The organism is Bradyrhizobium sp. CAR08 (assembly GCF_052871955.1).
The window spans coordinates 389,511-444,722 of sequence record NZ_JBIXJX010000004.1 but is presented as its reverse complement, the minus strand read 5'-3'; the positions used below and the strand labels follow the sequence as shown (position 1 = coordinate 444,722).

Here is a 55,212-nt window from a genome sequence, read left to right as displayed (position 1 = left end):
TGGGGAAGAACGTCCAGGTGCAGCCCACGATCTATGGCGGACGCTATGTCGCCGAGCGCCAGCCCACGGACGTCGGCCACTACTACCCGACGCTGGGCCTGCGGCCCGGCTATGGCCGGCTCGAGGTCGAACCGCCCGCGAACCGCAAATTGCCCAAGCCGCCCGATAGCTATCACCAGAGCTGGGGCGCCCAATCGGCGCCGCTGCCGCCGCAGATGGACGTGCCCGTCAATCCGCCGCCGGTGATCCTCGCGCCTGAGATCAACGACTATCCGCGGCGTCCTCGGCCGCGGCCGCGTGCAGAGATGCCCGGCAAGCCGCCGGGTTAAGAAACGACAAATCCAAAAAACGGAAATCAACAGGAGAGAGTAATGCGTCAGACGATTTCGGGACTGGTCGCGGCGGCTGCCGTGATGTTCATCGGGGCCGCGCCCGCTGCGGCCTGCGGCTTCGATCCGTGCCAGCCGGTCGCGCCGGTCTATTCCGGCTGTAACACCGGCTGCGGCGGTTATGGGGCCGGCTACGGCTACGGCGCCTATGAGCGTCTCGCCGAGCCCACCACGCAATATTATCACGTCAACCAGGGCCCGACCTACACCGGCCCGGGCGCTTTCGCGCCGTATCCGACCTACCGTGAGGACGCGGTGGTTGCGCCCGCCAATTACGGCTACGGCCGTGGCTATGGCTATGGGCACGGCTATGGCTATCGTGCCGCCGCGGTCGAAGCGCCGGCCGCCTATCCCTACCGCCGCCCGTATTACCGTCCGTATCGCTACGGCTACGGCCCGCGTGCCGGCTATCTGCCGCGCACGCATTACGGCTACGGTCCGCGCTACGGCTACGCCCCGCGCCATGCGCCGTATTATGGCGGCCACCGCGTGCTGCGCCGCTATTACTGATCGCTTGATCGGTTGAGCCAACGAGACGCCCGTCCGCGATGCGGACGGGCGCTTTGTTTTGTTACCGCTTCATCAGCCCGAGCCGGCTCGCGCCGACATAGAGCGAGAGCACGGCGGCATTCGAGACGTTGAGGCTCTTGATCTCTCCGGGCATGTCGAGCCGCGCCACGACGCTGCAGGTCTCGCGTGTCAACTGCCGCAGGCCCTTGCCTTCCGCGCCCAGCACCAGCGCGAGCGGCTCGCGCAGGGTGACCTCAGAGAGATCCGCACTGCCTTCACTGTCCAGCCCGACGGTCTGGAAGCCGAGCTCGTTCAGCGTGGTCAGTGCGCGGGCGAGGTTTTGCACCGTCACCATCGGGACCAGCTCCAGCGCGCCGGAGGCGGCCTTGGCCAGCACGCCGGTCGCTTCCGGACTGTGGCGCGCGGTGGTGACGATCGCCTTCACCGCAAACGCCGCCGCCGAGCGCAGGATGGCGCCGACATTGTGCGGGTCGGTGATCTGGTCGAGCACCAGCACGATGCCGTCCTGCTCCAGATCCTCGATGTCGGGCGAGGGCAGGGGATCGGCCTCGGCCAGCAGGCCCTGGTGCACGGCGTCGGGCGACAGCAGCCGGTCGATCTCCTGGGGCCGGACGATCTCGGGCGTGACCGGGATCGCGATGTTCTCGTCCGCCAGACGCCTTGCGGCGTTCTCGGTCAGCGTCAGCTTACGGATCTGCCGCTGGGGGTTGGCGAGCGCCATGGAGACGGTGTGCCAGCCATAGAGGATGACAGGCCCGTCGGCGTCCGAATCGCGATCGCGGCGGGCCGGGCGACCGGCCGATTTTCCGGGCCTGTTGAAGGGCTTAGACCCGCCGCGGGGGCCCCTCGGGTTGAATTTTCGATCCTTCATGGGCTCGCTTGTGTCACGGGTCCCGGAATATGGCAATTTGGGTGGTGTCGGGGGCGATTTTAGCTGTTCGCCTCGGTTGACTTTACCCCATCGCTTCGCCGATAACCGCGCCCGGTCGCGCCCCCATCCGGGCTGTCGCGGCCTTCACGTTCCATGGCCGTCTTCGGTCGCCGGCAAGGTCCGGCCCGATTGTGCTGCCGTCGAGCGGGGGAGTGTCCCGAGTGGCAAAGGGAGCTGACTGTAAATCAGCCGCCTTATGGCTTCGCAGGTTCGAGTCCTGCCTCCCCCACCAGCCTTCGCTCGCTTCGCGAGCTACGGCTCGGCAAGCCGGCACCGATGGTCATGGCGCGAAGTGAGCGAAGGCTGTCGCGCCGCAGCCCGGAGGGCGCAGGCGGACTGGGTAAGCGCGCAAGTCACCCCATCATCTCCCGCACCATCGGCACCACCTTCCGCCCGTAGAGCTCGATGCTCTTCATCAGCTTCCCATGCGGCAGCGGGCCCGCCGAATACTTCAGCTGAAACCGCGAAATGCCGAGCGCCTTTGCCGTCTTGGCGATCTTGCGCGCGACCGTCTCGGGCGAGCCGACATAGAGCGAGCCGTGCTCGGCCTCGTTCACGAACTCGTCGCGGCCCATCGGTGGCCAGCCGCGTTCCCTGCCGATGCGGTCGCGCATCGCCTTGTAGTCGGGCCACAGCTCCTCGCGCGCCTGTTCGTCGGTCTCGGCGACATAGCCTGGCGAGTGCACGCCGATCGGCTGTGCCGGGCGGCCGAACTCCCTGAACGCGCGGTGATAGAGCTCGACGAAGGGCGCGAAGCGCGCGGGATCGCCGCCGATGATCGCGAGCATCAAGGGCAAGTCGTAATGCGCCGCGCGCACCACCGATTGCGGACTGCCGCCGACGCCGATCCAGGTCTTGAGCGTGCCGTTCTCGACCGGGGGATAGACCAGCTGCCCGTTCAGCGGCGGACGCAGCTTGCCTTCCCAGGTCACCGGCTTCTGCGACAGCAGTGCCGCGAACAGATCGAGCTTCTCCTCGAACAGCGCCTCGTAAGCCCGCAGGTCGAAACCGAACAGTGGAAAGGACTCGGTGAACGAGCCGCGGCCGAGGATCACCTTCGCACGTCCGTTCGAGAGCGCGTCCAGCGTGGCAAAGCGCTGGAAGACGCGGATTGGATCGTCCGAGCTCAGCACCGTCACGGCCGAGCCGAGATGGATGCGCCTGGTTCGCGACGCGATGGCGGCCAGCACGGTCTCAGGGGAGGAGATCGCGAAGTCGGCGCGGTGATGCTCGCCGAGGCCGATGAAGTCGAGGCCGAGCTCGTCGGCGAGCACCGCCTCGTCGACGACGTTGCGGATCACCTGTGCGTGCGGAAGCATCGCGCCGGAGGCGTCCCTGGTGACGTCGCCAAAGGTGTCCAGTCCGAATTCGAGCGTTGCGGTCATTGATGAGGTCTCTGCGGGCGCGGCTTTCGCGCCTGTCACTGGGGAGGGGATTGCTTTGGTTGGAGCTAAGCAGCAGGGACTGGCGCGCAATGCTGCTTCGAGAAACCCATTGTTTCCCTTTTTCATGGTGTCGGGGGGCCCGCCGCCCGCGGCTTCAGTCGGACCTGGCGAACATCTCGACCAGGGTGTCGCGCAGCCAGCGCTGCGCCGGTACGGTGTCGTTGCGCTGGTGCCAGAACAGGCTGACGATGCGCGGCGGCGCCTTGAGCGGAAGCGGCATGGCGTGCAGGAACGGCGCGTGCCGGGATTGCGAGCGCAAATCGCTCGGCAGCACGGCGATCAGGTCGGACTGGCGCACGATTTCGTAGGCGGCGCTATAGTGATTGACGGTCGCGACCACGTTGCGCGACAGCCCGCGCGAGGCGAGGAAGAGGTCGTAGGACGGCAAGGTCTTGCCGGCGAGGCTCACATCGACATGCCCCGCGTTGAGGAAGCTGCGCGTGCTCAGCCGCTTCATCGCCGCGAGCGGATGGCTGCGCCGCATGAAGCAGGCGTAGTCGACGGTCCACAGCGAGCGCGAGCGGATGGCGGCCGGCTGCTGCGCCTCGTTGACATAGACGCTGAGGACGCAATCAACGCGATTGTCCTCGAGCTGGTCGGCGATCTCCAAAATGGTGTTGGGAACGGTGTGGATTCGCGCCTTGGGCGCGACCTTGCCGAAATGGTTCAGCAGGTTTGGCATCACCAGCGAGGCGACGTAATCCGACATCGACAGGCTGAACTCGGTCTGAGCACGGTGCGGATCGAACACCTGCTCGTCGAGCGCGCCGCGGACGGTTTCGAGCGCTTCGCCGATCGGCTCCCACAGCACCACGGCGAGCTGGGTCGGACGGATGCCGGTGCCGGACCTGACGAACAGGGGATCGCCGAGCGCGTCCCGCCAGGCGTGCGAGCGCATTGCTGACCGCCGGCTGCGTCATCAGAAGCGCGTTGGCGGCGCGCGTGACGCTGCCCTCGGTCATCAGGGCCTCGAACACTTTCAGCAGGTTGAGGTCGAGCGAGCGAAACGACAGAACATTCACCCAATGATGTACTAGATCATGATTATAAATTATGACGATAATATCTCCTTGTCTATGGTTCGCCCGGGAATGAGCGGAGTGCCGGGCCGCCAGACAGAGGGGGACTTTCATGTCGATGATCTCGGCGCGGATCGAGCGCCTTCCATTCGCACGCTTCCACGGGCATCTGCTGCTGATGGGCGGGCTCGGCTACATGTTCGACGCGATGGACGCAGCCGTGCTGGCGTTCATCCTGCCGGTGCTGCGCACGACCTGGAATCTGTCGAGCGTCCAGATCGGCGTGCTCGGCAGCAGCACCTATATCGGCTTCCTGTTCGGCGCGCTGCTGGCGGGCACGCTGGGTGACCTGATCGGCCGTCGCGCGGTGATGATGTCGGCGCTGGCACTCTATTGCGTCGCATCCATCGTCAGCGCTGCGGTGAACGACTGGTCGTCCTTCTTCGCCGCGCGCGTCGTCGCGGGCATGGGCACCGGCGCGGAGAGCGCGATCATTGCGCCCTATCTGGCGGAATTCGTCGCACGGCGTTACCGCGGCAGCTTTACCGGCGCGCTGGCCGGATTCTTCTCCTTCGGTTTCGTCGCGGCGGCCTTGCTCGGCTATTTCATCGTGCCCGCCTCTGAGAACGGCTGGCGCATCGTACTGGTGATCACCGCGGTGCCGGTCGTCATGCTGCTGTGGTGGCGCAGGGCGCTGCCGGAATCGCCGCGCTGGCTGGAAAGCCGGGGCCGGGAGAAGGAAGCCGCAGCCGTGCTGGACAGGATCGAGGCCGGATTTGCGAGCCAAGGCCATGTCCTGCCGCAACCGGTCGTCGAAATCACGGCGCCTGCCGTGACTGGTGGTACGCTGCTTGCCAATTTCGCCGCGCTCCTCGCCGGCCGCCAGGCGCGCATCACCATTATGACCTGGATCATGTGGCTTACGATCACGTTCAGCTACTATTCCTTCTTCGTCTGGATCCCCGGCCTTCTGGTCCAGAACGGCATGAGCATCACCAAGAGCTTCGCCTATTCGATCGCGATCTATTGCGCGCAAATTCCCGGCTATTTCAGCGCTGCGTACTTCAACGAGCGCATCGGCCGGCAGGCGACGATTGCCTCCTACATGGTGCTCGGCGGCGCCAGCGCGCTTGGACTTGCATTCGCGCAGAGCGATCAGCACATCATGGTCGCCGGAATCTTGCTGTCCTTCTTCATGAACGGCACCTATGCGGGGGTCTATGCCTATACCGCCGAGGTATTTCCGACGGCCGTCAGAACCACCGGCGCCGGGCTCGCCTCCGCGATCGGCCGCATCGGTGCGATCGTCTCGCCGATCCTGGTCGGCTATCTCTATCCCAATTTCGGCTTCGCCGGCGTGTTCGGCCTCACCACGAGCGTGCTGCTGTTAGGCGCGCTCACCGTGGTGCTGATGGGCGTGCCGACACGCGGCCGTTCGCTGGAAGAGATCGCGGCAGGCGAAGTCGCATGAGGGAGACGAAACACCGATCCGATCCGCTGCTCTGCGCGGTGGCGGCCGCGCAGGGCAGGGCGGATCAGCCGGATGCCCTGTACTCGGCGCTGGACGGCGCCCTGAAGTCGGCGATCGGGCACAAGCTGTTCACGATCCTGACCTATGACGACGACACGAGGGAAGCCGCGCGGGTGTATTCCAATCTGCCCGGACCTTACCCCGCGGGCGGCCGCAAACGCCTGGCGCCGGGGCCGTGGACCGAGGCCGTGCTCGACCGCGGCGAGGCCTATATCGGCCGCACCCGGGACGATCTGCGCGAGGTGTTCTCCGATCACGAGCTGATCGCTTCGCTCGGCTGCGAAAGCGTGCTCAACATGCCCGTGCGCTGGCGCGGGCGCACACTCGGCTCGCTCAATCTGCTCCATGAGGCAGGCTGGTACGGCAAGGACGATGTCGCTGCGTGTCTCCCATTCGCCCAGTTCGCCTTGCCCGCGCTGCTCATCCAGTCCTGATAAGACAGGAAGTCGTCATGTCCCGTGTGCTCTTCAAGAACGCCGCTCTGCTCGATCCGCTTCAGCCGGACCTCCTGGAGGGACATCACGTGCTGGTCGAGGACGGTCTGATCAAGGAGGTCTCCGATCGGCCGCTCCAAGTGGAAACCGACCGCACCGTCGATCTGAAGGGCAAGACGCTGATGCCCGGCCTGATCGACCTGCATGTGCATGCGATCGCCGTCGAGCTCAATCTGGCGCAGCAGGTGCACATGCCGAACGTGCTGGTGACGCTGCGCTCAACGCTGCTGCTGCGCGGCATGCTGCGGCGGGGCTTCACCACCGTGCGCGACGCCGGCGGCGCCGGCCATGCGCTGAAGCAGGCGATCGAGACCGGTCTCACCGACGGTCCGCGGCTGTTCGTCTCGGGACGTGCGCTCAGCCAGACCGGCGGCCACGGCGACATGCGGGCCCGCTCGGATTATCTTGCCAGCGACGCACCGTGCCCCTGCTGCGTGCGTGTCGGCGCGCTGGCGCGCGTTGCCGATGGTGTCGACGGCGTGCGCAGGGCGGCGCGCGAGGAACTGCAGATGGGCGCCGACCAGATCAAGATCATGGCCTCCGGCGGCGTTGCTTCACCGACCGATCCGGTCGGCGCCTTCGGCTACTCCGAGGACGAGATCCGCGCCATCGTCGAAGAGGCGCGCGGGCGTCAGACCTATGTGCTCGCCCACGCTTACACCGCTGCCGCGATCGAACGGGCGGTGCGCTGCGGGGTGCGCACCATCGAGCACGGCAATTTGGTCGATGCTCCGACCGCGCAGCTGATGGCCGAGAAGGGCGCCTATGTGGTGCCGACGCTCGTCACCTACGAGGCGCTGGCTAACGAGGGTGCCCAATATGGCCTGCCGCCCGAAAGCGTTGCCAAGATCGCCGATGTCCGCGACGCGGGCCTGCGTTCGCTCACGATCTACCGCGACGCCGGCGTGAAGATGGGGTTCGGCAGCGACCTGCTCGGACCGTCGCAGCGTCTGCAGAGCGACGAGTTCCGCATCCGTGCCGAGATTCTCGGTCCCCGCGCCGTCATCGCCAGCGCGACATTGGTCGGCGCCGAGGTGCTCGGCATGGCCGGCAAGCTCGGCCGCATCATGCCCGAAGCCATTGCGGACCTGCTCGTGGTCGATGGCAATCCGCTGCGCGACGTGGCCTGCCTACTCGGCCAGGGCGAGCACATCCCGATGGTGATGAAGGCAGGCAAGGTCCAGTTCGACCGGCTGGGGGCGCGCAACTAATCCTATTTCGAGATGCGCACGACCATCTTGCCAAGCGCCCCGCGCGTCTGCATCGTCCTGAACGCTTCCCGGAAATCATTCAGCGCGAAGATGCGACCGACCACAGGCTTCAGCTGGCAGTCGACCAACCAGGCCGTCAGCTCCGACATCAGGCGCTTCTGCACCTCGGGCTCGCGGATTGGAAGCTGCGCGAGGTCGACGCCGAGCAGGGCGCCGCCCTTCAGCAGTGGCAGGTTGAATGGCAATGCAGGGATCGCGCCGGCGGCAAAACCGACCACGAGATGACGGCCGCGCCAGGCGATGGAGCGAAAGGCCTGTACTGAGACTTCGCCGCCGACAGGGTCGAAGATCACGTCTGCGCCGCGTCCTGAGGTCAATTCCTTCAGCGTGTCGCGCCAGTTGGTCTGCGTGTAGTCCACCACGGCGTCGGCGCCGTGCTGTCGCGCGAACGCGCGCTTGTCTGGTGTCGATGCCGCTGCGATCACACGGGCGCCGAGCAGCCTGCCAATCTGGACGGCCGCGATTCCCGTGCCGCCCGCTGCGCCCAGCACCAGAAGCTGTTCGCCTGCGCCGAGCGACGCGCGCGCACTCAGCGCATAGAGGGCGGTCAGGTAATTGGCACGAAACGAAGCGGCGACCTCCGCCGCGACGCTGTCCGGCAGGGGATAGAGCGCTTCGGGGGTGACGACGATCTCTTCGGCAAGCGCGCCCGAGCGCGTCATCCCCATTACGCGCATCCCGGGTTGATAGCCGCCCGGTGCGCCGGGGGCTTCGTCCACGATGCCTGCGAATTCGGTTCCGGGAATGAAGGGCAGGGGATCCTTGGTCTGATAGCGCCCCTCCATCTTCAAACCGTCCACAAATCCGATTCCTGCAGCCTCTACCCGGACACGCAGCTGTCCGGGTCCGATGTGTGGAGACGGAACGTCCTTCAGGGCGATTTGATCGATCGGCGCGTATTGCTCGACGACGACGGCTTTCATGTCGGACCTCTGTTGTCCAGTTATGCTGACAGGTCTCGACACCAGCCTCTTGTGTCTTACCGCCACATTCCGCGCATCCGCGCCCCGATGTCGACCTTCGGCCCCTGCGCCGCCGTGCGGGCCGCGCTTGCCCCAGCCTTCGGCCAAGCGGTGCGCTCGAACAGATAGACCAGCGGCTCCGGGATGAAGCGGGTGCGCGAGGCGTAGACGTGGCGGTCGCCCTTGGCTTGCTGGCCGTGGGTGAAGAAGCGCTGCGGCACCACGAGGTGCAGGTCGTCTTTGGCGCGCGTCATCGCGACATAGAGCAGGCGGCGTTCCTCCTCAAGCTCGGCGCTGGTGCCGGCGCCGAGATCCGACGGCATGCAGCCGTCGACGACGTTGAGCACGAACACCGATTTCCACTCCTGGCCCTTGGCGGAGTGGATGGTGGAGAGGATCAGATAGTCCTCGTCGCGCAAGGGCGGCCCGGATTTGTCGCTGGTCGCATCCGGCGGATCGAGCGTGAGCTCGGTCAGGAATTTCTCGCGCGAGGCATAGCCGCTCGAGATCTGCTCGAGCTGCATCAGATCGGCGCGGCGGGTCTCGGAATCCTCGTGGAGGCGATCGAGATGCGGTTCGTACCAGAGCCGCACGCGTTCGAGATCGGCCGGCCATTCCGAATAGCGCAAATTTTCGATGGTGCGGACGAAGCCGGTCCAGTCCGCGCCGGTGCGGGGCGGCACCGGGAGCTGGCCGAGCGCGGCGAGCGGATCGGAGCTTTCCGCCATCTGATCGAGCACACGCTGCGCGGTCGCAGGTCCGATGCCCGGCAAGAGATGCAGGATGCGAAATCCCGCGACGCGGTCGCGCGGATTTTCGGTGAAGCGCAGCAGCGCGAGCACGTCCTTGACATGCGCGGCATCGAGAAATTTCAGCCCGCCGAACTTGACGAACGGGATGTTGCGGCGGGTCAGCTCGATCTCCAGCGGGCCCGAATGCGAGGAGGTCCGGAACAGCACTGCCTGGTGCTTCAGGAGCGCGCCTTGCTCGCGGTTGGCCAGGACTTCCTCGACGATGTAACGGGCCTGGTCGGTCTCATCGTGCACGGTGACGAGCTGCGGCTTTTGCGCGGAGCTGCGGTCGGTCCAGAGGTTTTTTGTGAAGCGCTCGCGCGCCAGGCCGATGACGCCGTTCGCCGCCGCCAGCACGGGTTGCGTCGAGCGGTAATTGCGGTCGAGTGTGATCATCTCGGCGCGGGGCGAGAAGCTCTGCGGAAAATCCAGAATGTTGCGGACCGTGGCGGCGCGGAACGAATAGATCGACTGCGCGTCGTCACCGACGACGGTGAGGCCGCGTCCGTCCGGCTTCAGCGCCAGCAGGACCGAGGATTGCAGGCGGTTGGTGTCCTGATATTCGTCGACCAAGACGTGATCGAAGCGGCCGCCGATTTCTTCCGCGATCAGCGCATCGCTCATCATCTGCGACCAGTAGAGCAGCAGGTCGTCGTAATCCAGCACGTGCTGGGCCTGCTTGGCCTCGACATAGGCCGCGAACAGGCCCTTCAGCTCGTCCGCCCAGCCTGCGCACCAGGGATAGTGCGCCCCCAACACCTTCTCGATCTCCATCTCGGCATTGACGCAGCGCGAGTAGATCGACAGGCAGGTGCCTTTGGCGGGAAAGCGGCACTCCGTCTTCGACAATCCGCGCTCGTGCCGGACCAGATTCATCAGGTCGGCGGAATCCTCGCGGTCGTGGATGGTGAAGGCAGGATCGACGCCGATCCGCTCGGCATATTCGCGCAGCAACCGTGCGCCGATGCCGTGGAACGTGCCGGCCCAGGTGAGCGCGTCGCGCATGATCGCGGCATTGTTCTCGCCGAGCACTTTTCGGGCGATGCGCTCGACCCGGCCGGCCATCTCGGCCGCGGCGCGGCGCGAGAACGTCATCAAGAGGATACGGCGCGGATCGCTGCCCGCGACGATCAAATGCGCGACGCGGTGGGCCAGCGTGTTGGTCTTGCCGGAGCCCGCACCGGCGATGACGAGCAGGGGCGCGCCCACGGTCGCACCATCGGCCACGCCATGCTCCACGGCGCGGCGTTGCTCCGCATTGAGCGTGTCCAGATATGTCGCCACGAATCGCCCCGGTGAAACAGCCAGAGTCGGCGATCCCGCTGCGAATCGCAATGCGTCTGGACGGGACCGATGTTAAGACCTAGGGACAAGACGGCCCAAGGTTCCATTCCGAAAAGCGCCACCCGGCATGACCGAGCTCAAATCCGACCAGTTCGAGATGCGACGGCTGGAATCGCTCAGCAACACCATCTTTGGGGTCGCCATGACGCTGCTCGCCTACGATCTGCCTAGGGCCGCGGTCTTCACCAGCGCGCCGGACTGGAACGATCTCGCCCGGGTCTATTCCGGCAAGCTCGCGGGTCTTGCGCTCAGCTTCATCATCGCCGGCGTGTTCTGGATCAGCCATCACCGGCGGCTGGCGCGCCAGCCCGTCGGCAGCCGCGGCGCGGTGATCCTCAATTTGTTCTTCCTGCTGTCGATCGTGCTGCTGCCGGTGACCAACGGCCTCTACACCAACTACGCCACGAGCAGTGCGGTCGCCGTGCTCTACGGCCTGCACCTGACTGCAATCGCCGGCCTCAATGCCTGGCTGTGGTGGAGGATCTTGGGCGGCTGGCGCCAGGAGATCATGGCCTCGTTGTTTCCGCTGCTGGTGTTCATCCCGGGCACGGTCGTTGCGGCGTTCGCGCCGCAAGTCGCGCCGTTCGTGTGGTTCATCGCCTTCGGCGGGCTGCTGATCCAGCGCTTCTATGTCGGGCCCACCGGGACGGACAATTAGGCCTGCCGTTCATTCGCCGGAGGGCGTCGCGCCGAACCCGTCGGCCGGCACGTAAAGCTTGACCGGGCGGATTTCGTAGACCGCTGAGGGATTGACCTGGCGCAGCGTTCGCGCCGCCGCGATCGCCTCCTCTTCCGTGTCGTACTCGACGAGGTGGAAGCCCAGAAGCTGCTCCTTGGTCTCGGCAAATGGGCCGTCCAGCACGACCCCCGCGCCGGGGCCGCGCAAGGTGCGGGCCTTTCGGGTCTCATCCAGGCGGGCGGCCGGGCCAAAATGCCCGCTTGCCCGGAGGGGAGCCTGAACCTCGATGACCTTTGCCACGACCGCGGCGTCCTTCTCGGGCGTCCAGGACAAGATCTCGTCTTCCACGTGATAGGCCAGGATGGCGTAAAGCATCGTCACCTCGTTGATTTTCGCTGCGCGCGTCCAAAGGACGTATCACCACCGTCGCAGCCGACAATGGGGCTGCGGAAAATATTGCGTCGCGGGGTGCGGCGACGAAACCTTCCCGAAACCCGATTGCGGCCGAAAGGTGTGAACGCCGCGCGAAATCGGCGCGACTGATTGCCACCAAGAGCACTTCGGAGGCGGTCATGTCGACCATCAAGATCATCTGCGACGCGCGTCGGACGGGAAAGTCGGAGCTTGCGGATCTGCACGACCAGAGCGGCCACCATCGCTATTACGGCAGCTCGGCCGAGAGCGGCGGCGAGCGCATCGTTGAAAGCCGGCGCGGCAAGCGCCCGCGCGCAATAAACGTTTGCGGCTTCTAGGCCCAATGCTTGCGAAACAGCCTGCGACCATGAACGTCGTGCAGATATCGATCGCCGCGATGCCGTTCCTGCTCTCGCTCGCGAGCAGGTCCGGCAAGGCGATGGCGCCAAGCCTGCTGGCGGGCATCTTCACCGTGCTTCTCGGCAGCGAGCCGCCGTGGGCGGCCATGGCCTGGTGCGTCGGGCTGTTGATCGCGGCGGTTGCGGTGCGGGAGCGGACTCGCACGACCTAACCGCGTGTCACATCCCGCTCAGCACCTGCTTGATCAGGGTTTCCCGCAACCGGGCGATTTCGCCGCTCGCCTCCATCTGCTCGATCATCCTTCCGACCTTCGGCACGAGATCGCGATGCCGTTCATGCAGATGGTGGTAGATGCTGATGCGCTCGAGGGGTGGTGAGAGCGGGTGGATCCTGGCCTGGAGATTGAGTTTCCTCACCGCAGCCAACCCGCTGAAGAGGTCGGTGACCATCACGTCGATGCGGTCGGCGTCGAGCATCTTGACCATGTTGTCGAGGCTTGTCGTCGCCGTGACCCGGGTCATGCCGCGCGTACCGGCTTCCGACGAGCCGACGCCGCGTACGATGCCGATGCTGTAGTCCCTAATTGAATTCCAGCCGGCGACGTCGAACTGCAGTTTCGTGGTGAAGACAGTAGGCTCGATGTAATTGATCGCAGGTGTCACCTGGATCAGCGTCGGATAGTCGCGAGAGAGCGTTCCAATCCGCTGGACCTCGCCGTCGACCTCGCCGGTGCTCGACAGCGCGAGCGCGCGCTTGCCGGGCACATCCTCGAATTCGAGCTTGATGTTCAGCCGGGCATAGACCGCGCGGAGCATCTCGCCGCCGACATATTGATCGGGGATATCGGCGATGCGCGCCAGCCTGATGACCTCTTGCGCCTGCGACGGGCCTGCCGCGAGCAGCAACAGGCAGACCACGACTATCCGCCTCATGACGCATCTCCCTGGCCATGCCTCTTGGGCGTGCCCTGCTACCATCGGATTCCGGTGCCGCGATCTACCGGAGATGGCGGCTGCGCCGGTCCGCAACGTTGAGAGCGCGTTCCCGCTGTATGGCGGCTCCGGACTTTCACCGATGTCATTCTAGCACGCGAGGTGGTAGTTTGCCTGGGAATCCTGCTGCTGGGCGCAAGATATGACCCCGTCGAGCTCAAGCCGCCCAAGGGCCAACAGGATCATCGGCCGACAAGATCGCCACGTGTATCGCGTGCTGAGGCAGCGCCTCAACCGTTCACCTGCTCGCGGCTGCGATCGGTAAGCTGAGCAGGTGCCGCCATTTTCGAGGACATGGTGCATGGGCGACGCAGGTGACGATGATATCAAGCGTGGCCGTGCCATTGCGCCGGCGGCTGCGAAGCAGGATTTGACCGGCATCGGCGCCCCGCTCGCGCCTCCGATGTTCGCGGCGCTCCTGTCGCGGATCTTCAACTGGTTGCGCAGCGGCGTCGGGCCTCGGCTGCTTGCCGCCGTGCTGCTGTTCTCATCGGTCGTGACGCTGACCCTGACCGCGCTCCAGCTCTATCTGGATTACAATCGTGAGGTCGGACTGATTGAGACGCGGCTCGACGAGATCGGCCGCAGCACTACGGGCAGCCTCGGAGAGAGCCTGTGGAATCTCGACCAGAACCAGCTCAAGCTCCAGCTCGATGGCATTCTGCGGCTGCCTGACATCCGTGCGGCGGAAGTCCGCGAGATCGCCGATCGGCCAAATCCGATCCGTGTCGAAGTCGGCGAGCGAAACACCCGTTCGATCATGACCCGGGAATTTCCGCTGACCACCGTGTTGCAGGGGACCTCGCGCGCCATCGGCACGCTCCGGGTCGAGGCGACGCTGACCGACGTCTATCAGCAATTGCTGAACAGGGCCCTGGTCATTCTGGCAAGCCAGGCGGCAAAGACGTTCCTCGTCTCGTTGTTCATCATCTACATGTTTCATCTGCTGGTGACCCGGCATCTCGTCGCCATCGCTGAATACGTCGGCAAGTACAGCCTCGGACGGCCGCCGCCGCCGCTGCGCCTGGAGCGCCGGTCGCCTGACGATGCCGACGAGCTGGACAAGGTCGTCGTTGCTTTCAACGCCATGTGCGCCAACCTCGAACATGCCTATGGCGAGCTGCGCGAGGCCAATGGGAATCTCGAGCGTGACCTGAAGATCCGGCAGCGCGCCGAGGAGAACGCCCGCGCGAGCGAGCAGCGCTTCCGTGACTATGCCGAGACCGCATCCGACTGGTTCTGGGAGACCGGTCCGGATCACGTGTTCACCTATATTTCAGATCGGGCCGGTGCTTTCGGCATGGACCCCAAGGCGCTGATCGGCAGGCGCCGTTCAGACGCCGCCTTCGACCACGATGCCGAGCCGCAGAAATGGCGCAGTCACTGGGCCACGCTGGATCGCCACGAGCCGTTCCGGAAGTTCGAGTATCGCGGCCGCGATGCGGCTGGCCGCGCGCACCATTTCAGCGTTAACGGCCAGCCGGTGTTCAGCGCCGACGGACGCTTCATGGGGTATCGTGGTTCGGCTACTGATGTGACCGAGCAGCACGAGACGGAGGAGCGGCTTCGCCAGTCGCAGAAGATGGATGCGATCGGTCAGCTCACCGGTGGCGTCGCGCATGACTTCAACAATGTGCTCACTGTCATCACCGGCACCATCGAGATCATCCGGGAGGGACTGGCGGACAAGCCCGACCTCGCCGCGATCGCCCAGCTCATCGACGATGCGGCGGCGCGAGGCGCGGAGATCACCTCGCAGCTCTTGACCTTTGCGCGTCGCCACCCGCTGGAACCGCGCGAGATCGACGTCAACGGCCTCGTGCTCGAGACGGCGAAGCTGTTGAAGCCGATCCTGGGCGGAAACGTCGAAATCGTGACCCGCCTCGCGGACGACGCCTGGCCGGCGATGGCCGATCCGTCGCAGCTGTCGTCGGCGATCATCAATCTCGCCGTCAATGCGCGCGATGCGATGCCTGGCGGCGGCACGCTGACGCTCGAGACCGCAAACCGCGAATTCGATGGCGCGGATGGTGCCGGTGACGGCGACGCCACGCGCGGCGCCTTCATCATGGTCGCGGTGGCGGACACCGGCCATGGCATCCCCGCCGACATCCGCGACCGCGTGTTCGAGCCGTTCTTTACCACCAAAGGGGTCGGTCGCGGCACCGGGCTCGGCCTCAGCATGGTCTACGGCTTCGCCAAGCAGAGCGGCGGCAGCGTTGCGATCGAGAGTGAGGAAGGCCGCGGCACCGTGATTCGGCTGCTTCTGCCGCGATCTGCGGGCGGAGCGCAGGCGAGGGCCGGGTCGCTGCAGGCGCCCGCGGCGGCACGCGGGCACGAGACGATTCTCGTCGTCGAGGACGATCCGCTGGTGCAGGGCTATGTCATCGCCCAGCTCGGCAGCCTCGGCTATCGCACCCTCGCAGCCGGCGACGGCGCAACCGCGCTTGCGCTGGTTCAGCAGGGCGCCCAATTCGATCTGCTGTTCACCGACATCATCATGCCCGGCGGCATGAACGGGCAGGAACTGGCCGAGGCCGTGCGCCGCCTCCGCCCGGGGATGAGGGTGCTCTATACGTCCGGCTATACCGACAACGCCCTCGACCACGATGGTCATCTCGGTCCCGGCGTTGCGTTGCTGAGGAAGCCGTACCGGAAGGCGGACCTGTCATCGAGGATCCGCGAGGTGCTCGCCGGCGAGCCGCTCGCCTGAGCAGCCGGCGCGCGATGCCAACGAAAAAGGCGCGGCGGGGGAAGGCCCCCGTCGCGCCCGATTTCTTGCTCGCTGGTCCAGGGCTGAGAGCGCCCCGATGCCAAGCCTCTATTCAAGGCTTAGCGGGCGATCCCAGCGAGGTGACAGCGCTTGGTAAAAGACACTGGATCACCTCCTTTCGTTGGTTGCGGAAGATTTCAATATAGGCGGCAATTCCGCCATTGTTAAGGGGAGGCGGGTCCGGAGGACCCAGCGGCTGTTCGCAAGGCCGGGAAGGCGCTGGAAGCCCCATCTGGGCAGTTGATCTTGGGCAGTTGAGACCGCCGCCCGGCCGTGTTAGGGAGCCCCTGTCGCGGGTGTAGCTCAATGGTAGAGCAGCAGCCTTCCAAGCTGAATACGAGGGTTCGATTCCCTTCACCCGCTCCAATTATTTCAATAACTTAGCGCGTTAAGGCCTTTCCGTTCTGACAAGCCGCGCATTCTCATTCTGACAAACGTTCACTTTCCTTTCGCTTGTTTTGCACGGCGCTTGATGGGTTTCATTGCGCATCTTGCTTTGCCTGATCGTCGTCGTGCAGATAGTGCGCCATAGCTGCCGTCGACGACCACTGACCCTTCTTCATTAGCTGCGTTTCCGTTAGCCCGGATGTGCTTTGCTTCGGTCGTGCCGCGGTGGCGGCCGAAAGAGGTAAAAGTTAGCTCGGGCCGTAAACCTGCAGCCAAGATAATCCTCTTCGTGATGCGTTGGACTTGAGTCAGCGTCTCGCCCTTGCCAAACTAGGGTAGACTGCTCCCATCACGTCGCAACATCAGACCTCCTGTCGGACGCAGCTCCTTGATCGCGTCGAGCTCTGCCATTAGCAGCGGGTAAAGTGCCTTCCCCTTGGCGTTGAATAGGGGGTCCCCAGATCCAGTGCTGGTCTTGTAGTTGATGACGTAGACGTGGCTCGGGGGGCGGTAGTGATCAGCCGTGGAACGAATGAAAATGTGGGCCTCGCGTTGAAGCAACTCCCAGCCGATCAGTGCACTGGTGGCAAGCGACGGATAACCCATTTCGATCGCTTTCGTCCGGAAAGCTGCAAGCTCCGCAAAGGTCGCGTGCGACGTTTCGCGCGAACTGGACTGCAGGCCCATCTTTTCGAAGGGATTCCGAGGCGGGAGCAAGCCCGGATGTGCTCGGGAAATGGCGTTCCATGCGCTACGTGCGGTCTTCATCGCGTGATTGACCGTCGTACGGCGTTCGACCTTTTCGCCTTTCACTTCTTTGAAGAGCAGTCTTTCGAAGAGCTGATCGACGAAAGCGGTGTCAATACTTGCGACCCGGCGCGTCCCCAGTCGTCGGCCATCTTGCAAGATGTACTCACCGATTATTTTGATGCCAGTCTCATGAACCCGGCACTGACCGGGGCTCAAAGGCTGAAGTCGCTTAGCTGTCTTCTGGGGACCACGTTTGACGGTAGAGATGAACATCCAATCTACCGTGCCGATGACCACGCCAATGCCAATCGGATTTTGCGTCCTCGCCGCCCATGCGCCAGCTATCTGAAGCTCGACCTGAACAGCACATCCTGCAAGAACTCATCCTGCAGGATGCGGTGTACATACTGCCAGCAAGAGATGTTAGCGGCAGACGTAGCTGCCGTTAACCAGAACGCGGACACAGGCGGTGCCCACCGCAGCCGCACCAACTGCCGCGCCGCCTACGACCGCACGCCTGGTGGTGCGCCGTGCAACGCCGGCCACTGACACGGGTGTCAAGGGGCGTCCGACCCGTGCTTCTGCCCGGCCTAGCGAGAGCGACAGGCCTTCGTCGGCCGACCAGTCGATTGAGCCGGACACTCCGAGGGCGATCACGGCACCTGCGAGTGATAATTTTGTGAGCATGCCACGCTTCATGATGGTCTCCGTCCTGTGAGGGTGAATTTGGATCGCTCCATGGTTTGCTGCTCGGACCATTGATCAAGGTCAAGGAATCGCAAGAAAACGGTGCAGCTGGTAAGCGCGGGCGACACGCGAAGACGCTTCCAGCAGAATGGGGGCGGGAGCGAGCTTCTCCGACTCTTTACTTCTGCACGCAGAGCGGTCTCAGCGTCTCGTCGCTGCTGCGCGCTTTCGCGTATTCCATCAATGCCATCCGGGCTACCTCGCAACGCTCTGCGCTTGAAAACTCTTGTGTCGATATGACGGCGCCATTCGCGACGCCAAGCCAGCTGATGACGACCAGAACATAGGTCATGGTATCCTCCCCCTAGGCGTCGATCTCCTGAGCGCAGATTGGCGCGAGAGGCGGCGGCTCAATGAGCGCCGCCCATCGCGCCATCATCAAGCTCTATTGGCACACATACATGATGCCATCACCGCCCTTCACCAACGAGCCTGGGACGCATCCGGTGCAATTGCGCGCCGCATAGTCGGCCAGCCGCTATAGCCGTAACTCCACGATCCGCCGAAGTAATAGGCTCGCACCGCGTACCAGGGCAAACCGTCATTCGTGTGGTAGTGACCGCGATAATAAGGAGTGACGTACAATCGGGCGGCCGCTTGGGCGTTGTCGAGTCGCAGCGAGATCCCGCCTCGGTCGGTCAAGCCAATGAACAGCGTCGTGCCGCATACGAGCGCGGCGACGGCAACGGCAATCTTCCTTGCGCTTATCGACTTCATGGACGTTCTCAAAAAATGAACTTCAACGCCACAACAGGGCGGCGATTTGCGTTAGATCAAGGGAATCAAACAAATCGAATCTGCTTCTCCTTCGAATTCGCCGGGTCGGTTCGGATCAAATAATGCGAATCTGGAGGATAGCGCTCCAGCTCGACAAGTGCGGCCCGCCATCGGAAAGCTCGCTGTCACGGTGGCAGCGCCGGCTCTCTCTGCACTGGAGCCAAGTATGCAATTGTGCGAGTGCTTTTCGCCAGAATGCTTCAGGCAGTCGGGGACGAGCTCGGAGACGGCATCGCGGTTCGGGATCTGCTCTTCATCATCTCTGCCGATCGGTTCGTAGGATCCTGTTGCGCAGCGACCAATTTGCTGAACGCAAAGAAGAATCTGGCGACGATACCCTCGTCCGATCCGCGCTCATCACGAAGCGCCTCTGCCGCCATAAGCGACCAGCTTCTTGCCTCAGCCATCCAGACGGTGCGGTTTGCCGCATCCTCCCTTGCGAGCTGCCGACAAAGTGCTGCGCGCGAACTCAGCTCGAATTGACTCATCATCGTCCCTCCCTGCCAGAAGCTCGATGTACGCGGTGAGAACTCTGCGTTGCGTGCCACATCTCTGCAATTGACCTTCCGGTCATTGTACCAAGGGGCATGTCACAGCCACTGACCAAGCCGCGCGATACTACGCGAGGCGGTGTTGCGAAAATTCAGTTTGTTGATCTGGCTCAAGCGACGCCGCATTCGAACGCGGTGAACATTAGCCTGCTGCAGCGTGCGTGCGCTTACCAGTGAAGCGCCACCGATGCATCAGCAAGTGCTTCACCAGGGGCGCGCCGCGGCGGAAGCAACGGCGGCTCGATTTAGGCAGCCATGCCCATGCAGGTCGCATTTCTTCGCCAATCCTGCCGCCGTGGCCCGTTGCTTGCCAGACGAAGGTCTGCGGCGGCAATGGCGCCGACAATGCCCATCTCGCGATATCTGGTCTGTGTCGGCGGTGCGTTGCTCGCGATGCTCTTCGTTGTGGACGCCCTGGTGCCGGATCGGCCTGCCATCCACGGTGGAGCTGCGCGCTCCGCGACCATCCGCATCCATTCCGATTGGAAATTGCCCGAGCGGGTCGTTCTCGACACTAGCCTGCCGACGATTGTCGCAACCGACATCGCCAAGGTCGAGCCTGGTGCCCTGCCGGGCGCCGACTTCTCACAGAGGCGCGCTCGCGAGGCCTTTGCTCAGCTAGGAGCAGCCGATGCCGAACGACCGCCGGCGCGTCCGTCGACAAAGGCTGATGTGAAGCCGCAGCGTCAAAACAAAATTGCGAGGAGGCACATCGAAAGAAATATCCGGCTCGTCGCGCGGCCGCCGCAGTACGGCTGGTTTGGCAACCAGATTTGGTGAGCGTCTCCGATCGTCGCATCTTCGGAGGGGGCGCCCGCCATCGACGCTATCAACGAGTGCACGTCGAGGCATGGCCCAATCAAACGTGCTTCAAGATCGGGAGTAACTGTCATGAGTGAAACGTTAAGGTCTGACGGAATCGATCGTCGCGGGGCTTTTTCATTGCTCGGATGGGCCGCTGTATTCGGATTGGCGGCATCCGGCACGGTGCTGTTAGGAACAGAATTGTCGGCGCAGACGATCGGCATGGAGCGACGCCAGGAGAGGCGGGGAGCCCGCCACGAACGGCGTCAGGAACGGCGCACGGGCCGGACTGAACGCCGCCAGGAAAGGCGTACAGGGCGCACGGAGCGCCGTGAAGAGCGGCGCAACTAGGACGCCGACATGATCTCACCGATTATCGTTGGCCGGCAGATGTCTGCTTGATCGCGATCCGGAAGCTGGCGGATGCCGCAGACCTGGTACGTCACATTCGAGGTGCACAAGCGTGGGACCTTGCCGAAGCGGCGAAGTCCACGGGAGACACGCACATTCGAGAGCGAAGCCGAGGCGCGGGCTTTCGCGCGAGAGAAGTTCAATGAGGGATTGATCGTGTTTGCAGGCACGCTCAATCCCTTTTTGCCGCGACGGCTGATTCCCTCGAGCGACATTCCGTCCTGGATAGAGCAAGACCGAAGCGACGAGGTTGCCGGCCACGATGCCAAGCGCGATCCGGAGAAATAGGCAGCATGTCTTGGTGCTCATGCCGATGTCGAGTTCGAAATGTCTTGAGTGTTGCCATTATGGCACGTGGAGTTTGTGCCCTCGCCCGTAGAGTTTCAGCTGGAAGTTGGGGGATGATTGCAGTGCAACAAGCCGCCGTTCGAACAATTAAAAGCGGCCGGCAAGGAGAGAGCATGATGAAAAGACTTCTACTAGCAACCGTTGCTCTGGTGGCGCTGTGCACGGCGGGTACCGCCATGGCTGCCGATATGGCCGTAAAGGCGCCGCCACCGGCACCGATCATTCCGATCTACAATTGGACGGGGTTCTACATCGGCGGCAATGGTGGCTGGGCACAGAACCACAACTGCGTCGATTTCCTTGACGCGGCTGGCGTCGCCTTCGCTTCCGGCTGCCGCGACCGATCGGGTGGCGTTATCGGTGGGCAGCTCGGTTATCGCTGGCAAGCCAGCCAATGGGTGTTTGGTCTGGAAGCTCAGGGCGACTGGGCGGATCTGAGCAATCAGCGCGTCAGCCTGCTCGATCCGACGCTCTCTACGCGTACCAAGACGAGTGCCATCGGCCTCTTCACCGGCCAGATCGGCTACGCCTGGAACGCGTCATTATTCTACGTGAAGGGCGGCGCTGCGGTGACCGACAATCGCCTGAGCGTGCTTGATACGCCTTCCGGAGTCGAGCTCGCGGCGCAAAGCGCAACCCGCTGGGGCGGTGTCATCGGTGTCGGATTCGAGTATGGCTTCACCCCGAACTGGTCGGTGGGTCTCGAATACGACCATCTGTTCATGGGGCATCGGAATAATTCGTTCACGGTCGCCGATCCGCGCCTTGCCGCTTTTGTAAATGACCGGATCACCCAGGACGTGGATATGCTCACCGTGCGCTTCAACTACCGCTTCGGAGGGGCCAACCCGGTCGTCGCGAGGTACTGAACTCTCCCGGTTTGATGTCTTCAGGGGGCCGGCAGTCATGCCGGCCCTCATTTTTGCGGTCTCATCGTGCAAGCCAGTCAGCGTCTGCCGGCGCGATCGACCGGACCGCCGCGGTTGGTCGGAGTGCCGGACCGCACTGCTTCTCGTGCGGCAGCGCGCGCGACGGGATGCACTCCCAGGACGACGCCCGGTCTTGCGACGCAATGCGCGGGCTAGTCCACATATTGGCAGTATACGGCCGCGTTGGCGCTCTCAGGGCCCGCGAAGACGAGCCCGGGCACCAAGAGCGCGTTCTCAGGAAAAATCCGAGGCAGATCTACCAGCCGGAATAGTAGCTCCGCCGCGCATAGTAGCCGCCATAGCTACCGTAGGCGTCGTAGGCACTGGGCGGACAATATTCATAGCCGTATCCTCCGCCGTAAGAGGAGTATCCCCCGCCGTAGGATGGATATGCACCATAGTAGCCGGAACTTGCGATCGCGCCGCCGACCACAGCGCCCGCGACCACTGCACCGGAGCCCCAGCCGCGGTAGCCTCTATATCCGTAACCTCTGTAGCCATATCCGACGCCCCGATATCCCAAACCGCGATAGCCCAATCCCGCTCCGCGGTAGCCTCCGCCCCATCCGCCGCGATAACCCCAGCCTCCGTAGCGCACCTTCACCAGGTCACTATCGAGCGTGGCTCTCATGGGGCCGACATTGGTCGGCAAGGGCGCTGCTTCGCTTCCGGCTACAGAAATCATGGTGGTCGCGACAGTAAGAATTGCTGCAAATGCTCCTTTGATGAACCTCATCATATCCTCCACTGGTTTAAATCTCGACTGACCGGCGAGAGAAGAATTCCGTCACGCCGGCGGCACGACCGTGCACATGAAATGTTTGCGGTCGTTACCGGCTTGGCCTTGATTTGAATCAACGAGCGAGCTTGGAGGCCGTGAGCGGCTCCGGCCGGTCGCGGGTCCGCTTGCCCGAGGCGCGGCACCAGATGGATCGTCCTTAGGTCGCAGAGCGCGGCGGGCTTGAAGAACCTGCGAATATCGCGAACATTAATCGCAACGGCTTGATCTGCATCGTCGACAATACCAAAGCGGAGAGACCTGATGATCACAGTTCCGGAACTGGTGTCGCAAGCTCTGGGCGCGTTTCTGACGATGGAAACCAAGGACCGGTTCGGTGCCTCCCATGCCGGTCTGACCGAACTGCTTCCGTTCGCGGCCAAGCTCACCATGGAGTGCATCGGCAACAGCGATGCTCTCTATCACAACATCGAGCATACGTTGCTCGTGACCCTTGCCGGGCACGATATCCTGACGGGGCGCGCGCTGCTCCGGCCCACCACGGCAAACGACTATGCGAATTTCATTCTGGCGTGCCTTGCCCACGACATAGGATACGTCCGCGGCGTCGTTCAGGGCGATGAGGACAATCTGTTCATTGCGGACGTGACCGGCAAAACGGTTCGTCTGCCGCGAGGATCGTCTGATGCAGCTCTCGCGCCATACCATGTCGATCGCTCGAAGCTGTTCGTGCTGGAACGGCTGGATTCCGTCGAGCAGGTGGATGCTGACCGGGTCTCTCGGGCGATCGAATACACCCGGTTTCCTTACACGATGTCTTCGAATGACAGCCTCATTGAAGAGGAGGGATTGCTGTTACGGGCCGCCGATCTCATCGGTCAGCTCGGCGATCCCAACTATCTGAAGAAGTCCAACGCGCTGTTCTACGAATTCGAGGAGATCGGTCTCAACAAGACCTTGGGCTACGCGACACCGGCGGATATCGTTTACAAATATCCACAATTCTATTGGAGTAACGTAGCTCCCCAGATCCAGCCGGCGATACGTTATCTCAACGTGACGTCCCGAGGCCGGCAATGGATCGCGAGTCTCTACGGCAACGTATTTCGGGCCGAGCGCGAGCTGACTCTGTCCGGACCACAGCCCTAGACCGGACCGCAGCCCTAGAAGAGGCTCGACGCTTGATCTGGATCAAGCGTGCGGCGTGAGAGCAGGGGCTAGTTCGCCTCAGCATGCGCGGCATGACTGAAGGCGCGTCCGTGAAAACACTCCGTCAGATATTCCCCGGAGACGAGATCATCCAGCTTCTGATCCGGCTCGGATTGCTGGGGCTGCTGCTCGTCTGGGCGCTCCTCCTGGTCCGTCCATTCATCCCCATATTGGCCTGGAGTGTCGTGCTTGCTGCTGCGCTGAACCCGGTGTTTCGGCGCCTCAGCGACATTCTCGGTGGGCGGCCGAAGCTTGCGGCGACGATCCTCACGCTCGTCAACCTGGCTGTGGTGATCGGACCGGCGACCTGGCTGGGCATGGGCGCGGTCGACGGGATCACGGATCTCGCCGCCCAGGTGACGGCTGGTGAATTGCATGTGCCTTCGCCCCCGCAGTCGCTCAAGGAGTGGCCACTCATCGGGCCTCAGCTCTTCGATCTCTGGGATCAGGCGACGACCAACCTCCGGTCGCTCTTGCGCGCGGTCGTGCCCTATTTGAAGCCATTCGCGACCACCTTGCTTGGGTTTGCCGGCAATGCCGGTGTGGGAACGGTCAAGTTTCTGCTGTCGGTGGCGGTGGCCGGCGTGCTGTTTCCGTATGGACCTCAACTCGTGGCCGCAGGGCGCAGCTTTCTGTCGCGCATCGTGCCGGACCAAAGCGAGCATTTTCTGGACTTGGCGGGAGCCACGATCCGTGCGGTGGCTCAAGGCGTGATCGGCGTTGCTATCATCCAGGCCTTGTTGGCGGGAATAGGTTTCAAGCTCGCCGGCATCGCCAGCGCAGGCCTTCTTGCCTTTGTGGTGCTGTTGCTGTCGATCGTGCAGATCGGCGGGACCATCGTCATCCTGCCGGTCATCATCTGGATCTGGACCGACAAGGAATTTCCGATCGCGCTCCTGCTGACGGTGTTTCTCGTGATCGTGTCGGTGCTCGACAATATCCTGAAACCGCTCGTCATGGGGCGCGGCCTGACCACGCCGGCGCTGGTCATCCTGATCGGAGTGATCGGCGGAACTCTCTTCCATGGAATTATCGGCCTCTTCATCGGACCGATCATTCTGTCTGTCGTCTGGGAATTGACAGTCGCCTGGATCCGCGCTGAACGGGCTGCGCCCGCACAGCTGGCAATCGAGCGTTGACCTCCATGAGCTCGATGGAAGCTCTCGGCTGAAGATACGACGACGGTCGGAGATGGTGGTGGAAATGCCTGGCTCGCCCGCTGACGTTGCTCTGACCGCCGGAGTCGATGCCGGGCGTCGGCATGCTGCAACATTTGCGGTGTGAGTGCCATGGACACCATTCTTGTCATCAATGCCGGCTCCTCTGATCTCCGATTCCAGATCTACTCTGTCGAAGGAGACGGCAGGCTACGGCAACGGCTCAAGGGGCAAATGGAGGGCATCGGGCGCTGTCCGCGCCTGCGGGCGAGCAAGGCTGGCGGTGGTCCGCTCGCCAATCGCGCTTACCTAGTCGAAGCAGTGCCGGATGTTGCGGCTGCGATGGACATCACCAGCACCTGGTTGCGGGACGAGCTTCATATAAATCCGATTGCAGTCGGGCACCGCGTCATTCACGGTTGTACAGAGCATGACCGGCCGGTCCTCATCGATCACGAAGTCCTGGCGTGCCTGGAGCGGTTGACCGCGTTGGCGCCGTTTGACCTCCCGCACAATCTGGCGCCAATCCGTTCGATCCTGGCAAATTTCCTGGCGCTCCCGCAGGTCGCCTGCTTCGACACCGCATTTCACCGAACGCGTGCCGCGGTCGCCGACGGTTGTGCCATTCCCCGTCAGCTCTATGCCGAGGGCGTACGACGCTACGGCTCTCATGGTCTCACTTACGAATATATTGCGAAGGCCTTGCCCAGGATTGCGCCGGAAATCGCGATGAGACGGGTGATAGTCGCGCATCTCGGGAGCGAGGCATCGATGTGCGCTCTCAGCGGTGGACTGAGCGTAGAGAGCACAATGGCCTTCACCGCGCTCGACGGATTGCCGATGGGAGTGCGAGCGGGGCAAATCGATCCGAAAGTCGCTGTCCGCGGTGATATGCGTCAGCTCGAAGCAAGCAAGGACGCGAGCGCGAAGTTCGCCATCGATCATTTCGTTTATCGAATCGGTCTCAACGCGGGCATGCTCGCAGCTGCGTTGCAGGGCCTTGACGCGTTCGTCTTCACGGCAGAGGTCGGCGACAACTCCGCATTGCTCCGTTCGCGCGTGGCGGAGCAGCTCGCATGGCTCGGTGTCAAGCTCGATGCAAAAGAGAACGCACTGCAATCGCGGCTGATATCGTCTCCAGCGAGCCGCATCCCGGTCTACGTCGTGCCCTCCGACGAGGATATCATGATCGCCAGGCACACGCTGGCACTGCTGATGAACCGTAGCCCGGGAGCGCCAAGCTGAGCGTCATGATCGGGCTCCCTGGTGGCCGGGGTGTGCGCAATGCGCGTGCACGCCCGCGGCACGTTGATCTGCATCAAACGCCCGCATCGTACCGCGGGCCGGATGGCAGTGCTGACCAATCAAACCGCACCAGCCCGGGAGCTCGCGATGGCCGTCCAATTTCTGCTCGGCACTTTCATCAGCGTGATCAACATCATGATTCATGCGCTGGTGACCGTCGCAGCGATCGACATCGCCCGCAGAGCGGGATTGAAGCATACAATGCGGCCCCGATCTCACCTGATGGCGGTAATGGTCGCGATAGCTGTCATTTTGATGGTTGCACACACGGTCGAGGTTCTTGTCTGGGCGCTGGCTTACGCTCTGGTTGGTGCGGCGCCCGAGGGGAGCGAGTTGCTGTATTTCACCTTCGTAAACTACACCACGCTGGGCTACGGCGATGTCACGCCAGTGCAGGGTTGGCGGCTGACGGGGCCAATGACTGCCATGAACGGCATTCTGATGTTCGGCTGGTCGACTGCGGTCCTGTTCGAGGTGTTGCGCAAGACCCTTGAACATCTCGCGGCAATCGCGGCGCCCGGCTTCAATTCTGGAGATCATCAAGAGCTGCGAGCTGATGCCGGTCCAGGAGCATGATCTGCCGCTGGGTATTGCCGATGAAGCCGAGGATGCCGAGGTCGTGAAGGCGGGACAGGGCGCGGGATACGGTCTCCAGGGTCAATCCGAGGTAGTCCGCGATGTCGCGCCGCGACATTGGCAGGGCTATGATTCCTGCGGCGGTTAGTCGCGTATCCATCTCGAGCAGGAAGGCCGCCACCCGCTCCAGTGAAGTCTTGCGGCCGAGCAGCAGCATGTGGTCTTCCGCATGCTGAAGGTTGTTGGTGGTCATGCTGAGCAGGTTTCGGGCAACCATGGCATCGCCTTCTGCGACGAGTTCGAGGCTCTGCCGCTTGACCAGACGCACGGTCGTGTCGACGATCGCTTCCGTTGTGAATCTATGCTCGCTGCCGTTTTCGAGCCCGAAGATGTCGCCAACCAGGTGGAAGGCGCCGATCTGACGGCGCCCGTCTGAGAGGAGCTTGTAGCTTCGCACGGCGCCTGATTTGACCTGGTAGACGTATTCGGCGGGCTCTTTCTCGCCGTAGATTTCGGCGCCTTTTTTATAGGTAAATTCGTTTAAACTGATGATCGGATTTGAACTGGTATTGAGGCCAAGCTCGCGGAGTGAATGATGCCGCGAGGACGCGTCGGCAGCGTTGCGAACCAGCATGGTCAACTCCCGAACTGGTGCTGACGCGACAACCGCGAGCAGCTTATTTCCATCACCGGGAATACGGAGCCGCCGATAGTCACCCTTCCCGCGAAGGTTGTTTAAGCCAAAAGCAGGCTTTGCAGCCATTGTCTGTAGGTGCATTGTACCAAAGTACAGGCACGGCGATGGTGCGCCGGATGAGAAATCTGTCAGAACATCTGTCGGATTGAGCGGCATCGACTTGCGTCGTGCATTCCACTGGGGTTGTACCACCGCGGCTGGCTGCTATCGTTGATGTTAACCGCGAGGTGCGAGGCGCCTTGAATTGCTTGTAAGTCTTGCGCGAGCAGTTTGGCGTTCTGCTGGCAAGAATAGGTCGGGAGGAGAAAATTGCCTGGCTTCGTCTATGTGGTCGACGACGACCTATCGTTTCGGGTGGCGATCCAGCGTCGGCTCAAGCTCGCCGGCTACGAGGTTGTGACCTACGCATCGGCGCAGCAACTGCTCGAGGATCCTCCGGGCTCGGAACATCCGGGCTGCATCCTGCTCGACGTCCAGATCCCGGGCCTGAGCGGTCCGGAGTTGCAAGCGTGCCTCGCCGAACGACCCTCGCCGTTGCCGATCATATTCCTGACGGGGCATGCCGATACCGCAACGACTGTTCGCGCGATCAAGGCCGGCGCGGAAGATTTTCTGACCAAACCAGTATCTTCGGAACAATTGATCGGTGCGATCGAGCGCGCACTGGCGCGACAAGAGGTGGTGCGCGGCCAACAGAGCCAACTGGAGTCGTTTCGTTCTCGTTTGACGTCTCTGACGCGACGCGAGCGGCAGGTCTTCGACCTCATCGTGCGCGGGAAGATCAACAAGCAGATCGCCTACGAGCTTGGAACCACGGAGCGCACCGTAAAGGCGCATCGGCACCAGGTGATGACAAAGATGCAGGTGCCGTCGTTGGCCGAGCTGGTCTCCGTCGCAGAGCGGCTCGGACTTCTGAGCTCGCAGCCGGCGTGAACCGTCGGACTGTTTGCGGCGGCTAGCGCCAATCTCGGGATGAGACCTGTACGATAGGACAATATGGAATGTTATTGACAGATTCTGGCCACGACTGCCTAGTTGGCTCCTGGATTTGCGCAGGAACATTTGCGGCGCGTCGTCGTTGCGAGGCGAGTGCAGAGTCTCCGATGAGAAAGCTGACCCGTTGTTTGCACGCAGGTCAATATACGTCGTGGATGACGATTCATCGATGCGGCGAAGCATGGAGCGGTTGCTGCGGAACCACGGCTTTACCGCAGTTGTTTTCGCCTCCGCCGCTGCATTGCTTCGTCATGGCCGTCTCGAAGACGCGGGCTGCCTCGTGCTGGACATCAATCTGAACGGCGAGTCCGGTATCGCTCTGCGGCGGAAGCTGGCAAATGATGGCGCTACGGTGCCTGTCATCTACATCACGGGCAACGACAGCCAGGCAAACCAGGTAGCCGCGATCGAGTCCGGCTGTGCGGCCTATTTGAGCAAGCCCTTCGCGGCCAGCGAGCTGATCGCAACGGTTGAACGCGCCTGCGCCAAGAGCGCCTGAGTGGCTCTCACCTGCTCACTCCTCGATGTCCTGCTCCAGGATCTGTGCGGGCGCGCCCTTGTGAGCCGAGCCGAACTGTGCCAGCGGCAACGATGTCGTCAGAGACAGAAGGTTGGAATCGATGAGTTCGAGCACGAGGACCTCGCCACGATCCATGCCGTCGATGAACTTGGGATCCGCGGCGTCGGCCGCAATGCAGGCATTGGTCAGGCACCAGGTGTAGGGCAATGACTGGACGTTGGCCCCATCGACCGTCAGCTTGGGGGGCCTCTGCAGATACATGCCGACGGGAACAAACACTTGCAGTCGCGCGATGGGGTCGCCGCCACGCTCGATCAGGTCCACGCGGATTGCCATCTGGCCCGTAGCAAACCGGCCCGTGATTGAGGTCCGGCACAGCGTCGGCATTCCTCCAGGCTTCACGCAAAGCTTTTTCCAGTCGCCATAGGTGATGTCCTTGGCTTCGCGCTGCCCGCGAGGTGCGATTTCGGCGGACTTTACCGCTGGAGCCGGCTTTGGCGCGGCTCCGTTCTGCGCCGAAGCTGGTCCGGCAAGGGCCACGGCGAACAATATCGAGACGTAGACGAGCGCACACCCGGACGAAAGTCTTGAAGTTGCGTCAATCATGTTCGGCCTCTGCGGCTATTTCTGCGCGTCAAGAAATCGTTCAACGAGCGGTGACCACATCGGGATCGTGTCGGGCGAGCCGATGAAGAAATGTCCTTCGCTACCGAAGGGCGGCATCAGATGATATTCGGCCCTGCCGCCGGCCCCGGTGAAGGCCTCATGCATGCGCTTCGACAGGGCAGGGCCGAAGAACGTGTCGTTCTCGATATAGAACCACAGCATTGGTACCCGCGAGGTCCGGCCGAAATCGGCAGTCGCTTCGACGAGCTTGTCTGGCGCGCAGTTGTTATTGGGTTTGCCGTCGACGCGACCGCCGCGTCCAGCTGCGAAGGTGATGATTGCCTTGACCTGCGGCGGGTTTGCGCTCGAGAGCGCAATGGAGGCCCAGCCGCCGGCGGACTGGCCGATGACGATCACGTCTCTCGGCAGAACGCGTTTCTCGGCCACCATGTAGTCGATGATCCAGAGATCGACCTGCGCCACCGCACGCCCGGCGTCGTGGAAGTTCGGATTGGTGCAGTTTCCGACCTTGGAGAAGAATGGCCCGTAGAGACCATGCTCTGGAATGTCGATCGCGGCTGCACCATAGCCGGTGCCGACTGGTGCCACCACGAGGTAGCCGCGCTTGGCAAACCACTTGGCGGCGTCGCGGAATTCCACCAGCGGGAAGAAGCTGCGATCGACAGGCTTGAGCGAAACGCCGTGGTTCATGATCGCCAGCGGGAAGGGGCCCCCGCCGACAGGCCGCGCCACATAGGCAAACATCGGCAGCGGCAGCGGCAGGGCCCAGACCTCCTCCTGGATGCGGATGTTGTCGTCGGCGCGCCCCGGAGCAAGAGAGGAGACCAGGATGCTCAACGCTGCCGCCAGGCACCATACGATTGAAGGATGGCGGTGCTTCACACAAGCCTCCTTCAACCGGCGAAAGTGCTGGCCACGATGATGGGGCCAAGCACAGTCAAAACGACGTTGCCGACAGCGTAAGGCACGGCCACGCCGAGCACGGGTGTTTGGCTCTCTGCAACTTCGCAGGCGCCGGTCACGGCGGCATCGACCGTCATGGCGCCGGCCAGCGCTCCGCAGATGATGACCGGGTTCATGCGGAGCACGCGATGGGCAAACAGGGTCGTCACGATCAGCGGCACCAGCGTGACGACCAGGCCCATGCCGACCAGCAGCATGCCGTGTGACTGGATCGCGACCCAGGCCGCGTGGCCGTTGCCGAGCCCGATCGCCGCGATGAAGCCGCCAAGGCCGAGATCGCTCAGCGTCTGCTGCGCTGCAGGCGGCATTGCGCCCATGGTCGGCCGCCGCGACCGCAGCCAGCCGCAGAAGAGCCCCGCAATCAGGGCGCCGCCACCGCCTCCCAACGTCAGAGGCACCGACCCGATCTTGACGCTCGCGAGACCGGCAAGCAGACCTACGGCAATACCTGCGGCAAGGAATGCGATGTCAGTACGATCTTCGGAGCTCAGGATCTGTCCAACCTGCGAGGCGGCGCGCTCGATGTTGCGGGTACTGCCGACCAAGGTCATGACGTCACCGACATAGACGCGGGTATCGGCGCTCAGGGGGACCTCGCGTCCCATCCGTGTCAAGGTGCGCAGGAACACGCCGCGCGCGGCGTCGCCGACGCGGTCGGCCATGTCCTTGACGGAGCGGCCGTGGAGCTTGCGATTGTCAACGAGGACGTCGACCACATTGCCTGGAAGAGCCTTCAGGATCTCGTCGGCGTCGATTTCAGTGCCAACAATCGGCTTTGCGGCGACAATGGCCGCCGTGCGACCTGCGATGACGACGTCGTCGCTCGCTTCAAGCACCGTGTCGCGATGCGGCTCGACGTCAGCTCCCCGCCGTACGATCCGCTCGATCACGCTCCGGCTGCCGATCTCGTCTTCGACGGCGCCGACGGTTCGACCGGCCGCGGCCGACACTCGATAGGCGCGCGCCTGGAATTTTCGATAATGCAGATTCTCAGTTTGTGGCGGGTTGCCGCCCGAAAGCTCCGCCTCGAGCTTTGCAGCTTCCGCTTTCAGATCGATCCCCATCAATTTCGGCGCGACGAACGGCACGTACAGGAGCGTGAGGATATAGCCGAGCACGTAGGTGACGGCGTAGCCGGCCGCGATATTGGCGTCCTGCTGCTGCAGCAACTCTTTGGACAGTCCGAGCTGGGCTAGTGCGCCAGACGCGGTACCGATGACCGACGACTGTGTCAGGGCTCCCGCAGCAAGACCGGAAGCGGTGCCGGGACCGAGCGCGAACACATGGGCAAACATGAGAACGATGACGAGGCCGGTGCCACCAAGCACGAGCGCGAGGGCGACCTGAGCCAGAGTCCGGATGCTCAGCGAGGCAAAGAACTCGGGTCCCGACCGGTAGCCGATCGTGAACACGAACAGGCTGAAGAGGATGACCCTGAGCAAGGACGGAAACGTGAAGATGCCGAGCTGCCCGATCAGAACGGCAACGATGAGCGTGCACGCGGTGGTGCCGATCGAAAAACCGCGAATCCGGACACGGCCAAGAATGGTGCCGAGCGCGACCGACAGCAGCAGAAAGATTTCCGGGGCGGCGGAGATGATCCATCTGACCGTGCTCATTGCGCGTGCCCTCCAGCGATTGCGCTAAATCTGGTTCGTTAAATCCGGCGATGCTTGATTCAGATCAACCCCTGCCGGGGTTAAGCCACTCCCTGTCGAGCCGGAGGATTTGACGTGGGGACATGAGCACGATGGATACCGCCGTTGCTTCGTCGATACGCCGCGACGAAACGGTGCGAGTCGCGCTGCTGCTGGCCTTCGCGGGCGGCTATCTCGACGCGTATACGTGGATCATCCACGGCGTGATGGCCAATGCCCAGACGGCAAATCTCGTGCTGCTGTGGGTCTATGGCTCGATCGGCGACTGGACGAAAGCGCTCCACTTCGTCCCACCGATCCTTGCGTTCGCGGTCGGTATCGTCGTCGCGTCATGGCTGCGCCGGGTAACCGGAAAGCGCGCTAGCGCGATCAGCACGCTGGTCGAAATCCTCCTACTGGTCGCTATCGCCGTCCTGCACAATCGCTTGCCGGATCTTGCGGGAACGCTTGGCATTTCCTTCGTCGCCGCCGTGCAGAGCGCCGTCTTCACGAGGGTCGAAGGCGTGGTCTACAGCTCCGTCATGATCACGGGCAACATGCGGCAGGCGATTGAAGGCCTGTTCGCTGCGGCCTCGGGGGATGGGACGCTCCGTCCCCCCGGCATTTTCGCCACCTTATGCGTCACCTTCGGTCTCGGGGCAGCTGTGGGCGCGTTCGCGACCAAGCAGATCCCGAATCTGGCGCTCGGTCTCCCCGTGATCGCACTGCTGGTCGTGCTGTTGCTCTGCGAAGCCTCAAGCGAGGAGGGCAGGCTCTGATGTCTTCTGGGTGGAAATGGCGCGGGCTCTTCCTGTTTCCGCCCGCAACCTGGCTGGCGCAGTATCACCGCGCCTGGCTGCGTTCGGACGCCATCGCCGGCATCACGCTTGCGGCTTACGCCATTCCGGTGTCGCTGGCCTATGCCACGCTGGCGGGCCTGCCGCCCCAAATCGGCATCTACGGCTACATGCTCGGCGGCATCGGCTACGCGCTGCTGGGGTCGTCGCGCCAGCTTGCAATTGGTCCGACTTCCGCGATCTCACTGATGATTGCGGCCACTGTCGGAGCACTGGCTGGCGGAGACGCGGCCAAATACGCCGAGATCGCGAGCCTGGCCGCCTGTGCGGTGGCGCTGCTTTGTCTGATCGCTTGGTTGTTCAAGCTCAGCGTCCTAGTCCGTCTGGTGAGCGACAGCATTCTGGTCGGTTTCAAGGCCGGCGCGGGCCTCACGATCATCATGAGCCAGTTGCCGAGCCTGTTCGGCGTCGCCGGAGGCGGTCATAATTTCTTCGATCGCGCCATCAAGCTCGCCGGCCAGCTCGGCGACATCAACTGGCTGGTTCTCGCGATTGGAGCCATCGCGCTCTTGTCCCTGCTTGTGGGAGAGCGGTGGCTGCGGGGAAAGCCGGTCGGGCTCTCGATCATGGCGCTATCGATCATGCTGGCGACACTGCTCGGCTTTCCGTCGCTTGGCGTCCCGGTGACCGGCAAAATTCCGGAGCGACTGCCGGCGTTTGGATTACCCAGGTTCGGTCTGTTGGAACCGGACGAACTGTTCCCGTTGGCTGCGGGGTGCGTGCTGTTGGCCTATATCGAAGGTGTGTCCGCCGCGCGCAGCTTTGCTGCCAAGCATGGCTATGCCCTTGATGTCCGGCAGGAGTTTTTGGGGCTCGGCGCGGCCAACCTCGTCGCCGCATTTGGCCACGGCTACCCCGTGGCCGGCGGGCTGTCGCAATCTGCGGTCAACGACAATGCGGGGGCACGGACGCCACTGGCGCTGGTGATCTGTTCGACGACGCTGGCGCTGTGCCTGCTGTTCTTCACGGGAGCCCTGACGAATCTGCCCAAGGCGGTGCTTGCGGCGATCGTCTTTGCCGCCGTCTACAGGCTGGTGGATATCCGCGCGCTGTTGCGGATGTGGCAAGTCAGCCGTATCGACTTCTATGCTGCGGCGATCGCGTTGGTCTCGGTGCTGCTCCTGGGGATATTGCAAGGCGTCCTGCTCGCGGCCATTGCGTCGATCGTTCTGCTGCTGGCGCGGGCCTCGCGTCCGAATGTCGCTTTCCTCGGCCAGCTTCCGGGCACCGGCCGTTACTCCGACGATGCGAGGCACGAAGGCGTTGAGCCATTGGTCGGCATCATCGCCTTTCGACCGGAAGCCTCGCTGCTTTACATCAATGCTGAAACCATCCTGGACACGGTTTCGGATGCCTTGCTGAAGGCAGCCGATATCAAGCTGGTGGTCTGCGATCTCTCCGCTTCACCCTACATCGATTTGGCAGGGGCGCGCATGTTGCACGACCTTTACGACAAACTCGCCTCGTCGCATATCGCCTTCTGTATCGTCGGCGCGCACGCACAATTGCGCGATCTGCTGCGGGCGGAGGGATTGGCGGAAAAGACCGACAGTGCGGCTTGGCTTCGCTCGGTCGACAGCGTGCTCGGTGAGAACAAGCAATCGTCTGATCCGATATCGCTATTGCCCAGCCAGCTCTGATCCGATCTCCCGCCCGAAGTCGGCCGCGCGCAGCCACCTCTAGCGATATTGCATCGCGAGGTGCACCGCACCTTCTTCAAGATGCGCGTCCGTTGACTTGGATCAATAGACCGACGTGAGCGGGCATCACGATCCCGGCTGAGACGTCGCAAAAAGATCCGGAGAAAGACATGTCCAAGGACGCCAAGGCTGCAGAAAAGCGCATCGATCAGTTCATTTCCGGGCCCGGCGGACGGGCGGACGACTGGCGCGATCTGGTCGAAGCGGCCAAGGTATGGGCGCGCGGGGGCGACCGCGCGAAGTATGACGCGGCGCTGGCTGATCTCTCCGTCATTGAGGAGTTTCACGGTTATCCCGGCCTGCAATTGATGGCGGCCTTGCGGGAAGCGGCAACGGCCCGGGATGCGGCGGAGTCACTTGGCCTTGCGACGCGCATCACGCAGGCCTTGATGACGAGGTCCTTCCGCCAGCATGCCGGCGATTGGGATCCCAAGGACGACGGCAGTGGCGATGCGCCCGAGCTTGTGTCCTCGACTTTTGGCTCACATGCAGCCCGACGGCCCTATTTCGAAACGCTGGTCGTCACCGGCGTCTCCTCCGACAAATGGCCGGCTCTCGCTGGCGAATGGCGCAAGTTGCGCCGTCCGGTCGATTCGTTCGTCTATGAGCCGGTGATTGTCGGAACTCTGGAAGACGCCTTTTGCGCGACGATGCTCAACCCCAATATCGCCGCCGTCGTCATCAATGAAGGCTTCGGGCTGCGCTCGCGTCACGACGCGCCGGTACTGCGCACCATGACCGCAACCGCGGGCATCAATGACGAGTCGGACGGGTCCGCCCTCCGGCTCGCACACATCATCAAGCGGGTGCGCCCCGAACTCGACCTATATCTGATGTCGAATCGCGACGTCGAGGAAATGGCGGGAAACCCCGAGGCCAATGTGTTTCGGCGGATATTCTACTCCATCGAAGAGCTCCTCGAGCTCCATCTCTCCATCCTCGAAGGTATCCAGGATCGCTTCGACACACCGTTCTTCGACAATCTCAAGAAATACGCGGAACGCCCAATCGGGACTTTCCATGCGCTGCCGATCGCTCGCGGCAAATCTGTCTTCAGGTCGGACTGGATCCGCGACATGGGCGAATTCTACGGCCTGAACCTGTTCCTGGCCGAAAGCAGCGCGACCACCGGCGGCCTCGACAGCCTGCTGGAGCCGACCGGCACCATCAAGAAAGCGCAGGACAAGGCGGCACGCGCGCTCGGCGCCGATCGCGTGTTCTTCGTGACCAACGGCACCTCGACATCCAACAAGATGGCGGTGCAGGCGCTGCTCGGGCCAGGCGACATCGCGATCGTGGATCGTAACTGCCACAAGTCGCACCATTACGGCATGGTTCTGGCCGGCGCCCAGCCGATCTACGTCGAAGCGTTCCCGATGACCGAATATTCGATGTACGGCGCGGTGCCGCTGCAGACCATCAAGCAGGCCCTGCTGAATGCGAGGGCCGATGGCCGGCTGGACCGCGTCAAGATGCTGGACCTGACCAACTGCACCTTTGACGGCCACATCTACAACACCCGCCGGGTGATGGAGGAATGCCTCGCGATCAAACCCGATCTGATCTTCCTGTGGGATGAGGCCTGGTTCGGCTTCGCGCGGTTCTCGCCGTTCTTGCGTCGGCGCACCGCGATGGGCGCCGCCAACGAGATCGAGACCTGGATGCACGACCCGAAATCGGTCGCGGCTTACGAGAAGCAGCAGGCCGACCTCGGCAAGACGCCTTCGGACGAGGTGCTGCTCAAGACCCGACTGATTCCCGATCCGCGCCAGATCCGCCTGCGCGTCTACCAGACCAACTCGACCCACAAGTCGATGTCGGCGATCCGGCAGGGCTCGATGCTGTCGGTCAAGGACGTCGAATTCCACACCGTCGAGCAACAGTTCAAGGAGGCGGTGTTCACGCACGCATCGACCAGTCCGAACCAGCAGCTCATCGCCAGCCTCGACGTCTCGCGGCGCCAGATGGAGCTTGAGGGCTACGGTCTCGTCGCCAACGCGATCGAAATTGCGTTCGCGATCCGCAAGGCGGTCAACAGCAATCCACTGATCTCCAAATACTTCCGGATTCTCGGTGCGGACGCGATGGTGCCGGCGCAGTACCGCCAGAGCGGGTTTACCGACTATCTGGCCGCCGGCACGAACTGGGCGAACATCGTGAAGAGCCTGGACGACGACGAGTTCTGCCTCGACCCGACCCGGATGACGTTGGTCTGCGGCACCGCCGGCTACGACGGTACGCAGTTCAAGGGCATCTTGGCCAACGAGTACAACATCCAGATCAACAAGACATCGCGAAACTCGGTGTTGTTCCAGTCCAACATCAACAATACCCGCAGCGACGTCGCGCATCTGGTGAGGGTGCTGGCCGAAATTGCGGGCGAGGTCGATCGCGGACTGGTTCAGGGTGGCGCCAATGCGAAGAAGACCTTCGATGCGCGGGTGAAGAGCCTGATGACTGATGTGCCCGATCTGCCGAACTTCTCGCACTTCCACGACAGTTTCCGTGGCGATGCCGGCACCAAGACCAACGAGGGTGACATCCGTAGCGGCTTCTACTCGGCCTATGACGCGGCGGGATGCGAATACATCCGTCTCGGCGATCCCGAGATCGACCGTCGCCTCAAGGCCGGTCCCGACCTCGTCTCGGCCAGTTTCGTGATCCCGTATCCGCCGGGCTTCCCGATCATGGTGCCGGGGCAGGTCATCACCCAGGAAACCATCGACTTCATGCGCAAGCTCGATGTGAAGGAAATCCACGGCTACGACGCCAAGGAAGGGCTGAAGCTCGTACGTGCCGAAGCCCTGGCGAAGATTGGCCGGCCCAAGCCCGGCGCCGCGCCGAAGCTGAAGGCTGCATCGTAATAAAAGGGGACGGACATGCAGAGCTTTTTCACGTTCTTGCAGCAGAACCCGTTTCTGTTGCTGTTCTTCGTCGTTGGCCTCGCCGTCTGGATCGGCCGGGCCAGCATCAAGGGTTACGGCCTCGGCATGGTCGCCGGCGCCATCGTGGTGGGCGCTGGCTTATCTGTGTGGGCGTCGATCTATGGCGTGAAGCTCGAGTTGAACAACTTTGCCAAGAGCCTGTTCTATTACCTGTTCATGTATGGCGTTGGCCTTCGTGTCGGGCCCTCTTTCATCAACAGCCTGAAGGGCGACGGCCTCAAGTTCTGCATCCTTGCGCTCGTGTCCAGTGTTGTCGGACTTGCGCTGGTCGTGATTTGCGCCAAGCTGTTTGCGCTGCCAATTGGTGCTGCCGGCGGCATGCTGGCGGGGTCGCAGACCATGTCGGCCGCGATCGGTTCGGCCGAGCAGGCTATCACCTCGGGTGTGGTGAAGCTCCCTGAAGGCATGAAGCCCGAGGACGCGTCTGGCATGATCGCGCTGTCCTACGGCATCACCTACATCTGGGGCACCGTGGGCATCATCCTGATCTGCAAGTACCTGCCGCGCTGGTGGGGGGTCGACGCGAAAGCGGCAGCCAAGCAGTACGAGCAGGAGTTTGGCGTCAAGGACCTCGAGGGTGGCGGGCTGACCGGTTACCGGCAGTTCGGCCTCCGTGCCTACCGGCTCGACAATGCGGCCCAGGTCGGCATGAGCATTGCCAAATTCCGCACGATGAATCCCGAATACCGCATCGTCAACGTGGTGCGGCGCGGAGAACCCCAGGGCGCCGATCCCGAACTCGTTCTGCAAAAGGGCGACGTCGTTGCGCTCGGCGGCGCGACCGAACATCTGACCGACAAGATGGGCCTGATTGGTCCCGAGGTTGCCGATGCCAAGGCGCTCGGCATTCCCATGGATCAGGCGGACATCCTCGTCACCAACAAGGAGATGGCCGGACGGACCTTTGAATCCTTCCGAGACACCGCCATTGCCGGCCAGTTGCAGGTCACCAAGGTCGAACGTGGCGGCGTGCAGATCCCCGCCGGTCTCAAGACCGAGTTGCAGCGGATGGACATCGTCTCGGTCGTCGGTATCAAGTCGGCCGTCAACGAGCTCGGCGAGATGTGGGGACGCATTGCGCGGACCAACACCTCGACCGATCTGTTGACGCTCGCCTCCGGCATGATCATCGGCTTCCTGATCGGGATGATCGAATTCCCGGCCTTTGGTGCCAAGATCGGCCTCGGCAACGCCGGCGGTCTGTTGCTGTCGGGCGTGATCGTCTCGTCGCTGGTTTCCCGGCTGCGCTTCTTCGGCAACACGCCGAACGCGGCGCGCAATGTGCTCGAGGATCTCGGTCTCGTGGTTTTCGTCGCCATCGTCGGCATTAATGCCGGCGCGGGACTACTGGCGCAGCTGACCGGGGCCGTGGCGTTGAAGATCTTCGTTGCCGGCTTCATTGCCTGCACGATTCCGCCGTTCATTGTCTGGGCGATCGGCTTCCACGTCTTCAAGATCAATCCGGCCGTGCTGATGGGGGGCGTCGCCGGTGCGCGGTCTCACTCCGGGCCGTGCCGTGAGGCCGCGGTGGAAATCCAGAGCTCCGTGCCCTGGATCGGCTTCCCGGTCGGCTACGCAGTATCAGGCATTCTGCTCACCGTGTTCGGCTACTTCGCAATGATCCTGGCTCAATAGCTCGGCGTCACAACCAGAGGAAATAAAACTCATGAGAAAAGTCGCTATCTATGCCGCCCTGGTCGCCTCGCTGGCAGGCGTCGCCGGATTCAGCACGCCATCGCGGGCAGAGACCGGCCAAGTTGCCGTTGTCTTCACCAAGGGTGGCTTCATCGTTGGCGTCGGTGGGGGCGAGGGCGTTCTGCTGTATCGCGGCCACAAATACCCCTTCACCGTCTCGGGCATGAGCGTCGGCTTCACCATCGGCGCTTCGACCACCAAGCTGGTCGGTCGCGCCCTCAACCTGAGGGGGCCGGAGTCGCTCGAAGGGTCCTACGCTGTCGGCGGTGCGGGCGGCGCCATCGCCGCCGGCGCAGGTGCCGTTCAGCTGCAAAACGGCAACGGCGTGATTCTGCAGCTTAGCGGGCCGAAGGTCGGTGCGGAGCTGTCAGCCGCTGTGGGGGGCGTGACGATAGCTTTGAAGCGGTAGAGCCGCAGTCGCGCCGCTTCGGCGGTCGCGGCGCTCTAGCTGAATGGCGGCTGCTTTTCTCATGCACGTAAGTCGGGGAAGCGGCCGCAAATCAGTGCCAGGTCGGGTGCCAACCGCGTTCCGCGAGGCATCGTCGAAGCGGATCACGGCACCCATATCGAGGGAGGACATGCCATGTTTCGTTATCTTCTCGCTCTCGCTGCGGCCTTCGTTCTTCTCACAGCCACGCTCATTCCAGATGACGCCTACGCCCGCCGGGGCGGCGGTGGTGGCTATCGCGGAGGTGGAGGGGGCATGCGCGCCGGAGGTTTTCATGGCGGTGGCTATCGTGGCGGCGCCGTTCACGCGGGGCGGATCCATGGCGGAGGCGGACGCCATTACGCAGGAGGTCCGCGGCCGAGCCATCCGATCGCCGGTCGTCCGGGTCGTCCTGGTTACCCCGTTGCGGGCCGTCCCGGCCGCCCCGTCGCCGGCTATCCCGGCGGCTATCCGCGATATGGTTACCGAGGCGCGGCTTACGGAGCTGCTGCCGTCGGTGCGGCCGCGGCGGGCGCCTACGGGTACTACAATAACAACTACAACAATGGTTGTTATCAGGACACGTACGGCAATTGGGTTTGCCCCAACCAGTATCCCTATTAAAGGAAAGTGCTGCTGACGGGTCCAGCGGACCCTCAGCAGCATGGTCAGGTGATCGGGCCGAGCCGGGAGCGCGGCGTCAATATCGCTCGGTAACGAAGTTCATTCCACGCAGGCCGGCCTGGTCATTGTAGCGTCCTTTGTCGGAACGCTTCGGCAGCCTCACCTTGTCCTTCTTGATCCGCTTGTGCGGGATAGCCTCCAGGATGTGCGCGATACAGTTCAGCCGCGCCCGCCGCTTGTCGTCGGAGCGAATGATGTACCAAGGCGCGTCCTTCGTGCTCGTCTTCTTGAGCATCAGGTCGCGCGCGCGCGAATAATCATACCAGCGCTTGAATGATTCCAGGTCCATCGGGCTCAGCTTCCATTGCCGCACTGGATCGTCGATGCGGGCGTTGAAGCGGCGCTCCTGCTCGTCCATCCCGACCTCAAGCCAGATCTTGATCAGGATGATGCCGGCGTCGATGGCGTACTTTTCCACCTGCGGGCAGAGCGACAGGAAACGATCGTGCTCGGCGGGCGAGCAGAACCCCATGACATATTCGACGCCGGCGCGGTTGTACCAGCTCCGGTCGAAGATCACGATCTCGCCCCCGGCCGGAAACTGCTTCATGTAGCGCTGGAAGAAGAGCTGCGTCTTTTCGCGATCCGATGGCGCCGGCAGCGCCACCACCCGGAATACGCGCGGGCTGACCTTTTCGGTGATCGCCTTGATCGTGCCGCCCTTGCCGGCCGCGTCGCGGCCTTCGAACAGGACGATGACCCGAAGCTTGTTTTCCTTTACATAATCCTGGAGATGGCAAAGCTCGATCTGGAGCTTTTCCAGCTCCTTCTCGTAGTCCTTGCGCTTCATCCGCTCTGAGGCTTCGTCCTTTGCCATGCCGCTCCGCCTTCGCTTAACTCGGCCGAAACGTGATCAGTCGCCCCAGGAAATGATGACGCCGATGTCGCCGGGGACGCCGTCAGGAAAGTCGACGACCTGGTAGCCGATACGATACCCGCGCGGCTTGAGGTATTCGGTCCAGAGTTCGAAGATCTCTTTTGGAATTCCCGTCAGCGTTTTCTCCCAGCCCGCCTCCATCTGGTTGATCGCACGGCCCTTGTCCGTGCACAGCGTATTCGGGAAGCGATAGACCTGCACTTCGGTCAGGCCGTTGCGAACCGCGCGCTGGATGATCGTCGAGGCGAGCTTGATTTTCTCCTCCTCGGATTTGCCGGACGGTTTGCTCAGCCGTTCGATCAGAGCGCGTTTCTCGGCTTCGGCCGCGGCGGCGAGGCGAACATATTCCTCGGCCTTTCTGGCTTCCTCGAGCGCAGCTTCCTTGCGAATTTGCAGTGCGTTGGGAATGAGCTCATCGATGCCGGGCATGATTGGTGCGTTCCTGGCTTGCTGTGGGATCGGAGTCAGGGCTAAGCTAAGTTTCGCGCCGTTCGGACCTTTGATTCATATCAAGCAATTTTCTCACCTGCGCGGCCACGGTAACGAGCCGGCGCGCAGACCGCCCTGATCCCTTCCGTGGAGGCGACCATTGAGCGAGCAACTTCATCCGATGGCCCCGCATCATCTGCCGTTCTACCTCGCGCCGGGAAGCGGCACGGACGTGCTGATGGTGGTGATGGGGATCTTCCTGATCGGCACCGTACTTTGGGTTGGAACGCTCTATTGGAAGCTGCACAGCCTCCCCGAACGGATGGCGCACAAGTCGCAGAAGCTGCAATTCGAGATCGTGGCCGTGCTGGGCATCATCTCGCTCTTTACGCACATGCACATTTTCTGGGTGGCCGGCCTGCTGCTCGCGATGATCGACTTGCCGGATTTCGGCACGCCGCTGCGGAGTATCGCAGGCTCGGTCGAGAGGATCGCCGACGCCGCGCCCGGCGAGGGTCGCGGGCCCGAACTCCCTGGCTTGCCGCCGGTTGAAAAGCCAATCGTCAAGGGAAAGGAACACAGCCATGTTTGAGCTCATGTTCTGCTCCCTCCTGACCATCCTGCCGGACTACCTCTACCGCCGCTATGCCCAGGGCAAACGTTTCGGCAAGGAGATCACCTTCTTTTCCATCTGGTATGAATTGCGATGGGGCATCACCGGCTGCCTGATGCTGACGATTTCGCTGATCACGATGATCTTCTACTTTCACCCGTCCACCACTTCGGCCGCGCTCTATTTTCGGACGGTCCCCATCCTGCCTGAAGGCTCCGGCCGCGTCGCGGAAGTCAATGTCGGCTACAGCGAGGCAGTGAAGAAAGGCGATGTGCTGTTCAGGCTGGACAGTTCGAAGCAGAAGGCCGCCTTGGAGACAGCCACGCGCAAGATCGCCGAGGTCGACGCCGCGATGACAAGCGCCGAAAACGACGTGGTCAAGGCCGAAGCGCAGATCCAGGAAGCCAAGGCCAGCCTTCAGCAGGCCAAGGACGAGCTGGACGTCAAGACGGAGCTGCAGCGCCGCAATCCCGGTATCGTCCCGCAACGCGATATCGAGAAACTACAGGTCGTGGTCAACCAGCGGCAGGCTGGTGTGGACTCGGCCACCGCGTCCAAAACGTCGGCGATGTTGCGGCTTTCAACGCTGTTGCCGGCTGAAAAAGCGAGCGGCCAGGCGGCGTTGGCTGAAGCGCAGGTCGATCTCGACAAGACCTTCGTTCGCGCCGGCGTCGACGGGCGGGTCGAACAGTTCCTCGTTCGGACTGGCGATCTCGTTGCCCAGATCATGCGACCAGCCGGCGTGTTGATACCGGCGGATGCCGGCAGGGGTAGGCTGCAGGCCGGGTTTGGACAGATTGAAGCGGGGGTGGTGAAGGTAGGGATGGTCGCAGAAGCGACCTGCATCTCCAAGCCATGGGTCATCATTCCGCTCATTGTCACCGATGTGCAGGATTACATCGCCGCCGGCCAGGTCCAGGCTGGCCAGGAATTGATTGAAGCTCAGAATGCACGCAAGCCGGGTTCGATCCTCGCCTTCCTGGAGCCACTGTACAAGGGCGGACTTGAAGGCGTGACGCCGGGCAGCAGTTGCATCGTCAATGCCTATACCAGCAATCACGAGGAGATCTCTGCGAAGGAGACGGGCACGGCTCGGGCCGTCGCTCTGCATGTCGTCGATGGCGTCGGGCTCGTGCACGCCATGCTGTTGCGAATTCAGGCGCTGCTGCTGCCGATCAAGACGCTGGTGCTGAGCGGGCACTGACCGGCTTCGCTTTGGTCTGAATCGCACTTCGGTTCAGCGATGCGCCTCAGTTGAGCCGGTCTGGCGTCATGAGCCAGTCCGACCACCCAGCGCATATTCACTATGAGCGCCACATGGTCCCCGCAAAAATGCCGATCTGGCTTCGTTCCTTTATTGTCGCCAGCGCTGTCGTGCTCGTGGTTGGAGCTGGCCTGTTCGGCTACCACTGGTATTCCCGCCCGACGACGCTAACCATCGCCGTCGGATCGCTGGACGGTGAGGCCGCGCGTCTGGTCTCGGCACTGGCGAGCCGGCTTGCCGTGGTGAACGCCCCGGTCCGGCTCAGGATGGTGGAAACGACCAACGCGGTTGATGCTGCCGAGCAGTTTGCGGCCGAAAAGGTCGAGCTTGCTGTCGTCCGGGGCGACGTCGGCGATCTGTCGCAGGCGCAGGCTATCGTGGTTCTCGCCCACGCCGTTGTCCTGCTGGTTGCGCCCCCGGGCTCCTCCATTACCGAAATCGCTGGTCTGAAGCGCACCAGCGTCGGCGTGATCGGCGGCGAGATGAATCGCAAGGTCGTCGACGTCCTCAGCGACGAATACGGCCTTGGACGCGCCAACGTGACATTCCGCAATCTCCAACCGGCAGACGCGCGGCGGGCACTCGATGCCAAGGAGGTACGGGCGATTCTGATCGTCGTTCCTCTTGCCGAGAAGTATCTGGCCCTCTTGCGCGGCCTCTTTCTGCAGACGCCGAAGACCGCGCCGGTCCTCCTTCCCGTCGAGGCGGCTGGTGCCATCGCTGAAAAGCAGCGCGCCTATGAAAGCTTCGATGTCCCGAAGGGCACGCTGCGCGGTTCGCCGCCTGTCCCGAGCGAGGATCTCACCACGCTGCGGGTGTCGTTCTATGTGGTCGCGCAAAAGCAGCTCAGCGCAGAGGTGGCGGGCAGCCTGGCCGACGCGCTGATGAAGGCGCGCAGGGACCTGCTCGGCGAATTGCCGATCCTCTCGCAAATGACCGCACCCAGCACGGATTCGGACGCCTTCCTCCCGGTTCATCATGGCGCCGCAGCATTCTACAACGGAACGCAGCAGAGCTTTCTGGACGAATGGGGTAACGCGATCTTCCTCGCGCCCATGATTTTCGGCGGCCTCATCTCCATATTGGCGGCGGCTTGGAAATTCCTTCAGGTGCGTGATCCTTCTAAAGACGAACGGGGCCTGGACTTGCTGTATGCGCTGGGCGCGCGGATACGCAGGACGGAGGCGGAGGCCGAACTGTCCGATATCGAGGTCGAGATCGACCGGGTGCTCCAGGGCCAGCGCGCCAAGGCCGCTGCAGGAGACGAGAATGCGCTCGATGTCACGACATTGAATGTCGCTGCGCATCGTCTTCAGAGCCTGATTCACGACCGTCGGATCCTGCTGTCCGCGAACGGACATGAGCAAGCGCTCGGTCAGCCAGTTGACCGCACCTGACGGTGGTCACTCCAGACCAAGTCGAAGCACGGCCGAACCCAAGCTCAGCGACCTTGATCTTGATCAAACCCTCTGGCCGCCAACCCCGTTTCCTTCAGCAATCGCGTCATGCGAAAGGTGCGGGACATTCGGGGGATAGCGGACGGGCAATGAAGCGTCGTGAGTTCATGGCCTTGGTCGGGGCTGCAGCCGCTTGTCCGGTTTTCGCGCACGCTCAGGACGGGGCACCGCGGCCGATGCCGTCGGTCGGCGTGCTGACTGGCAATTTGGTGGGCGATGGCGGCGCTCAGATGCGCGTCAATGCCTTTCAGCAGGGTCTCGCGGACCTCGGCTGGATCGCCAATCAAAACTACCGACTCGATGTGCGCTGGCCGGGCTCCAATCCGACATGGCAGGAACGTGAAGCTCGCGAACTTGTTGCCACCGGACCCGACGTGCTGTTTGCGACCAGCACGGCGACGACACGGGCGCTGCGGGCTGCAACGCAGGTCATTCCGATCATCTTTGTCGGGTTCTCGGATCCGGTCGGGACAGGCCTCGTCGTCGATCTGGCAAGGCCGACCAGCAATCTTACCGGCTTCTCGCTTTACGAGCATGCTATGAGCGGGAAATGGCTGAGCCTGTTGAAGGACATGGTGCCCAGCATGAGCAGTGCGATGCTTCTGTACAATCCTGAGACCGCGCCATATGCGCCCCTTTATCTTCAGGCCGCACACCAGGTGGAAAGTCGCCTGCGCATGACGGTTACCGGCGCCTCCGTCCGCAGCGGCGCCGAGATCGCGGGGGTCATCGAGACGGCGGCGCGGAATGGCAGCGGGCTCGTCGTGCTGCCGGATGGCGGTTTCTTCAGTACACAGAGCGCCATGGCAATCCCGTTGCTGGCCCAGCGCCGCGTGCCGGCGATCTTCGCCGTCCGCTTCTATGCTGTGAATGGCGGGCTGATGTCTTATGGCGCCGACCTGACGCAACAGTTTCGGGACGGCGCTGGCTATGTCGCTCGCATCCTTCGCGGCGCCGAGGTCCGCAGTCTTCCGGTGCAATTCGCCACAAGGTTTGATCTCGTTATCAACGTGAGAGCCGTCCACGCGCTTGGGCTGGCGATCCCGGAACGATTGCTGATGGAGGCTGAGCTGATCGACTAGCTTGCTCGGGCGTCGCGGAGGATGAGGCAGCGTTTCGTTGATCTCGATCAACAAACGCCAGCTCTCGGGTCTGATGATTGCCGGACATGTGTATGGAGGATCTGATGTTTTGCTGCGGCAGGACCTTGATGGCGCTTGCGCTCGTGATCGCGATTCCGCTGGCGGCGGCGGCGCAGACCGCAGATAAGGCGCCGGCCTCCAGCCCACCGCAGGCAAATCCCCCCGCGCAAGCCGCAGAGCTTCTGAAACCGGAGCAGCTCGAAGCTCTGGTCGCACCGATCGCGCTCTATCCCGACGAGTTGCTTGCCAACGTGCTGGCCGCTTCCACCTATCCTCTGGAAGTCGTCCAGGCCGATCGCTGGCTGAAGGAGCGCAAGACTCTGAAGGGTGATGCGCTGAAGACAGAAGTCGAGAAGCAGGCTTGGGATGACAGCATCAAGGCGCTGGCCTCGACCGCCGAGGTCCTGGCCATGATGAGCGACAAGCTCGACTGGACCAAGGCGCTGGGCGACGCCATGCTCGCGCAGCAACCGGATGTGATGGATGCGGTCCAGCGGCTGCGGACCAAGGCTTATGACAACAAGAAGCTAGTGACCACCAAGCAGCAGAAGGTGAGCGTCAAGACCGAGGAAAGCAGGCAGGTGGTCGTGATCGAACCGGCGGTGCCCGATACGATGTACGTGCCGTACTACGAGCCTGCGACGGTCTACGGCACGTGGCCCTATACCGAATATCCACCATATTACTTCGGCTACCCGTCCTACATCGGCGCAGGCGTCGTCGCGGCAGGTCTCGCCTTCGGCACGGCCTGGGCCATCGGTCGCTGGGGCAATTATTGGGGCGGCGGCTGCAACTGGGGCAACCGCAACGTCTATATCAATCACCGGACCACGAATATCGGAAATGGCTGGCAGCACAATCCCTCGCATCGCCAAGGGGTGCGGTACAACAACGCCAACGTTCAGCAGCGCTTCGGCAATAGCAATCTGAAGGCCGGCGCCGCCGACCGGATGGATTTCCGCGGCCGCGATGGACAGCAGAAGCCGGGACAGGATCGGCCTGGTGGCGCAGATCGCGCCGGTGACCGTGCGGGAGATCGTGCTGGCGACCGAGGTGGCGACCGTCAAGGCGCCGGGGATCGCGCCAAGACCGGAGGCGATCGCGCCAAAGGTGGCGGCGATCGCGCGGGCAAGGCGGCTGGTGCCAAAAACGCGGGTGCCAAAAACGCGGGCGCCAAGAACGCCGGGACCAAGGGCGGCGGCGGTGCAAAGGCCGCGAACCGAGCTGGCGGCAGCCCTCGCGGCGGGAGTGCGCTGAACGTATCGTCTGGCCGCTGGGCGGCCGCAGCATCGGCCCGAGGTCACGCCAGCATGGCGAGCATGGGACCGCGTGGCGGCGGTGGCGGCGCGAGCTTCGCCGGTCGTGGTGGTGGCGGTGGCGGATTCCAGGGCGGCGGCGGCGGCCGGGGCGGTGGCGGCGGCGGGCGCCGCTCCGACATCGCGCTCAAGCACGATGTCGTTCTACTCGGTCACCTGGCAAACGGCCTTGGCTACTACCGCTTCAGCTATATCGGCAGCGACAAGGCCTATGTCGGGGTCATTGCGCAGGAAGTCCAGGAGGTGAAGCCAGAAGCCGTTACCCGCGGAGCCGATGGTTATCTTCGGGTCTATTACGAGAAGCTCGGTCTAAAATTCCGTACGTATCGGGATTGGCTCGCCGGCGGCGCGACGATTCCTGTGCAGGTGATGCCATGATAAGCTTCAAGTCGCTTCATCGCGTTGCGCTGCCGGCCATCATGGCGCTCGCGCTCATGAGTTCGCCATCCCGGGCGCAGCAATCGTACCCGACACCGGAGGATGCAGCGGCGGCGCTCGCCTCGGCGGTCAAGAGCGGACCGGAACGGGCTATCCTCAAAGTGCTCGGCAGCGCTGCCGAGGACATCGTCTCGTCCGGCGACGAGGTCGCCGATGCCGATATCCGGCAACGCTTCACCTCGATGTATGAGGCCAAGCATTCGATCAAGGCGGAGGGTAACAAGAAGGCGACACTGATGTTGGGTCCGGACGACTTTCCGTTCCCGATACCGCTCGTCAACAGCAGGACCGGCTGGGAATTCGATACCGCCGAAGGCCGCATTGAGGTGCTGTATCGCCGCATCGGCCGCAATGAGCTCGACGCCATCCAGACCAGTCTCGCCTTTGTCGATGCCGAGAACGAATACGCCGAGAAGGATCGCGGTGAGGGTATTGGCGTCTACGCACAGCGCATCGTCAGCAGTGCCGGCAGGAAGGATGGACTGTTCTGGCGCGACGACAACGACCAGAGCCCGCTCGGTGCATTGGCGGCGCAGGCTTCGGCCGAAGGCTACAAGCCCGAGGAGGGTCCGGCGCCCTATCATGGCTACTATTTCCGCATCCTGAAGGGGCAGGGATCGAACACGCCAGGCGGCGCGCTGAACTATGTCGTCAACGGCAAGATGATCGGAGGTTTCGCGCTCATCGCCTGGCCTGCCGAGTACGGCAATTCGGGCGTGATGACCTTCCTGGTCAACCATGGGGGCGTTGTCTACCAGAAGGATCTCGGGCCTCGAACCAAGGTCCTCGCTTCCCGTATCACCGCATTCGACCCGGACCAGACCTGGAAGAAGGTCGATGGTGCAAAACCCTGAGCGACGGACGGGGATACTGCGTCGGCTCCGTGGGCGCCTTGCGGCCCTCTCGCTCATCGCATTCATTGTCCCCACGACGCCCATCTTTGCGCAGGCCTCGGGTCAGGTTCGGGTCAAGATCATGAAGGCCGGGCTGCTGGTGGGCGGCGGCGCCGGGAAAGGCGTGCTCACCTATCGCGGCCGCAACTATCCGTTCCGCGTCAGCGGCTTGAGCCTGGGAGTTACCGTCGGCGCCGGCTTCGGTCGGCTCGAGGGCTGGGCTTCGGGCATTCGTGAGATCAGCGACTTTGCCGGCACGTACAGCTCGGTTGGGGGCGGGGCTGCCCTAGCCGGCGGCATCAATGGCGTCCAGCTGCGCAACGACAAAGGCGTCACGATGGTGCTGCAGGGACCAAAGGCTGGGCTGGAGTTTGCTGCCAACCTCAGCACGATCATGATCTCTCTGAAGTGAGCGCAAGCGAAATGCGGAACGGTCGTGACGGTCCCGCATCGTCATTGCGCCGAAGCGGGACCGGAGATGGGCATTGCCAGTTCGAAAACGGAGCCCTTGACGGCCGATTTGACTAACCTCAGCTTTCCTCCACACCTTGCAGCCAGGTTGGAGGAGATGGCGAGCCCCAATCCCATACCCTCTTGTTTCGTCGTGAAAAACGGGTCGAAGATGCGCTCTTGATCGCCTGGTGAGACGCCGGTGCCGGAATCTTCAACGGACAAATAGACCGTTGTGCCATCATCAAGCCTGGTTTTGATACGGAGCTGTCGTTGATTGGCGGGGACCGAGCTCATTGCGTCGATCGCATTCTTGCAGAGGTTCAAGACAATCTGCTGAAGCTCAGTGCCATCCATGGCGGCTGGAGGAATGTTGCCCTGAAATTCAGTAGCTACGGATACTCCGTTGGCCTGGAGATCGTGCTTCAACAGTCTCAGCGCAAGCTCTGCGACATCCTCGACGTTTGTCGAAGCGCCGCCGTGCGCCGTTTTGATCGTCATCTCGCGAATAGTCGATATGATGTCGGCAGCGCGGTTGCCGTCCGCTTCGATATCGCAGAGGATGTTCTCGAGATCCTCCAGTTCAGGGGAGGCAGCTCGCAGGTGGCTGAGCCCTGTCGCTGCATTGAGCGAGATGGCCCCCAATGGCGATCTCAGCTCATGGGCGAGTGCGCCAGTGACCGCGTCGATGCTGAGAAGCCGGTTCGCTCTTTCGCGTCGCTGCAGGGCAGTGACGCTGGCGAGGCGCGAATAGATATAAATCGTTTCGATGAGCAATACGGTCAGCAACATGCAGCTGCCGACGAGAACAAAGCCGCGTGCTGCATACCAACCGATGGTGAATCGAACCGAGCTGCCGATGATCGCCACCAGGAAATTGGGCAAGTAGGCGAGCAAAGTCACCATTAGCCAGAGGTCAAGAATGGTGCGCATCCGCACAAACAAGACGGTGAGAGCAGTCATATTCCATAGCAAGAGTATCAGGTTCACCTGATTGCCGAGGGGGGTCTGATGCCTGACATCGTTGACGTAGAAGCTGGGGAGAAATTCGGCTTTCGCGGTAACCATCCACGTCAGTCCTGCCACGGTGGCGATGCAGCCGATAGCTGTTGCGATCGCCGCTATTGCAGGTCTGCTTGGTCTGCCGGCGGTCGACTGATCCTTCGTGAACCCGTAGCCAAGGATCGCCGCGGGGAAGGTTGTGTGCCAAAGCACGTAAAGCCAAGCGGGGCTGTTCAGTCCATCCCCAATGACACCCGCTGAAGCGTATCCGTTCGGAAACGCGAGCGTTTGCAAAAATGCGAACGATCCGCTGAAAACGTATCCACTTGCGAGCGCGAGAAGTGCCTGCTGAGGTTGGATCGAAAATTGAGCGAACAGCAGGGCCGCCGTGATGAACTCGGCCAAGGCCAACGCGGTCTGCAACACTGGAACGAAACCATTAATCTGGCCCAATTGGATCCGGGCGAACGGCGCGATGACCGCTGCAAGGACGATGAGCAAGACGGCGACACCCACCGCCCAGGCCTTTTGACGAGGGGTTGCGGGGATGTTCGCGATGATCAGTGGGAATTCTTGCTCATCATCGTAAGCGGGCTCGGCGGCTGCGTTGGCTGATCGCTGGCTCGCTAGCGCAATGCCCGGCCCTGATGCTGTCGCACCGCCGACAAGTCCCATGAACTTGCGCTGGCTCATGCCGCCTCCGTGCCACGAGACAGCATCTTACTCGTCCCCACGCCCGTTGAAAGCCCGTAAGGGCAGACCAGGTTGAAGCCTCTCCGACGAACGATCATGAAGCTTTGCGCCGCGTATACACCGGAATCCTGCAAGGACTGTGCGAAGCTTGCTAAAGCTTTCCCCAACCTTAATCCACAATAGTGTCGCGCCGGTTCACCGCGCCGGGATAATCATCCGGATCGTTGCTCGCCGGTTGAGCCCGGCAACACACCGGAAATTCGCCATGCGGGGCAATGTGCTGGTGTCGAGTTTGCTTAGTGTAGATTTGAACCTCGATCGATGATTTTGCGGTCTGGATTTCGTTGGCGGCTGCGAGGGCGAGCAAATTGTACGTCGAGCCCAGGCTATTCTGACCGCGGTTGTCGCGAGCTATGCGCCGCGCGCTAGCGACGCAGAAAACGGTCTGCCAGGACGTCGATTGCCTGTCGCATGGCGGCCGCGCAATTCTTCTCCGTGTGCTTGCGCTATGAAGCTGACCAGCACGCTGGACAAGTCGTAAAACTACTCTCGGAGAGAGGAAGAATGCGCTACCGCACCGCGTCGAATTATCGGCGTGTTGGTGCATCACTTGAGTAAGCTCCCGACCACTCCCTTGCGGCGCACCTACTCCAGGTGCCTTGCGCGCAGATCTTGAAGGTCCTTTTTCAATGCCGCTAGATCCAGCCCGCGAGGAAAAGTGAGGCGTCCAGATCGGATCACGAGCCGGACGTACGGATAGCGTTCCTCGGCAAGCATCGGCAAACTGATTTTGTATTTGTGCCAATCTTCAACGATGTGTGCCTGTTGCTCGACGTTGTATGAGTCCCAGGAGTCGCCGGGCGTGTACTCGTAGCCGGCACCGATTGTCTGCGCCCAGAAGGAGCGCGCCATCGTCCAGTTCGAATCGTTGAACGCCTGCCACACATGGGTCATTTCGTGCACGAAGAGGTCGCAAATTCGACCGAAGTTGTCGCACAGGAGGCCGAAGGTGGGGCTAGGAGATGCCAGGTTACTGAACGCGACATTGCCAAGATTGATGGCATACCGCATGCTCGGCACCATGGGATTGCTTCCTCTAAAGAACGGTCCGTCGTTCGTCCACGGTCTTCCGCCTGCTCCCAGGCCGTTGGTAATCGCGATCGTCTCCCACGGCGGCAGGGTCGGGCCAAAGACGTTGCGCGCGAAATCCCGTTCGCTGACGTCCAGCACGCGGGCGAAGTCGGGTCGGCTTCCTTCACATGCCGGTGGGATCGGGGCCACTGGTGTGGGCGCAACCGGTGGAATGGGCGCAATCGGCGGGGGAGGCGGCGTACCTGGCGGTAGATAGATGAAGCCGCCTTTCCATCCACCTTTCCCGCCGGTCGTACCGGAAGAAAACGCAAAATTCTGGCGGTCGGGCGATATCGCGCGGCAGCCTACATACTCGGCTAGGTACCAGTTCACCTGCCTTGTGGCTTGTTGGAAATCGCGCTGTTTGACGAGCTTGATGCCCGGAAAATTGAACTCGATGAGGTCCCATGGATCGATGCCGATCCGCTTGGCGAGGGATATCCAGGTCTCGCCTGCCGCCACCGCATGTCGCGTTCCCGCTGGCGGTACGTAGCTTTCGACGACAGGCCTCAAGGGTCTTTCCTGGTTCGGCAATGTAAGGACCTCCCTTGCTGAGTCCTGCAGAACTACTCTTGCCACCAATATTCATTGGTCGCCGTTACCTTGAGGCGGTTCGATGGTTCCATTCATTCGGGCCCCGAACAGGTAGGCTAGGGAGGAGCCTCATTTGTAGCTTGGAGGCGTGGACAATCGAACCAGCAATCTCCGCTTTAGCGCCGGCCTTTTGACCTCGAGCCTAGCAGGTCATGCGTGCCGCTGACGCTCACGGTTCCGGAGCACTCGAAACCGCCGAAAATTCCGCAGGAGCCGGTGACCGTGACGCGCAGATCTTTGCGCTGGTACATGTCGACCGAAACGCCCACGCGCGAAAAGTCGTTCGCGCTGTTCGGCAATATCAAGTCGATGTGTTCGGCCGCCCAACGCGGCACATGTGAGTTGCTCTTCCAGAACAGCTCATTGCCGGCGTGGTGCATGAAGTTCGGCCCGACCGTAAGGGCACCGTCCACGCCCTCGAACACGAAGCCTGTTTCGTCGATGTGCACGTTCACCCGGTCGGGTGCTACTGCGAAATGCAGCGAGGTGATGTCCTGGGGCTGCGGGTCTTTGCCGAATTGCGAGCTGTAGGCATCGCTCCATTGTCCGCGGTCGCGTCCGAGCCCGAAGCCGTGCCGGCCCGGGAGATCCCGCGTTGAGAGTGGCTTGTCGGACAGCTTTGGGCGCCAGATCTCCCGAAACCCCTTGCCGATCGTTGCCGCCATCGACAGATCGAGAGCCCAATGCGACGCCTTTTCCGGGCTTTGCCCTTCGGCGAATGCGTCGAATCCGTCCGTCGTCTTGGCAATGCGCAGCTTCTTGATCAGCTCTTCCCAGTCCTTGGGCAGGAAGGTGACGCCGTCGAGCGTGGTCGTCGCGGCAGCGACACCATACTTCTCGAGTTGGTGTCGGATGTAGGGCTTCTCGTCATAAAGGCGCACATTCGGGTTGGCGCCGGCAAAGTAATTCTTCAAATCGATCTGCGGTCGCAGCATGGTCAATCGCGCCGCGATCTTCCGGTAAGTGTCGGTCGTCGTCGGATCGGTCGTCGTCATGGCGCGCCCTCCGTGGCAATCCTCACCTCAGATTGGTCTCGCCCGAACGGGTTCGGGTTCAATGTCTGCTCGTTCTATGAAGTTACCGAACGCCCCATGCCAATTACGGCAAGAGTCAAACCCCTATTGCCCCAGCACCGATGCAGTTTGAACCCGCCAACTGGAATCGGCGACCACTATGCAGGGGGTACTTTAAGCGGCGAGGACGATCAGATGTCACTGCGAGGCAGGGTATTGGATATACTCAATGGGCCGGCGGTAGCACGCATTCGTTTCCGATTTCCGATCCGCGGCAGCCACGTGACGATTGCGCCGCAAACGTTCCATCACGTCGCCCGCGCGATCCGGTTGGGGCGGGTCACCGTCAGGGCTCCGACGGATCTCGCGGCAGGCGTTGCCGCACAATATAACGATGTGGCGAGAACCAGGGCGGACGGCACAGCGGTCGCTGCGAACACGCTGGAGGTCGTGTCGGCGGCGGGGCGGATGGACGGAGCCTATATCGTCCATGAGAGCCTGCATGCAGCCTACGATCTGTTGCGTACCGGCCTCGACGCCAATGCCGAAGAGGCGTCCGCGTACGTCTGCACGGCGCTCTATTGCGGCATGACCGGCCTCCCGCGGCCGCGCTGGGCCAACGGCCCGATTTACGCCAATGCCGCTGAGGTCGCCAAAACGTTACTGTCGCAATACCAAAAGGGCGATCCTGGCATTCCCTGGGTCGGCGAGAGTGAATGGCGGATGCTGCGCGCCGGCGTGGGCCTTCATCCGGTCTATACCAGCGGACCCGGTGGTATTCTCACCGGATGGCTGCTCGGCCAGCAGTACACCCACGATGGCTGAGTGATGGGCACCTCGCCTGTTTCGGGAGGTAGCAGATCTTCTGGTTCCTTCCGCCACTCCTTCCCACGGTGCCCGGCGCACATGAGCGCGTCAGGCGATTAGCAAGCCCAGCTTGCCGACCATCGCAAGCGAGCGTTGAACGCTTTCTCGCGTTGATAGCAGCAGCGGCTCGGCGGGCTTCCTGGCACGATCCTTCTGATCTACCTGGATGGTCGGGCCGAATTTCTCGGTCATTTCGGCCGTGATCTGGTCGATAGTCCGCGTACCATCGAGCAATTGCAGGAAATCCCTGGTTCGGTCGTCCTCCAACTGCACGGTTTGGTGGAGGAGATTGGTGACGAGCGGACCTGTTTGAGCTTGTTTTCGCGCGAGCAGGCTCGCCTGCGGATGCTCGGTCGCTTCCGTCAATAAGAAGGGACGCGACAGCAGGAACGAGACCTCGCCGCTGCAAGCCAGGATAAACATCGCCTCGGTCAACGCCTTTTGGTCATCATCTGCCTGCCCGCCGCCAAGCAGCACTCGCGCCCCATCGAGCAATTCGTCAAATGACAGCGCGCGAGGCCAAGCGCGGCCGAGGCATAGGTGCGCCGCCTTCAAGAGCGAATTGGTCACCGTGATCCTGCTACCGTCCTCATTTTCGAATTCCATCGCTGAATCGTCCGTTACGCAGGCGTCCGGATCAACCGGGCTCGTCGTGCTCAGCAAATAGAA

53 protein-coding genes, 2 tRNA genes and 1 pseudogene (2 of these 56 running past the window's edge) are annotated in these 55,212 nt (G+C 62.6%); 34 read left to right on the top strand and 22 right to left on the bottom strand.

The features are described from left to right. Both ACIPUD_RS12315 and ACIPUD_RS12310 read left to right on the top strand, forming a co-directional pair. Positions 1 to 329: the 3' portion of a hypothetical protein gene (locus ACIPUD_RS12315; protein WP_446480733.1), read on the top strand. 157 nt of this gene lie to the left of the window's left edge; 329 of the gene's 486 nt are visible here — the last part of the coding sequence; its start codon lies off the left edge, out of view; the stop codon is at positions 327 to 329. A 42-nt stretch (positions 330 to 371) separates the two neighbouring features. Then, positions 372 to 899, top strand: coding sequence for a hypothetical protein (locus ACIPUD_RS12310; RefSeq protein ID WP_446480732.1), 528 nt, complete (start codon positions 372 to 374; stop codon positions 897 to 899). Positions 900 to 960: 61 nt separating this feature from the next. Here ACIPUD_RS12310 and rlmB read toward each other — a convergent pair whose 3' ends face one another. Next, the gene (gene rlmB, locus ACIPUD_RS12305) at positions 961 to 1,791 is read right to left on the bottom strand and encodes a 23S rRNA (guanosine(2251)-2'-O)-methyltransferase RlmB (protein ID WP_446480731.1); all 831 of its coding nucleotides are present in this window, start codon (positions 1,789 to 1,791) and stop codon (positions 961 to 963) included. Positions 1,792 to 1,997: 206 nt separating this feature from the next. On the opposite strand from rlmB, the gene ACIPUD_RS12300 reads away from it, so the two are divergent. After that, a tRNA-Tyr gene (locus tag ACIPUD_RS12300) sits at positions 1,998 to 2,083 on the top strand. 121 nt (positions 2,084 to 2,204) lie between these two features. Here the strand turns inward: ACIPUD_RS12300 and ACIPUD_RS12295 are convergent. After that, positions 2,205 to 3,236: an LLM class flavin-dependent oxidoreductase gene (locus ACIPUD_RS12295; RefSeq protein ID WP_446480730.1), complete on the bottom strand. Its 1,032-nt coding sequence runs from the start codon at positions 3,234 to 3,236 to the stop codon at positions 2,205 to 2,207. 154 nt (positions 3,237 to 3,390) lie between these two features. Beyond that, a pseudogene (locus ACIPUD_RS12290) lies at positions 3,391 to 4,258 on the bottom strand (LysR family transcriptional regulator). Between the two features lie 169 nt (positions 4,259 to 4,427). Here ACIPUD_RS12290 and ACIPUD_RS12285 point away from each other — a divergent pair. The 3 genes from ACIPUD_RS12285 to ACIPUD_RS12275 are packed head-to-tail and all read left to right on the top strand — an operon-like array spanning position 4,428 to position 7,551. Next, positions 4,428 to 5,786, top strand: a complete 1,359-nt coding sequence (locus ACIPUD_RS12285) for an MFS transporter (RefSeq protein WP_085361851.1) — start codon at positions 4,428 to 4,430, stop codon at positions 5,784 to 5,786. Further along, positions 5,783 to 6,280 (top strand): GAF domain-containing protein, encoded by a 498-nt coding sequence (locus ACIPUD_RS12280; RefSeq protein ID WP_085351213.1) that lies wholly within the window; start codon positions 5,783 to 5,785, stop codon positions 6,278 to 6,280. Before ACIPUD_RS12285 ends, ACIPUD_RS12280 begins: the two co-directional genes overlap by 4 nt. A 17-nt stretch (positions 6,281 to 6,297) precedes the next feature. After that, positions 6,298 to 7,551, top strand: coding sequence for an amidohydrolase family protein (locus ACIPUD_RS12275; protein ID WP_446480729.1), 1,254 nt, complete (start codon positions 6,298 to 6,300; stop codon positions 7,549 to 7,551). A 2-nt stretch (positions 7,552 to 7,553) separates the two neighbouring features. Here ACIPUD_RS12275 and ACIPUD_RS12270 read toward each other — a convergent pair whose 3' ends face one another. Together ACIPUD_RS12270 and ACIPUD_RS12265 are read right to left on the bottom strand one after the other, a co-directional pair. Further along, complete coding sequence (locus ACIPUD_RS12270; protein ID WP_446480750.1) at positions 7,554 to 8,534, bottom strand: NADPH:quinone oxidoreductase family protein; 981 nt, start codon at positions 8,532 to 8,534, stop codon at positions 7,554 to 7,556. A 56-nt stretch (positions 8,535 to 8,590) separates the two neighbouring features. Continuing rightward, positions 8,591 to 10,648, bottom strand: coding sequence for an ATP-dependent helicase (locus ACIPUD_RS12265; RefSeq protein ID WP_446480728.1), 2,058 nt, complete (start codon positions 10,646 to 10,648; stop codon positions 8,591 to 8,593). 127 nt (positions 10,649 to 10,775) lie between these two features. Here ACIPUD_RS12265 and ACIPUD_RS12260 point away from each other — a divergent pair, with 127 nt between their 5' ends. After that, complete coding sequence (locus ACIPUD_RS12260) at positions 10,776 to 11,366, top strand: TMEM175 family protein (protein WP_247299708.1); 591 nt, start codon at positions 10,776 to 10,778, stop codon at positions 11,364 to 11,366. 9 nt (positions 11,367 to 11,375) lie between these two features. On the opposite strand, the gene ACIPUD_RS12255 is transcribed toward ACIPUD_RS12260, so the two are convergent. Beyond that, a complete protein-coding gene (locus ACIPUD_RS12255; RefSeq protein ID WP_018458115.1) occupies positions 11,376 to 11,762 on the bottom strand; it encodes a YciI family protein in 387 nt (128 codons plus the stop codon). 197 nt (positions 11,763 to 11,959) lie between these two features. Here ACIPUD_RS12255 and ACIPUD_RS12250 point away from each other — a divergent pair, with 197 nt between their 5' ends. Both ACIPUD_RS12250 and ACIPUD_RS12245 read left to right on the top strand, forming a co-directional pair. Then, positions 11,960 to 12,139 carry a hypothetical protein gene (locus ACIPUD_RS12250; RefSeq protein WP_446480727.1) on the top strand — a complete coding sequence of 60 codons (180 nt, stop codon included), beginning with the start codon at positions 11,960 to 11,962 and terminating at the stop codon, positions 12,137 to 12,139. A gap of 29 nt (positions 12,140 to 12,168) precedes the next feature. Then, positions 12,169 to 12,372 carry a hypothetical protein gene (locus ACIPUD_RS12245; protein ID WP_446480749.1) on the top strand — a complete coding sequence of 68 codons (204 nt, stop codon included), beginning with the start codon at positions 12,169 to 12,171 and terminating at the stop codon, positions 12,370 to 12,372. A gap of 7 nt (positions 12,373 to 12,379) precedes the next feature. On the opposite strand, the gene ACIPUD_RS12240 is transcribed toward ACIPUD_RS12245, so the two are convergent. After that, complete coding sequence (locus tag ACIPUD_RS12240; protein WP_026233506.1) at positions 12,380 to 13,093, bottom strand: substrate-binding periplasmic protein; 714 nt, start codon at positions 13,091 to 13,093, stop codon at positions 12,380 to 12,382. A gap of 361 nt (positions 13,094 to 13,454) precedes the next feature. On the opposite strand from ACIPUD_RS12240, the gene ACIPUD_RS12235 reads away from it, so the two are divergent. Together ACIPUD_RS12235 and ACIPUD_RS12230 are read left to right on the top strand one after the other, a co-directional pair. After that, the gene (locus ACIPUD_RS12235; RefSeq protein ID WP_446480726.1) at positions 13,455 to 15,866 is read left to right on the top strand and encodes an ATP-binding protein; all 2,412 of its coding nucleotides are present in this window, start codon (positions 13,455 to 13,457) and stop codon (positions 15,864 to 15,866) included. A 352-nt stretch (positions 15,867 to 16,218) separates the two neighbouring features. Then, positions 16,219 to 16,292: transfer RNA gene (locus ACIPUD_RS12230), tRNA-Gly, on the top strand. Positions 16,293 to 16,643: 351 nt separating this feature from the next. On the opposite strand, the gene ACIPUD_RS12225 is transcribed toward ACIPUD_RS12230, so the two are convergent. The 4 genes from ACIPUD_RS12225 to ACIPUD_RS12210 form a co-directional block, all read right to left on the bottom strand. Beyond that, positions 16,644 to 17,336, bottom strand: coding sequence for a hypothetical protein (locus tag ACIPUD_RS12225; RefSeq protein WP_446480725.1), 693 nt, complete (start codon positions 17,334 to 17,336; stop codon positions 16,644 to 16,646). Between the two features lie 150 nt (positions 17,337 to 17,486). Then, positions 17,487 to 17,762 carry a hypothetical protein gene (locus tag ACIPUD_RS12220; RefSeq protein ID WP_446480724.1) on the bottom strand — a complete coding sequence of 92 codons (276 nt, stop codon included), beginning with the start codon at positions 17,760 to 17,762 and terminating at the stop codon, positions 17,487 to 17,489. A gap of 166 nt (positions 17,763 to 17,928) precedes the next feature. Then, positions 17,929 to 18,102 carry a hypothetical protein gene (locus tag ACIPUD_RS12215; protein ID WP_162847287.1) on the bottom strand — a complete coding sequence of 58 codons (174 nt, stop codon included), beginning with the start codon at positions 18,100 to 18,102 and terminating at the stop codon, positions 17,929 to 17,931. 128 nt (positions 18,103 to 18,230) lie between these two features. After that, complete coding sequence (locus ACIPUD_RS12210; RefSeq protein ID WP_240543347.1) at positions 18,231 to 18,527, bottom strand: hypothetical protein; 297 nt, start codon at positions 18,525 to 18,527, stop codon at positions 18,231 to 18,233. Between the two features lie 956 nt (positions 18,528 to 19,483). Between ACIPUD_RS12210 and ACIPUD_RS12205 the strand changes: the two genes are divergently transcribed. From ACIPUD_RS12205 to ACIPUD_RS12195, 3 genes are all read left to right on the top strand, one after another. After that, positions 19,484 to 19,918, top strand: a complete 435-nt coding sequence (locus tag ACIPUD_RS12205; RefSeq protein ID WP_446480723.1) for a hypothetical protein — start codon at positions 19,484 to 19,486, stop codon at positions 19,916 to 19,918. 447 nt (positions 19,919 to 20,365) lie between these two features. Next, positions 20,366 to 20,641, top strand: coding sequence for a hypothetical protein (locus ACIPUD_RS12200; RefSeq protein ID WP_085361859.1), 276 nt, complete (start codon positions 20,366 to 20,368; stop codon positions 20,639 to 20,641). Positions 20,642 to 20,814: 173 nt separating this feature from the next. After that, entirely contained in the window at positions 20,815 to 21,570 is a 756-nt protein-coding gene (locus ACIPUD_RS12195) for an outer membrane protein (protein ID WP_446480722.1), read from the top strand. Positions 21,571 to 21,886: 316 nt separating this feature from the next. Here the strand turns inward: ACIPUD_RS12195 and ACIPUD_RS12190 are convergent, their stop codons facing one another. Next, on the bottom strand, positions 21,887 to 22,315 hold the full coding sequence (locus tag ACIPUD_RS12190; protein WP_446480721.1) for a hypothetical protein: 429 nt from the start codon (positions 22,313 to 22,315) through the stop codon (positions 21,887 to 21,889). Positions 22,316 to 22,672: 357 nt separating this feature from the next. Here ACIPUD_RS12190 and ACIPUD_RS12185 point away from each other — a divergent pair, with 357 nt between their 5' ends. The 4 genes from ACIPUD_RS12185 (at position 22,673) to ACIPUD_RS12170 (ending at position 26,616) form a co-directional block, all read left to right on the top strand. Beyond that, positions 22,673 to 23,518: an HD domain-containing protein gene (locus ACIPUD_RS12185; protein ID WP_446480720.1), complete on the top strand. Its 846-nt coding sequence runs from the start codon at positions 22,673 to 22,675 to the stop codon at positions 23,516 to 23,518. 83 nt (positions 23,519 to 23,601) lie between these two features. After that, a complete protein-coding gene (locus ACIPUD_RS12180) occupies positions 23,602 to 24,717 on the top strand; it encodes an AI-2E family transporter (RefSeq protein WP_446480719.1) in 1,116 nt (371 codons plus the stop codon). 150 nt (positions 24,718 to 24,867) lie between these two features. Then, positions 24,868 to 25,980 (top strand): acetate/propionate family kinase, encoded by a 1,113-nt coding sequence (locus ACIPUD_RS12175; protein WP_085396295.1) that lies wholly within the window; start codon positions 24,868 to 24,870, stop codon positions 25,978 to 25,980. A 147-nt stretch (positions 25,981 to 26,127) separates the two neighbouring features. Then, positions 26,128 to 26,616, top strand: coding sequence for a potassium channel family protein (locus ACIPUD_RS12170; RefSeq protein ID WP_085361893.1), 489 nt, complete (start codon positions 26,128 to 26,130; stop codon positions 26,614 to 26,616). Here ACIPUD_RS12170 and ACIPUD_RS12165 read toward each other — a convergent pair. After that, positions 26,564 to 27,250, bottom strand: coding sequence for a helix-turn-helix domain-containing protein (locus tag ACIPUD_RS12165; protein WP_085361864.1), 687 nt, complete (start codon positions 27,248 to 27,250; stop codon positions 26,564 to 26,566). The genes ACIPUD_RS12170 and ACIPUD_RS12165 overlap by 53 nt on opposite strands. Positions 27,251 to 27,622: 372 nt before the next feature. On the opposite strand from ACIPUD_RS12165, the gene ACIPUD_RS12160 reads away from it, so the two are divergent. Both ACIPUD_RS12160 and ACIPUD_RS12155 read left to right on the top strand, forming a co-directional pair. Next, positions 27,623 to 28,246 carry a response regulator transcription factor gene (locus ACIPUD_RS12160; RefSeq protein ID WP_085361865.1) on the top strand — a complete coding sequence of 208 codons (624 nt, stop codon included), beginning with the start codon at positions 27,623 to 27,625 and terminating at the stop codon, positions 28,244 to 28,246. A 187-nt stretch (positions 28,247 to 28,433) separates the two neighbouring features. After that, entirely contained in the window at positions 28,434 to 28,808 is a 375-nt protein-coding gene (locus ACIPUD_RS12155) for a response regulator transcription factor (protein WP_085351224.1), read from the top strand. A 15-nt stretch (positions 28,809 to 28,823) separates the two neighbouring features. Here ACIPUD_RS12155 and ACIPUD_RS12150 read toward each other — a convergent pair whose 3' ends face one another. From ACIPUD_RS12150 to aspT, 3 genes are read right to left on the bottom strand one after another with little or no spacing between them, the layout of a single operon-like run. Next, on the bottom strand, positions 28,824 to 29,435 hold the full coding sequence (locus tag ACIPUD_RS12150; RefSeq protein ID WP_446480718.1) for an invasion associated locus B family protein: 612 nt from the start codon (positions 29,433 to 29,435) through the stop codon (positions 28,824 to 28,826). Between the two features lie 15 nt (positions 29,436 to 29,450). Beyond that, entirely contained in the window at positions 29,451 to 30,338 is an 888-nt protein-coding gene (locus tag ACIPUD_RS12145; protein ID WP_085383414.1) for an alpha/beta hydrolase family protein, read from the bottom strand. A gap of 11 nt (positions 30,339 to 30,349) precedes the next feature. After that, positions 30,350 to 32,038, bottom strand: a complete 1,689-nt coding sequence (aspT, locus tag ACIPUD_RS12140; protein ID WP_446480717.1) for an aspartate-alanine antiporter — start codon at positions 32,036 to 32,038, stop codon at positions 30,350 to 30,352. Between the two features lie 122 nt (positions 32,039 to 32,160). On the opposite strand from aspT, the gene ACIPUD_RS12135 reads away from it, so the two are divergent. From ACIPUD_RS12135 to ACIPUD_RS12110, 6 genes are all read left to right on the top strand, one after another. Continuing rightward, positions 32,161 to 32,835 (top strand): YoaK family protein, encoded by a 675-nt coding sequence (locus tag ACIPUD_RS12135; RefSeq protein WP_085351227.1) that lies wholly within the window; start codon positions 32,161 to 32,163, stop codon positions 32,833 to 32,835. Next, on the top strand, positions 32,835 to 34,553 hold the full coding sequence (locus ACIPUD_RS12130; protein WP_446480716.1) for a SulP family inorganic anion transporter: 1,719 nt from the start codon (positions 32,835 to 32,837) through the stop codon (positions 34,551 to 34,553). The genes ACIPUD_RS12135 and ACIPUD_RS12130 overlap by 1 nt, the downstream gene beginning before the upstream one ends. Positions 34,554 to 34,723: 170 nt before the next feature. Then, positions 34,724 to 37,477: a decarboxylase gene (locus ACIPUD_RS12125; RefSeq protein WP_446480715.1), complete on the top strand. Its 2,754-nt coding sequence runs from the start codon at positions 34,724 to 34,726 to the stop codon at positions 37,475 to 37,477. A 15-nt stretch (positions 37,478 to 37,492) separates the two neighbouring features. Next, complete coding sequence (locus ACIPUD_RS12120; RefSeq protein WP_085351230.1) at positions 37,493 to 39,193, top strand: aspartate:alanine exchanger family transporter; 1,701 nt, start codon at positions 37,493 to 37,495, stop codon at positions 39,191 to 39,193. Positions 39,194 to 39,224: 31 nt separating this feature from the next. After that, complete coding sequence (locus ACIPUD_RS12115) at positions 39,225 to 39,662, top strand: hypothetical protein (protein ID WP_085351231.1); 438 nt, start codon at positions 39,225 to 39,227, stop codon at positions 39,660 to 39,662. A gap of 174 nt (positions 39,663 to 39,836) precedes the next feature. Next, positions 39,837 to 40,304: a hypothetical protein gene (locus tag ACIPUD_RS12110; protein ID WP_085351232.1), complete on the top strand. Its 468-nt coding sequence runs from the start codon at positions 39,837 to 39,839 to the stop codon at positions 40,302 to 40,304. 76 nt (positions 40,305 to 40,380) lie between these two features. Here ACIPUD_RS12110 and ppk2 read toward each other — a convergent pair whose 3' ends face one another. Together ppk2 and ACIPUD_RS12100 are read right to left on the bottom strand one after the other, a co-directional pair. Continuing rightward, positions 40,381 to 41,181, bottom strand: a complete 801-nt coding sequence (gene ppk2, locus ACIPUD_RS12105) for a polyphosphate kinase 2 (RefSeq protein ID WP_446480714.1) — start codon at positions 41,179 to 41,181, stop codon at positions 40,381 to 40,383. 36 nt (positions 41,182 to 41,217) lie between these two features. Further along, positions 41,218 to 41,670: a hypothetical protein gene (locus tag ACIPUD_RS12100; RefSeq protein ID WP_085351234.1), complete on the bottom strand. Its 453-nt coding sequence runs from the start codon at positions 41,668 to 41,670 to the stop codon at positions 41,218 to 41,220. 181 nt (positions 41,671 to 41,851) lie between these two features. Between ACIPUD_RS12100 and ACIPUD_RS12095 the strand changes: the two genes are divergently transcribed. The 7 genes from ACIPUD_RS12095 to ACIPUD_RS12065 all read left to right on the top strand — a co-directional run bounded on the left by ACIPUD_RS12095 (position 41,852) and on the right by ACIPUD_RS12065 (position 49,205). Further along, positions 41,852 to 42,262: a hypothetical protein gene (locus tag ACIPUD_RS12095; RefSeq protein WP_085351235.1), complete on the top strand. Its 411-nt coding sequence runs from the start codon at positions 41,852 to 41,854 to the stop codon at positions 42,260 to 42,262. Continuing rightward, the gene (locus tag ACIPUD_RS12090; RefSeq protein ID WP_027517207.1) at positions 42,255 to 43,487 is read left to right on the top strand and encodes an HlyD family secretion protein; all 1,233 of its coding nucleotides are present in this window, start codon (positions 42,255 to 42,257) and stop codon (positions 43,485 to 43,487) included. The genes ACIPUD_RS12095 and ACIPUD_RS12090 overlap by 8 nt, the downstream gene beginning before the upstream one ends. Before the next feature lie 113 nt (positions 43,488 to 43,600). Continuing rightward, positions 43,601 to 44,944: a TAXI family TRAP transporter solute-binding subunit gene (locus ACIPUD_RS12085; RefSeq protein WP_085351236.1), complete on the top strand. Its 1,344-nt coding sequence runs from the start codon at positions 43,601 to 43,603 to the stop codon at positions 44,942 to 44,944. 149 nt (positions 44,945 to 45,093) lie between these two features. Next, positions 45,094 to 46,086, top strand: coding sequence for an ABC transporter substrate-binding protein (locus tag ACIPUD_RS12080; protein WP_446480713.1), 993 nt, complete (start codon positions 45,094 to 45,096; stop codon positions 46,084 to 46,086). Between the two features lie 104 nt (positions 46,087 to 46,190). After that, on the top strand, positions 46,191 to 47,840 hold the full coding sequence (locus ACIPUD_RS12075) for a DUF3300 domain-containing protein (RefSeq protein WP_446480748.1): 1,650 nt from the start codon (positions 46,191 to 46,193) through the stop codon (positions 47,838 to 47,840). After that, positions 47,837 to 48,754 carry a DUF2950 domain-containing protein gene (locus ACIPUD_RS12070; RefSeq protein ID WP_446480712.1) on the top strand — a complete coding sequence of 306 codons (918 nt, stop codon included), beginning with the start codon at positions 47,837 to 47,839 and terminating at the stop codon, positions 48,752 to 48,754. Before ACIPUD_RS12075 ends, ACIPUD_RS12070 begins: the two co-directional genes overlap by 4 nt. Before the next feature lie 121 nt (positions 48,755 to 48,875). Then, positions 48,876 to 49,205, top strand: a complete 330-nt coding sequence (locus ACIPUD_RS12065) for a hypothetical protein (RefSeq protein WP_446480711.1) — start codon at positions 48,876 to 48,878, stop codon at positions 49,203 to 49,205. A 41-nt stretch (positions 49,206 to 49,246) separates the two neighbouring features. Here ACIPUD_RS12065 and ACIPUD_RS12060 read toward each other — a convergent pair whose 3' ends face one another. The 3 genes from ACIPUD_RS12060 to ACIPUD_RS12050 all read right to left on the bottom strand — a co-directional run bounded on the left by ACIPUD_RS12060 (position 49,247) and on the right by ACIPUD_RS12050 (position 53,658). Then, positions 49,247 to 50,938, bottom strand: coding sequence for an MASE4 domain-containing protein (locus ACIPUD_RS12060; RefSeq protein WP_085348540.1), 1,692 nt, complete (start codon positions 50,936 to 50,938; stop codon positions 49,247 to 49,249). A 645-nt stretch (positions 50,939 to 51,583) separates the two neighbouring features. After that, positions 51,584 to 52,582 carry a hypothetical protein gene (locus ACIPUD_RS12055; protein ID WP_162496435.1) on the bottom strand — a complete coding sequence of 333 codons (999 nt, stop codon included), beginning with the start codon at positions 52,580 to 52,582 and terminating at the stop codon, positions 51,584 to 51,586. A gap of 197 nt (positions 52,583 to 52,779) precedes the next feature. Then, positions 52,780 to 53,658, bottom strand: coding sequence for a hypothetical protein (locus ACIPUD_RS12050; RefSeq protein ID WP_162496436.1), 879 nt, complete (start codon positions 53,656 to 53,658; stop codon positions 52,780 to 52,782). A 234-nt stretch (positions 53,659 to 53,892) separates the two neighbouring features. Between ACIPUD_RS12050 and ACIPUD_RS12045 the strand changes: the two genes are divergently transcribed. Further along, the gene (locus ACIPUD_RS12045) at positions 53,893 to 54,501 is read left to right on the top strand and encodes a hypothetical protein (protein WP_446480710.1); all 609 of its coding nucleotides are present in this window, start codon (positions 53,893 to 53,895) and stop codon (positions 54,499 to 54,501) included. A 90-nt stretch (positions 54,502 to 54,591) separates the two neighbouring features. Here the strand turns inward: ACIPUD_RS12045 and ACIPUD_RS12040 are convergent, their stop codons facing one another. Further along, positions 54,592 to 55,212: the 3' portion of a class I SAM-dependent methyltransferase gene (locus ACIPUD_RS12040; RefSeq protein ID WP_162496524.1), read on the bottom strand. 966 nt of this gene lie beyond the right edge of the window; the window shows 621 of its 1,587 coding nt (coding positions 967-1,587); its start codon lies off the right edge, out of view; its stop codon occupies positions 54,592 to 54,594.

Excerpts from the sequence above, each read along its gene's own strand:
- ACIPUD_RS12210 (WP_240543347.1), bottom strand. The coding sequence starts at position 18,527 with ATGAAGTCGATAAGCGCAAGGAAGATTGCCGTTGCCGTCGCCGCGCTC.
- ACIPUD_RS12310 (WP_446480732.1), top strand. The coding sequence starts at position 372 with ATGCGTCAGACGATTTCGGGACTGGTCGCGGCGGCTGCCGTGATGTTC.
- ACIPUD_RS12085 (WP_085351236.1), top strand. The coding sequence starts at position 43,601 with ATGGTCCCCGCAAAAATGCCGATCTGGCTTCGTTCCTTTATTGTCGCC.
- ACIPUD_RS12060 (WP_085348540.1), bottom strand. The coding sequence starts at position 50,938 with ATGAGCCAGCGCAAGTTCATGGGACTTGTCGGCGGTGCGACAGCATCA.
- ACIPUD_RS12280 (WP_085351213.1), top strand. The coding sequence starts at position 5,783 with ATGAGGGAGACGAAACACCGATCCGATCCGCTGCTCTGCGCGGTGGCG.
- ACIPUD_RS12255 (WP_018458115.1), bottom strand. The coding sequence starts at position 11,762 with ATGCTTTACGCCATCCTGGCCTATCACGTGGAAGACGAGATCTTGTCC.
- ACIPUD_RS12185 (WP_446480720.1), top strand. The coding sequence starts at position 22,673 with ATGATCACAGTTCCGGAACTGGTGTCGCAAGCTCTGGGCGCGTTTCTG.
- ACIPUD_RS12235 (WP_446480726.1), top strand. The coding sequence starts at position 13,455 with ATGGGCGACGCAGGTGACGATGATATCAAGCGTGGCCGTGCCATTGCG.
- ACIPUD_RS12130 (WP_446480716.1), top strand. The coding sequence starts at position 32,835 with ATGTCTTCTGGGTGGAAATGGCGCGGGCTCTTCCTGTTTCCGCCCGCA.
- ACIPUD_RS12190 (WP_446480721.1), bottom strand. The coding sequence starts at position 22,315 with ATGATTTCTGTAGCCGGAAGCGAAGCAGCGCCCTTGCCGACCAATGTC.
- ACIPUD_RS12295 (WP_446480730.1), bottom strand. The coding sequence starts at position 3,236 with ATGACCGCAACGCTCGAATTCGGACTGGACACCTTTGGCGACGTCACC.
- ACIPUD_RS12175 (WP_085396295.1), top strand. The coding sequence starts at position 24,868 with ATGGACACCATTCTTGTCATCAATGCCGGCTCCTCTGATCTCCGATTC.
- ppk2 (WP_446480714.1), bottom strand. The coding sequence starts at position 41,181 with ATGGCAAAGGACGAAGCCTCAGAGCGGATGAAGCGCAAGGACTACGAG.
- ACIPUD_RS12180 (WP_446480719.1), top strand. The coding sequence starts at position 23,602 with ATGCGCGGCATGACTGAAGGCGCGTCCGTGAAAACACTCCGTCAGATA.
- ACIPUD_RS12205 (WP_446480723.1), top strand. The coding sequence starts at position 19,484 with ATGCCCATCTCGCGATATCTGGTCTGTGTCGGCGGTGCGTTGCTCGCG.
- ACIPUD_RS12125 (WP_446480715.1), top strand. The coding sequence starts at position 34,724 with ATGTCCAAGGACGCCAAGGCTGCAGAAAAGCGCATCGATCAGTTCATT.
- ACIPUD_RS12260 (WP_247299708.1), top strand. The coding sequence starts at position 10,776 with ATGACCGAGCTCAAATCCGACCAGTTCGAGATGCGACGGCTGGAATCG.
- ACIPUD_RS12220 (WP_446480724.1), bottom strand. The coding sequence starts at position 17,762 with ATGAAGCGTGGCATGCTCACAAAATTATCACTCGCAGGTGCCGTGATC.
- ACIPUD_RS12115 (WP_085351231.1), top strand. The coding sequence starts at position 39,225 with ATGAGAAAAGTCGCTATCTATGCCGCCCTGGTCGCCTCGCTGGCAGGC.
- ACIPUD_RS12120 (WP_085351230.1), top strand. The coding sequence starts at position 37,493 with ATGCAGAGCTTTTTCACGTTCTTGCAGCAGAACCCGTTTCTGTTGCTG.
- ACIPUD_RS12100 (WP_085351234.1), bottom strand. The coding sequence starts at position 41,670 with ATGCCCGGCATCGATGAGCTCATTCCCAACGCACTGCAAATTCGCAAG.
- ACIPUD_RS12135 (WP_085351227.1), top strand. The coding sequence starts at position 32,161 with ATGAGCACGATGGATACCGCCGTTGCTTCGTCGATACGCCGCGACGAA.
- ACIPUD_RS12090 (WP_027517207.1), top strand. The coding sequence starts at position 42,255 with ATGTTTGAGCTCATGTTCTGCTCCCTCCTGACCATCCTGCCGGACTAC.
- aspT (WP_446480717.1), bottom strand. The coding sequence starts at position 32,038 with ATGAGCACGGTCAGATGGATCATCTCCGCCGCCCCGGAAATCTTTCTG.
- ACIPUD_RS12250 (WP_446480727.1), top strand. The coding sequence starts at position 11,960 with ATGTCGACCATCAAGATCATCTGCGACGCGCGTCGGACGGGAAAGTCG.
- ACIPUD_RS12215 (WP_162847287.1), bottom strand. The coding sequence starts at position 18,102 with ATGACCTATGTTCTGGTCGTCATCAGCTGGCTTGGCGTCGCGAATGGC.
- ACIPUD_RS12195 (WP_446480722.1), top strand. The coding sequence starts at position 20,815 with ATGATGAAAAGACTTCTACTAGCAACCGTTGCTCTGGTGGCGCTGTGC.
- ACIPUD_RS12050 (WP_162496436.1), bottom strand. The coding sequence starts at position 53,658 with ATGACGACGACCGATCCGACGACGACCGACACTTACCGGAAGATCGCG.
- ACIPUD_RS12150 (WP_446480718.1), bottom strand. The coding sequence starts at position 29,435 with ATGATTGACGCAACTTCAAGACTTTCGTCCGGGTGTGCGCTCGTCTAC.
- ACIPUD_RS12275 (WP_446480729.1), top strand. The coding sequence starts at position 6,298 with ATGTCCCGTGTGCTCTTCAAGAACGCCGCTCTGCTCGATCCGCTTCAG.
- ACIPUD_RS12165 (WP_085361864.1), bottom strand. The coding sequence starts at position 27,250 with ATGCTGGTTCGCAACGCTGCCGACGCGTCCTCGCGGCATCATTCACTC.
- ACIPUD_RS12200 (WP_085361859.1), top strand. The coding sequence starts at position 20,366 with ATGCCGCAGACCTGGTACGTCACATTCGAGGTGCACAAGCGTGGGACC.
- ACIPUD_RS12240 (WP_026233506.1), bottom strand. The coding sequence starts at position 13,093 with ATGAGGCGGATAGTCGTGGTCTGCCTGTTGCTGCTCGCGGCAGGCCCG.
- ACIPUD_RS12170 (WP_085361893.1), top strand. The coding sequence starts at position 26,128 with ATGGCCGTCCAATTTCTGCTCGGCACTTTCATCAGCGTGATCAACATC.
- ACIPUD_RS12245 (WP_446480749.1), top strand. The coding sequence starts at position 12,169 with ATGAACGTCGTGCAGATATCGATCGCCGCGATGCCGTTCCTGCTCTCG.
- ACIPUD_RS12080 (WP_446480713.1), top strand. The coding sequence starts at position 45,094 with ATGAAGCGTCGTGAGTTCATGGCCTTGGTCGGGGCTGCAGCCGCTTGT.
- ACIPUD_RS12270 (WP_446480750.1), bottom strand. The coding sequence starts at position 8,534 with ATGAAAGCCGTCGTCGTCGAGCAATACGCGCCGATCGATCAAATCGCC.
- rlmB (WP_446480731.1), bottom strand. The coding sequence starts at position 1,791 with ATGAAGGATCGAAAATTCAACCCGAGGGGCCCCCGCGGCGGGTCTAAG.
- ACIPUD_RS12070 (WP_446480712.1), top strand. The coding sequence starts at position 47,837 with ATGATAAGCTTCAAGTCGCTTCATCGCGTTGCGCTGCCGGCCATCATG.
- ACIPUD_RS12285 (WP_085361851.1), top strand. The coding sequence starts at position 4,428 with ATGTCGATGATCTCGGCGCGGATCGAGCGCCTTCCATTCGCACGCTTC.
- ACIPUD_RS12095 (WP_085351235.1), top strand. The coding sequence starts at position 41,852 with ATGGCCCCGCATCATCTGCCGTTCTACCTCGCGCCGGGAAGCGGCACG.
- ACIPUD_RS12110 (WP_085351232.1), top strand. The coding sequence starts at position 39,837 with ATGTTTCGTTATCTTCTCGCTCTCGCTGCGGCCTTCGTTCTTCTCACA.
- ACIPUD_RS12065 (WP_446480711.1), top strand. The coding sequence starts at position 48,876 with ATGAAGGCCGGGCTGCTGGTGGGCGGCGGCGCCGGGAAAGGCGTGCTC.
- ACIPUD_RS12225 (WP_446480725.1), bottom strand. The coding sequence starts at position 17,336 with ATGTTCATCTCTACCGTCAAACGTGGTCCCCAGAAGACAGCTAAGCGA.
- ACIPUD_RS12075 (WP_446480748.1), top strand. The coding sequence starts at position 46,191 with ATGTTTTGCTGCGGCAGGACCTTGATGGCGCTTGCGCTCGTGATCGCG.